Here is a 54,101-nt window from a genome sequence, read left to right as displayed (position 1 = left end):
CTAGTGGCTTATTTCCGAGCAAGCGTGCATACCGTTTAAGAGTGCTGTCTCCCGCATCTACGATTGACTTTCGCCCCAAATTTCGGCCCCGAACTCGCAAGAACTCAAGCGACTCTCCCTCTTCTAAGGGCTTGATTTCGATATGTCGAGCTTCAATTGCTTCTCGCCTCCTAGACGTTAGCAATACACGCCCGACGCGCCGCGAAAGCTCGCGAATCTGCTTCGCGAGAATGCGAATTTCATCAGCATTCGTCGCCATCGTTTCGGTATTGTCGAGAATCAGCAAATGCGAGTCTCGATTGACACCCCATGTTTCGCCGAGATAACTGGAGAGCATTTGAATGAGAACATCGGGTGACTTGCTGTACCAAGACCGATCTAGGCTCCCTCCTTCCAACGCCCGAGGTATGAAGGTCGCCACATCAGCAACGCCGACATCCGTTAGCCGAATGATTTCCAGGCCATTCAAACCCCATCTAGTCTTCTTGGCAGTGTAGAACGTAATCAATTCCGGCCGATAGTCGGATCGAATCTGCCCTTCGATGACTCTTCGGACAAATTCAACTGTCAAGGTGGTTTTGCCAATTCCCCCATCTCCATAGAGCATGCACGCGCGAGATTCGGTGTCGTCGAGCCAATCGAGCAATTCATCGATCTCTTTTTGCCGACCTGTGAATTCCTCTGTCAATCGAGCCGGCAATAACGCTAGAGGTGACCATTCTTCGGAACTCGTCCTGATTATTTCGTACCGGTTAATTTCACCGCTTATTCCAGTTTCAAATATATCTAAAGTCTCGTACGAAATTTCGTCGCGCCGAAACCAGCCCCTCTCTACTTGGGCTTTTACTACACAGCGCCCGGCAGTCGATCGCTTGATACTGCGATAGCAAATCAAATTCCCGCCAAATGGCTTCAAAAGCCTTATGGGATATACCTCACCATTCGGAAGGGTAAGCGAGAATTTCTCGCCGCACGGGTCTATTGTCGGAAGGAGTGGCGCAAATTTTTCTAATAGAAACCGAATCGCATCGCTTTCTGCATCGTAATCCCCCTCGCCAGCAATCCCGTGCCCTTCGACGCCATCGTTTCGGACGGTAACGAGCGTTTGCATCAACCGTTCAGCATTTTTCCTCTGACCAGCGGGCAGGATCGACCAACAGTTCCGATTTTCACTCGAATCCTTCCATATGGCCCTGCTATATCCTGGAAGATGCTCGTTCTCAGCAATAACAAGCAAATCCAATATTGCCGAAACAAGGGTGCCGTCGGCCGGCATCCTAAGGCTTTCAACCGGCAAAGGAGATTCGTTTTGCCTTGTCGGCGTTCGACGACGCATTTCTAGAATCAGTTCGGCCAATACGAGACAGACGTGTTGGACAAGAATACGAAATACGGCCGTGTGCGCCGCGCGACGCTCCGGACCAGACGCCAACGAATGCGCATCATCCAAAAGGGTTATAAGCCGCGCTTTCATACATATCCTTGTTATCTGGCCGTTGATCAACGAGACCCGTATTGTACGGCACTACCTGTCGCTATTTAAATGACGCGCCTAGCATTTTGGTGAAAGTCTAGGCAAGCCAGGGAACGGCGGTACACGTTCCTAAAGCGGTCGCCCGAGGATAGGTTGCACATTGCGGTTCTTGGCCGGGCACGGACGCATGCGGTTTGCATCGATGCGGCCGCGAGTGGTTCAGCTGACGTGCGCAACTCGACCCATAGCGGGCACCCGACGTCCGTTTGCGAACGACTGCTGAGTAGCGGATAGCGGTCTCCACCATAGCGGTCGCTCCTATAAAACTACCCGCGAGCCGCCGCCGGCAAAGTCTGGCGCTTGTCCGTGACAGCTTTCTGGTACGGTCCTCCTGACCAATTTGTATGTTGCGGCTCTGACCACCTAATCTACGATTAGCGAGCAGGCCCCACATAATTCCGACATGGGCTGTTGGATCAGAGTAGCAGTTGCTGACATCACCTAGGGAATCAACCTATGAACGAAGCCTGGATTCTTCACGCCTCTGAAATTCGGCGACCGTTTTCGCGAGCGACCTGGGTACCCCTTCGTGCGTCGCTCAATGACGAGAAGGGCAACGTGACGGAAGTGGGGTATGTCAGCGACGTATTCGCTTGCGGCTCGGTGGCTTTTCCCAAGCAGCATCACGAGCTAGCCGAGCGTTTGAGTTGGAGCGACATCGGCATCGGGCGCACGGTAGCACCACATGCGTATTCGGACGGCCATTACTCGCCGATCGACGAGTATCAGTACAACGACAAAGAGCCCGTTGGGGTCAACCTCGTTTTCGAGCATCCGCAGCCCGTGGTCGGTGGCCGGCAGTGGATCCTGAATCCGGACTTGGTCGTGGCGCTTCGCCTGATTAAGGAGGGGCCGCACTGGGTCAGGCCGGAAGAGGACTTTGTTGTAGTCGCCAGGGAGACGGTTGACAGCGATGGCAGCCATCGCCTGATAGAAATCAAGCGCGAATTCCTGATGGACTATCTAGCCGCACGGGGTCTTTCCCTGCGCCTGTCCTATTACCGACAGCGCGTCGAGAACGTGGTCGAACTCAAGAACAGCCCCTATGCCGGCCTTAGCGAGATCCAGGAGCAGCGTGAAGGAGGAAGGTACGAGCTGCGCATCAAGGAGCTGAACGCAGTGTTCGGCGGAAGCTGGGCGTCGTTCCGTATGTGGCGTACCGACATCGACGAGGAGGAAGACGCTCCGGTCATGGGGCGCGAGACGAACGATAACACCGCCTCAGAGAGCGCCAGGGGCCATCGAAGCGGCTACCCCGGCGTGCGTGTCGAAGGCGAGTTCTGGCGAGATGAGTGGATCGAGCATCAGGAAAAGAGCACGCGTGTGCGTGGGGACGAGGATCAGAATCTGCCGTACTTCCTCGTCGATACTGACGGCTCGCGCAAGTTCTCGGCGGAGCTCAACGACGAAGACATCGGCCGGTGGCTCTGGTTCCGCCCGTCCGTGGTCAATGACCTACTGAGCCACCGAGGCTTCACCCTAAAGTGGTACACGGCTGAAACCGGCGCAATCAAATCCACTTCGGGGTATTCGACCCATTTCGGTATCAATGCCTCGGATCTCATCACAGTCTATGCTTACGACATTGCTAGGCTGCCCGCGTGGGAGCAGTTCCTCTGGACCGCGAATAACATTGCGCCGGAGGGGAAAGTCAGCGCGGAACTCCTCGCCTCACAGGTCAAGGCGCAGCCAGCGGAGACCAATGCCGTAGAGGAAATGCTGTTTGGGTACATGCGGTTGCTGGAGACCGACTTCTGCAAGACGTTCAGTGTGTCGCTGTTTTCACATGAAATTGACGATGTGCCGTCGATGCAGCACGTCTCTCGCTTTTCGAGCAAGGACCAGGCGTCGCTCTTGCGGCTGGCCAAGGAGCTCGTTCGCATCTTCTCCGACCGACTCGACGTACGCTCTCTTCGAAAGCTGTCAAACCACACCGACAAGGAGAAACTGGGTTCTAACAAGTTGCTGCAGAACATCGTGGCACAGAAGGCCGGGGAGGCTCGCGCACGCGAGGTCTTCGCTGCCATCGCTGGCGCCTACGACATGCGCCTTGGCGACGCACATCCGACGAGCTCCAAGATCGACGAAGCTCTTAAGCTCGCCGGCATCGACACCTCGGCGTCGTATCTGCGGCAAGGCGAGCAGTTGATTAGCAACTTCGGCTACGCCCTTTGGTGTATAGGGAATCTGCTTTTCGGAGGTCATGAGAAGAGCGCGGGATAAAGCCGTTTCCTGTCGGACGTCGTCAGTTGGTGGATCGACGATGAACGGCAGCAACTCAAGCTGAAGCAGTCGTTTGCGGGGATTCTTTCGACGACTGCCTCTGGCCGGCTACGGTCTCACCGTCTCTCATCAGTGCGTCGGCGAGTGGACGCTCCGGCCGACTCAGCGCGCAGCGTGACTCAGCAGCGCGCGAGTCGCCTCACTAACTACCGGGCATACCAACACGAGCAACCCCCGCATCACCGCCTCGCACCCCATCCCACAATTGCCTTACGCTCAACCAGTAACGTATCATATCGATACGTTACAAAATTGACCATAAGGCCGCCCCCATGCACTCCCGCTTCGACCGTTTCCGAACGACCGCGCTAGCCACCCAGCTCGAAGCGCTGATCGACGCACCCCAGCGCTACGTCGAATACGCCGTGCTCTCGCGCGTCGGAGTGGCGGCGGTTTCAGCGATTACCGACGAAATCGCCCTGAAGTTTCCAGAAATCGAGCAGGATCAAACCGCGCGGCAGTTTTGCGGCGCGATGGTGGCGGAGGTGATGCGGCGTCACGGGCACGAAGTCGTGCAGGCGCGCGGGCGCGTCGGCGGCACGTTGTTCAGCTACGGCGCGGTCTTCAGCGCCCAGCCGGTGAGCCTGCCGTTCGCCGGTGTGATCGACGCGCTCGCCGCAATGCCCGAGCGTTTTGCCTCGCTGGTCGCCCGCGTGCCGCATGCGCTCTGGACGCGCCGCCCGCAAGGCACGGGCTTTTCGCTGCTCGAACACGCTTGCCATTTGCGCGACCTGGACGCCATATTCGCCGCCCGCTTTAGCGCAGTGCGCAAGGCCGATCTGCCGCTGATCGAATCGGTCGACGGCACGACTATCGCGCAGGAGCGCAACTATATGGCGCAGGATCTGGCGTCGGCGCGGGACGAATTCGCGGCCAACCGGCAGCGGCTTTGCACGTCCCTCCGGCGGTTGACACCGGAGCAACTGGCGCGCTGCGGCCTGCGTGACGGCGTGCGTCGGATGACGTTGGAAGAGCTAGTGCGCGAGTTGCTCGATCACGACAGGACGCACGCACTCGAACTCGAAGAACTCGAACACGAGTTGCTGGAGCCCGCGCAGCAACCCATCGCATCGGCATAAAACCGCTAAAAACCAAGGGCTAAAACCTCAACGCCGCGCGGCTTCCGCTTCCAGATAAAGCTCGCGCAGCGCCTGCCCGAATACGCCGTCCACTTCGCGCAGCACGCCCGCGCGCGTGAAGAGGGCGATGGGCGGTAGCGTCCAGTCGAAGGTGTACGGCACGATCGCGACGCCTGCGATATGCACGAGTTCCTCGGCGATATCGGCGGGCACGATGGAGACGGCGTTCTCGTTCGCCGCGATCATCTCGCCGATCAGGCGCGACGTGTAGCTCTCCATGATCGGCACCGGCGGCGCCACGCCCGCGTGCAGGAAGAGATCGGAAATCTGCTCGCGGATCGGCGTGTTGGGCGCGCCCAGGATCCAGTCGAGTTCCGCGAGCTTTTGCCAGTTCGCCTTGCTGCGCCCGAGCCGCGCCGCCAGGCGCCGGCTGGCGATCAGCCTTGGCGTCTGTTGATACAGCACCTCGAAGCGCAATTGCGTGACATCGACCGTGGCCGACGCCCGCCCGATCACGAGATCGAGCGTGTGGTCGCGCAGTTGCGGCAGCAACGCGTCGCTGGTGCCTTCGTGGATCGTCATGGTGACGCGCTGCGGCAGGCGCGACTGCGCGAGGCGAATCGCCGTGGCCAGCGTGCGCCCCGAAATGAACGGAATCACGCCCACATGCAGGCGCGTGGCATGGCCCGCGACCACGGCTTCGATATCGCGCGCGAGGTGGTCGAGGTCGTGCAGCATGGCCTGGGCGCGGGCCAGCACCACGTTGCCCAGCGGCGTGGGCGTCATGCCGCGCGGCGAGCGCTCGAACAGCGGCGCGCCGAACATGCTCTCCATTTCGGCGAGCGCGTTGGTCACGGCGGGTTGGCTGGTGGCCATGTGCTCGGCCACGCGCGTGAGGGAGCCGTGCTGGCGGATCTGCAGCAGCAGCACCAGATGACGCATTTTGAGGCGCGAATTGAGGCGCCGGGTGACTTCTTCGATACTGAACGACACGATCCGCTTGTCCGGGTGACGGGCGGCGGGGGACAGGAGACCCGCCAGGTGAGGCTGGGGATGCCCGCCATGCCCGCGCCGTTGGCCGGTTCGGGATTGGGGGAGGCATCATGAAAAAATAATGGCCCCATACTAAATCAAAATGGGCAGCTTATGACGGCTCTCTAGAATCGCCTCATTCGAACATGACCGCCGCGCCGACCGTGCGCGGGGCCCATCATCAGAGTGAGGAACATGAACAAGACCGATCGCCAGGCCGCCCTCGAATATCACGAATTCCCCACCCCGGGCAAGATCTCGGTGACGGCCAGCAAGCCGCTCGTCACCCAGCGCGACCTCGCGCTCGCCTATACGCCGGGCGTGGCAGTGGCCTGCGAGGAGATCGTCACCGATCCGCAGAACTCGTTCCGTTACACGGCGCGCGGCAACCTGGTGGGCGTGATCACGAACGGTACGGCCGTGCTCGGTCTGGGCAACATCGGCGCGCTGGCGTCGAAGCCGGTCATGGAAGGTAAGGCAGTCCTGTTCAAGAAGTTCGCCGGCATCGACGTGTTCGACATCGAAGTCACCGAAAGCGATCCGGACAAGCTCGTCGACATCATCGCCAGCCTCGAAGCCACCTTCGGCGGCATCAATCTGGAAGACATCAAGGCGCCGGACTGCTTCACGGTCGAGCGCAAGCTGCGCGAGCGCATGAAGATTCCGGTCTTCCACGACGATCAGCACGGCACGGCGATCACCGTTTCGGCGGCGTTCCTCAATGGTCTGAAGGTTATCGGCAAGGACATCACCAAGGTCAAGGTCGTGACCTCGGGCGCGGGCGCGGCGGCGCTGGCCTGTCTCGACCTGATGGTCGACCTGGGCCTGCCGCTCAAGAACATCTGGGTGACGGACATCGACGGCGTGGTCTATCAAGGCCGCACGACGCTGATGGATCCGGACAAGGAGCGCTTCGCGCAGGATACGTCGGCGCGCTCGCTGTCCGAAGTGATCGAAGGCGCGGACGTGTTCCTCGGCCTGTCGGCGGGCGGCGTGCTCAAGGCCGACATGGTCAAGAAGATGGCCGACAAGCCGCTGATCCTGGCGCTTGCTAACCCGACGCCGGAAATCTTCCCGGAAGTCGCGCTCGAAGCGCGCCCGGACGCAGTGCTGGCCACGGGCCGTTCGGACTTCCCGAACCAGGTCAACAACGTCCTGTGCTTCCCGTACATTTTCCGCGGCGCACTCGATGTGGGCGCAACGACCATCACGCGCAACATGGAAATCGCGGCGGTGCACGCGATCGCCAAGCTCGCGGAAGAAGAGCTGAACGATTCGGTCGCGGCCGCCTACGGCGCCTATGACCTGCGCTTCGGCCCGAAATACCTGATTCCGAAGCCGTTCGATTCGCGCCTGATCGTGCGTATCGCTCCGGCTGTGGCGAAGGCTGCGATGGAAGACGGCGTGGCGACGCGTCCGATCGACGACTTCGCTGCCTACACGAACGAGCTGCAACAGTTCGTGTACCACTCGGGCGCGTTCATGAAGCCGATCTTCGCGGCTGCCAAGCAGTTCGTGCGCGACGGCGCGAAGTCGCGCATCGTCTTCGCGGAAGGCGAGGAAGAGCGCGTGCTGCGCGCGGTTCAGGTGATCGTCGACGAAAAGCTCGCACGCCCGATCCTGATCGGCCGTCCGGAAGTGCTGCTTGCGCGTATCGAGAAGTTCGGCCTGCGCCTGAAGCTGGGCGAAGATGTGGAAGTCACCAATCCTGAGTACGACGAACGATTCCATCAGTACTGGACGACGTACTGGGAACTGCGTTGCCGCGACGGCATTTCGAAGGAAATGGCGCGCGTGGAAATGCGCCGCCGTCTCACGCTGATCGGCGCGATGATGGTGCGCCTGGGCGACGCCGACGGCATGGTCTGCGGTACGGTCGGTGCGTACCATGACCACCTGCGTTTCGTCGACGAAGCGATCGGCATGCAGCGCAACGCCAAGACCTACGCGGCGATGAACATTCTGCTGCTCGACAAGCGCACGGTTGCAATCGTTGATACGCACATCAACGACAACCCGAACGCCGAGCAGATCGCCGAATTCACGCTCGCGGCCGCACGCCAGATGGAATGGCTCAACCTGCAACCGAAGGTGGCGCTGCTGTCGCGCTCGAACTTCGGCTCGGGCAGCTCGGCGTCGGGCACGAAGATGCGCGAAGTGCTCAAGCTCGTCAACGAACAGGCGCCGGACCTGGAAATCGACGGCGAAATGCATGGCGACTGCGCACTCGACGAAGCGCTGCGCCAGCGCATCCTGCCGCATTCGCGTCTGCAAGGCTCGGCGAACCTGCTGGTTTGCCCGAACGTGGACTCGGGCAACATCGCCTACAACCTGCTCAAGACGGGCGCAGGCAGCAACGTGGCGGTTGGCCCGTTCCTGCTGGGCGTGAATGCGCCGGTGAACATCCTCACGTCGAGCTCGACGGTGCGACGCATCATCAATATGGCTGCACTCACGGTGCTCCAGGCTAATCGCGATTAAGCGACGCTAGATCCGTCCGGATAAACCCGGAGAAAAAAGGCGGCGACCCGAAAGGGCGCCGCCTTTTTTGCGTCCGGTTTGAATCGTGACGCATCACGATCCGCTTTTGCTATCGCCTCATGCAGCAATCGGATTGTCCGGCTATCGCAGCCTGCCTATATTGGTGACCAATGCTCAAGTCCAATATCGGGAGACACCGCATGAAGCTGGTTCGCTGGGGCAGTCAAGGTAGTGAAAAACCGGGTGTGGTCGATCGCGAAGGCCGTGTGCGCGATCTTTCGGGCGTGCTGCCCGATGTGGCTGGCGAGTCGCTGGGCGCTGCGTCGCTCGACCGTCTTGCGTCGCTCGACCTGACGCAACTGCCGCTCGTGGCCGCCGAAACGCGTCTGGGCCCGTGTGTCGGCCAGGTGGGCAAGATCGTTTGCGTCGGCCTCAATTATTCGGATCACGCGGCCGAATCCAATATGCCGGTGCCCGCCGAGCCCGTCCTGTTCTTCAAGGCCACCAGTTCCCTGATTGGCCCAAATGACGATGTCGTGATCCCGCCGGGCGCGCAAAAGGTCGACTGGGAGGTCGAGTTGGGCGTCGTGATCGGCAAGGAGGCGCGCTACGTGTCGCGCGAACGTGCGCTCGATTATGTGGCCGGTTATTGCGTCGTCAACGATGTGTCCGAACGCGCCTGGCAGATCGAGCGAGGCGGCCAGTGGGACAAGGGCAAGAGTGCCGATACCTTCGCGCCGCTCGGGCCGTGGCTCGTCACCCGCGACGAGATCGCCGATCCGCAGGCGCTCGATATGTGGCTCGAAGTCGACGGCAAGCGCTATCAGCAGGGCAATACGCGCACGATGATTTTCGACGTGGCCACGGTCGTCTCTTACATCAGCCATTTCATGAGCCTGCAACCCGGCGATGTCATTTCGACGGGGACGCCGCCCGGCGTCGGCATGGGGCAGAAGCCGCAACCGGTTTATCTGCGCGCGGGACAGACCATGCGCCTCTCGGTAGCGGGGCTGGGCGAACAACAGCAGCGCGCCGTCGCTTCGACGGCCGATACGACACTGGCGTGAGGAGACGGCCAACATGAACCAGCTTGACCTGAAGAATCGTGTGATGGTGGTGACGGGCGGTGCGCGTGGCCTGGGCTACGCGATTGCGCAGCGTGCGCTGCGCTCGGGCGCGGCAGTGGCGTTGTGGGACATTGACGCCGAGCGTCTCGAACGCTCGCGCGCCGAACTTTCCGAACTCGGCAGTGTGTCCGCTGTGAAGGTGGAATTGACCGACGAAGCCTCCGTCGAGGCCGCCGCGCAGCACACGGTGCAGACGCATGGCGCGATCCATACGCTCGTCAATAGCGCGGGCATTACGGGCGGCAACGGCCTTACGTGGGAACTGCCGGTGGAAATGTGGCGCCGCGTGATCGAAGTGAACCTGATCGGCAGCTACCTGACTTGCCGCGCCGTGGTGCCGCGCATGATCGAGCAGGGCTATGGGCGCATCGTCAATATCGCTTCGGTGGCGGGCAAGGAAGGCAATCCCAATGCTTCGCACTACAGTGCATCGAAGGCCGGCTTGATCGGGCTGACGAAATCGCTCGGCAAGGAACTGGCCACGAAAGGCGTGCTGGTGAATGCGGTCACGCCCGCAGCAGCAAAGACCGAGATCTTCGATTCGATGTCGCAGCAGCACATCGATTACATGCTCGCGAAGATTCCAATGAACCGCTTCCTGATGCCCGATGAAGCGGCGGCGATGATCGTCTGGCTCTGTTCGGAGGATTGCGCGTTCAGCACGGGAGCGGTGTTCGATTTGTCGGGCGGGCGCGCGACGTATTAAACAAGGCGTTTCGATTCGATGCGCCATCAAGGCGCACGGCGAAAGAGAATAAGGGGCGGCCGCGCAGCGTACCGCTTCGCAACGGATCGACAGGAGACATCGATGCCGGATGCAGCGTCACTAACGCAGTCGTTACAAGCGCAGTCGTCACAATCGCAGGCTTTGCAGCGAGCAGGCAGCAAAGCTATGCGGCGTCTGTTGCCGTTCCTGCTGCTGATGTACGTGCTGGCGTTCCTGGATCGCGCGAACATCGGCTTCGCGCAGAAGGCGTTGCAACACGATACGGGCTTGTCCGATGCCGCGTTTGCGTTTGGCGCGGGCGTGTTTTTCGTCGGCTACGCGGTGTTCGAGGTGCCGAGCAACCTGCTTTTGCATCGCGTGGGCGCGCGGCTCTGGATGTGCCGCATCATGGTGACGTGGGGGCTGATTTCCGCTGCCATGGCTTGGGTGCAATCGCCTTCATCGTTTTACACGTTGCGCTTTTTGCTGGGCGTCGCGGAGGCCGGTTTTTTCCCCGGCATCATTTATTACCTCACGCAGTGGTTTCCGCAGTCGGCGCGGGCGCGTGCGATTGGCGTGTTTTATTTTGGCGCGCCGCTGGCGTTTATCTTCGGCGCGCCATTGTCCGGACTGCTGATCGATATGCATGGCGTGAGCGGCCTTGCCGGATGGCAGTGGCTGTTCCTCGTCGAAGGCGTGATGGCTTCGCTGGTGGGTATCTGGGCCTTCTGGTATCTCACCGACCGTCCCGAGCATGCCCATTGGCTAGCCGCCGACGAGCAACGCGCGCTGGCCGCCGCGCTGCGCATCGATGCCGGCGAGGCCGCAGAACATGGCCCGCGAGGCGCGTTCGCGGCCTTGTTCGACCGCCGCGTGCTGGCTTACGCCGTGATTTACGCGCTCATTCAAATGAGCGTCTACGGCGTGATCTTTTTCTTGCCGCAGCAAGTGGCGTCGCTTGCTGGCGCGGCAGTTGGCCTGAAGGTCGGCTTGCTGGCGGCTGTGCCCTGGTTATGTGCGCTCGCGTTGACCTGGTTCGTTCCGCGGCACGCCGATCGGGTGGGCAGCCATCGCGCCTGGACAGTCGGCCTGCTTGTGCTGTCGGGCCTGGGTATCGCGGTGTCGGGCATGGCGGGCGACATGGGTGTTCCGCTTGTCGCCATGATCGGTCTGTGCTGCGCGGCCAGCGGATTTATCGCGGCGCAGCCGCTGTTCTGGACGTTCCCGGCGCGCAACCTGGCGGGCGTCGCTTCGGCTAGCGGCATCGCGCTGATCAATTCGCTCGGCGGCCTGGGTGGCTTTCTCGCACCGCTGCTGCGCGCCGCCGCCGACCGGCATTTCGCCTCGCACGCGGCGGGCCTCGAATTGCTGGGCCTCGCCAGCCTCGCGGCGGCGGCGCTCGTTCTTATCGTCGTGCCGCGTGGCGGCGGGCGTCGCGCAAGCGCGTTCGAGCAACCAGCCGGCGGCGCGAATTGAATCGCATACCTGATTAATTGACCTGGCGTCAAGCACCTTCACTCTCAGGAGCAAGCATCCATGGCCATGCCTACCATCAAACACGTTCGCGCTTTCACGGTGCGCGGCGGCGGCGCGGACTATCACGATCAGGCCGACGGGCACTGGATTGACGATCACATCTCGACGCCGATGGCGCGCTATCCCGAGTATCGCCAGAGCCGCCGCTCGTTCGGCATCGACGTGCTGGGTACGCTCGTCGTCGAAGTGGAAGCGAGCGATGGCACCGTGGGTTTTGCGGTGACGACGGGCGGCGAAATCGGCGCATTCATCGTCGAGAAGCATCTTGCGCGTTTTCTCGAAGGCCAGCGCGTGACAGACCTGGAAAAGATCTGGGATCAGATGTATTACTCGACGCTTTATTACGGCCGCAAGGGCGTGGTGCTCAACACGATTTCGGGTGTCGATCTTGCGTTGTGGGACTTGCTCGGCAAGCTGCGCCAGGAGCCTGTCTATCAACTGCTGGGCGGCCCGGTGCGCGACGAACTCGTGTTCTATGCAACCGGCGCACGGCCCGACCTCGCGAAGGAAATGGGCTTTATCGGCGGCAAGCTGCCTTTGCTGCATGGCCCGGCAGAAGGTGAGGAAGGCCTCAGAAAGAACATCGAGTTGCTCGCCACGATGCGCGAGCGCGTGGGCGACGACTTCTGGCTCATGTACGACTGCTGGATGAGCCTCGACGTGCGCTACGCCACGCGCCTGGCCGAGGCCGCCAACGAATACGGGCTCAAATGGATCGAGGAATGCCTGCCGCCCGACGATTACTGGGGCTACGCCGAACTGCGCCGCAACGTGCCGCGCGGCATGATGGTCTCGACCGGCGAGCACGAAGCCACGCGCTGGGGCTTTCGCATGCTGCTGGAAATGGGCTGCTGCGACCTGATCCAGCCCGACGTGAATTGGTGCGGCGGCATGACCGAGCTCATCAAGATTTCCGCGCTGGCGGACGCGCACAACACGCTGGTCGTGCCGCACGGCTCGTCGGTGTACAGCTATCACTTCGTGGTCACGCGTCACAACTCGCCGTTCGCCGAGTTCCTGATGATGGCGCCCAAGGCCGATGAAGTCGTGCCGATGTTCACGCCGCTGCTGCTCGACGAGCCGGTGCCCGTGAAGGGCCGCATGAAGGTGCCGGATACGCCGGGGTTTGGCGTGCGTCTGAATCCAGACTGCAAGCTGTCGCGTCCTTACCAACACTAGGCAAAAACAGCCAGGAGAAAGCATCGTGCTGCTCAAGGACAAGGTAGTGATCGTCACTGGCGGATCGCGCGGCATCGGGCGTGCGATTGCGATTGCGAGCGCGCGCGAAGGCGCGGACGTCGCGATCAACTACTGGGGCGATAACGACGCCTCGTATGGCCGCCGCTCGGCGATCGGCGAGGTGATGGACGAGATCGAGCGTCTAGGGCGGCGTGCGATTGCGGTGGAGGGCAACGTGGCCGCGCCGCAAACGGGCGTCGATCTGGTGCGCCAGACCGTCGAGCATTTCGGCCATGTGGACGTGCTGGCGAGCAACGCGGGCATCTGTCCGTTCCACTCGTTCCTGGACATGCCGCCCGCCGTGCTCGAACGCACCATTGGCGTGAACCTGAACGGTGCGTTTTATGTCACGCAGGCCGTCGCGCGCCAGATGAAGGAGCAGGGCACCGGCGGCGCGATCGTCGCGACCAGTTCGATCAGCGCGCTGGTGGGCGGCGGCATGCAGACGCACTACACGCCTACCAAGGCGGGGGTGCATTCGCTGATGCAGTCGTGCGCGATTGCGCTGGGGCCTTACGGGATTCGCTGCAATTCGGTGATGCCAGGCACCATTGCGACCGACCTCAACGCCGAAGACCTCGCCGACGAAGAAAAGCGCACGTACTTCGAAAAACGCATTCCGCTGGGACGCCTGGGCGCGCCCGAGGACGTGGCCGAATGCGTGGTGTTTCTCGCGTCGGATCGCGCGCGTTATGTGACGGGCGCGGCATTGCTGGTGGACGGCGGCTTGTTCGTCAACCTGCAGTGACCTGCCACCGGCTGTAGCAGATTGATCAGGACTCAGGAATGTGTGGCGAGCCGCATATCGCGAACCGTGTCGTCCGGCTTGAAGGGCTGCGAAAAGCGCCGCAACAGGCCGACGAAATGCTCGGCGGGTTCCGCGAGCGTTTCGCCCTTGCGCGTGAGTACGCCGAAGCCCGGCAGGCTCTTCCCGATTTCGAGCGGCAGCACGGTAAGCAGCTTGCCGCGCACATGGTCGCGCACGACCGATTCGGGCAGCATCGCCACGGCGTCGAAGCTTTCGAGCAGTTGCAGCGTGGCGAAGATGGACGCCGATTCCGTGAGATTCATCGGCGTGGCGAGACCGGCGCGCGCCAGCTCGCCTTCGAACAGTTCGCGCGCGGGGCTTGTGATGGGCTGCGCCACCCATGGCCAGTCCATCAGTTCCGCAAGCGTGACCTGTTCGCGGCGCGCAAGCGGGTGACGCGCACGCACCACCAGAACGAGGGTTTCGCGGGCGAGCGGTTCGAAGCTGAAGTCGTTGTGCTGCAACGGCGTAGTGAGGCGGCCCAGCGCGAGATCGACGTCGCGGCGATGCAGCAGTTGCACGACCTGGTCGCTGGTTTCGCCAAGGATGCGCACGTGCAGCAGCGGCCGTTCGGTCTTGAGCGTGGCGACGGCCTGCGCGAGCAGATCGGGCGCGGCGCCCATGATCGCGCCCACCGTCAGCTGGCCGTGGCCGCCGCGGCGCTTGACGTCGAGATCCTCGGCGAAGCGTGTGAGGTCGGACAGCGCGCGGCGCGCGTAGGCCAGCGTGACGACGCCCAGCGCCGTGGGCTGCATGCCGCGCGCGTTGCGCTCGAAGAGACGAAAGCCAAAGGCCTCTTCGATGTCGCTGAGCATGCGGCTTGCGCTGGGTTGCGCGACGTTGATGGCATCGGCGGCCTGATGGACGTTGCGGGCATCGTCGAGCGCGACGAGCAGGGCGAGGTGCTTGAACTTGAGACGGTTGACGAGCGAAACGACGGCGGTCTGATGGTTCATGAGTCCTGCGATCCGGTTTGTGTATCGCCCGATCCCAACTACGGATTGGTTGGCTATCGATGCGGGAATTATAGTCGTTCGAATCGCCGCAAAACCATGTGAAACCCTGCGCAGAGGTTAGGGCAAACGCTTAGGCGTTCACGCAAGCAGCCCACTCAAGCGCCAGAAAAAACACAGCAACCAGGCTGGACGGAGACACGATCATGGAAACCGTTGCGTTCCGTATGCAACTCGATCCCGGCAAACGGGACGAATACGAGCGGCGTCACCGCGAAATCTGGCCCGAGCTCGCCAGTGCGCTGCGCGACGCGGGTGTCAATGATTACTGGATCTTTCTCGACGAAAGCACGCACGCGCTCTTTGCGGTGCTCAAGCGGCGCGACGATCACCAGATGGATCGGCTGCCCGAAACGGCCATCATGCGCAAATGGTGGGATTACATGGCCGACATCATGGCGACCGGCGAGGGCAACGTGCCCGTGACGCAGCCGCTCGTGCCGGTCTTCCATTTGTCCTGAATCGCCACGAGGAGCACGCCATGCAGGTGGTCGATCCGCACGTTCACTTCTGGGATCTCGACACGCATCACTATCCCTGGCTCGCGAATCCGGGGACGTCCTTCGTGGGCGATGCGCGCGATCTCAAGCATAACTATCTACCCGACGATCTCCTGCGTGAAGCGGGCGATATCGAAGTGCTCAAGGTCGTGCACGTAGAAGCGAATCACGATCCGGCCGATCCGGTCGAAGAAACGCGCTGGCTCGAATCGGTCGCCGATGCGGGAAAGGGCTTGCCCAATGCGATCGTCGCCGCCGCCGATCTGGGCGCGCCGAATGCGCCGGAAATTCTCGCGGCTCACGCGGCGTTCAAGCGTACGCGCGGCATACGGCAGATTCTCAACGTGCACGCAAATCCGCTCTACGACTATGTAGGCCGACACTATATGCGCGAGACGGCGTGGCGCAAGCACTTCGCGCTGCTGGAACAGCACGGGTTGTCATTCGACCTGCAACTCTATCCGTCGCAGATGGAAGAGGCTGCCGCACTCGCACGCGCCCATCCAGGCATCGCGCTTATCGTCAATCACGCGGGGATGTTCGTCGACCGCAATGGCGTGCAGGGCTGGCGCGACTGGCGTGACGGCCTGCGCGTGCTTGCCGCGTGCCCGAACGTATCGGTGAAGATCAGCGGCCTTGCGATGTTCGATCACGAATGGACAGTGGAAAGCCTGCGTCCCTACGTGCTCGAAGCCGTCGATGCGTTTGGTGTATCGCGCGCGATGTTCGCATCGAATTTTCCGGTTGACCGTCAATTTGGCGGCTATGCCGATTTATGGCACGCCTACGCCGCCATCGTGGGCGATGCCAGCGAGAGCGAGCGCGCCGCGCTATTTCGCAGCAACGCCGAACGCATTTACCGTATCTAGCGATCACGCGTTCCGACAGTCCAGATAGAAAGATTGCGGGCGCAACGAATCAGGAGACATGCGTGGAACCGAATGCAATGGCTGGGAGCGTGCCGCGTCTTGAGCTTAGAGGAGCCAGCAAGTCGTTCGGGCGCGTGCGTGCGCTCGTGGACGGCACGCTCGTGCTCAAGCCAGGTGAAGTGCACGCGCTGCTCGGCGAGAACGGCGCCGGTAAGTCGACGCTCGTGAAGATCCTTGCGGGCGTGCACCGTCCCGATAGCGGCGAGCTGCTGGTCGACGGCACCGCGCAAAGTTTTGCCACGCCGGCCCAGGCGCGCGATGCGGGCATTGCCGTGATTTATCAGGAGCCCACACTGTTCTTCGATCTCTCGATCGCCGAGAACATTTTCATGGGCCGTCAACCGCTCGACAGAATGGGCCGTATCGACTACGACGCCATGCATCGCGACGTGGCGGCGCTGCTGGTTTCTCTCGGCGTCGATCTCAAGGCCGAGCGGCTGGTGCGCGGCCTGTCGATTGCAGACCAGCAGGTGATCGAGATTGCCAAGGCGCTGTCGCTCAACGCCAATGTGCTCATCATGGACGAACCCACGGCGGCGCTTTCGCTGCCCGAGGTCGAACGGCTCTTCACGATTGCGCGCAAGCTGCGCGAGCGTGGCGTGGCGATCCTCTTCATCACGCACCGGCTTGAAGAGGTGTTCGCGCTCACGCAGCACGTGACCATCATGCGTGACGGCGCGAAGGTGTTCGACGCACCGACTTCGACGCTCACGACGCAGGATATCGTTGCGCGCATGGTGGGGCGCGACCTCGCCACGTTCTATCCGAAAGCCGAAGTGACGCCCGGCGACGTGATGCTGCGCGTGCGCGGCCTGACGCGGCGCGGCGTGTTCAAGGACATCGCCTTCGACGTGCGCGCGGGCGAGATCGTCGCGCTCGCGGGTCTTGTTGGCGCGGGCCGCAGCGAAGTGGCGCGCGCGATCTTCGGCATCGATCCGTGCGACGCGGGCCAGGTGCAGGTGGCGGGCAAGGCGCTTGCGATGGGCCGTCCCGCGCGCGCCGTGAAGGCCGGTCTCGCGCTCGTGCCTGAGGATCGTCGCCAGCAGGGACTGGCGCTCGAATTGAGCATCGCGCGCAATGCGTCGCTCACGGTGCTGGGGCGGCTGGTGCGCTTCGGCCTGATTTCCGCGGGGCGCGAGGTCGAGCTTGCGGGGCAGTGGGGCACGCGCCTGCGGTTGAAGGCGAGCGACCTCAATGCGCCGGTCGGCACGCTGTCGGGCGGCAACCAGCAGAAAGTGGTGCTGGGCAAATGGCTCGCGACGGGGCCGAAGGTGCTCATCATCGACGAGCCCACGCGCGGCATCGACGTGGGCGCGAAAGCGGAAGTCTATGGCGCGCTCGCCGAACTCGTGCGCGAGGGCATGGCGGTGCTGATGATTTCGAGCGAATTGCCCGAAGTGCTGGGCATGGCCGACCGCGTGCTGGTGATGCACGAAGGCCGCATCACCGCCGATATCGCGCGTGCCGACGCCGACGAGGAGCGCATCATGAGCGCCGCACTCGGCCAGGCCAACATACATCTGGGGCACGCAGCATGATGGGTCAATCCACTTCTCCTCATTCCCTGCACGGCGGCGAGCCGCGCGCGCCACGGCGCGGTGCGGCGGCGTTCGCGCAGACGCTGGCGAAAAGCCGCGAGACCACGCTGTTCGTGGTGCTGCTGCTTATCATCGGCGGCACGGCGCTGGCGAGGCCGCAGTTCCTCAATCTGCAGAACCTGCGGGACGTGCTGCTCAACGTGTCGATCGTGAGCCTGCTCACGGCGGGCATGACCATCGTGATCCTGATGCGCCACATCGATCTGTCGATCGGGTCGACGGTGGGGATCAGCGCCTACGCAGTGGGCAGCCTGTATGTCGCCTTTCCGCATATGCCGGTGATCGTGGCGCTGCTGGCGGGGCTGGCGATCGGCATGGTGGCGGGATCGATCAACGCGCTGCTGGTGGCGGTGGGGCGTGTGCCGTCGCTGGTGGCCACCCTGTCGACGCTCTATATCTTTCGGGGTGCAGATTATGCGTGGGTGCATGGCGGACAGATCAACGCCACGAGCCTGCCCGACGCGTTCTCGCATCTCGCGACCGGCGCGGTGCTGGGCATACCCGTGCTCGCGTTGATTGCGATGGTGCTCCTTGTCGCGCTCTCCATTTACCTCAAGCAGTTCCGTCCGGGCCGCGAGTACTACGCAATCGGCTCGAATCCCGAAGCCGCGCGCCTGGCCGGCATCCATGTCGAGCGCCGCGTGGCGGTGGGCTTCGTCATCAGTGGGGCCATTGCGGGCCTCGCGGGCGCGCTGTGGCTCGCGCGCTTCGGCACGGTCGACGCGAGCACGGCGAAGGGCATCGAGCTTCAGGTCGTGGCCGCCGCCGTGGTGGGCAGCGTGGCCATCACGGGGGGCGTGGGCACGATTCTCGGCGCGACGCTGGGCGCGCTGGTGCTTGGCGTCATCAGCATCGCGCTGGTGGTGCTGCACGTTTCGCCGTTCTGGGAGCAGGCCATTCAAGGCGCACTGATCGTCGCCGCCATTACCGCCGACACGCTGCTGGCCCGCTCCGTCGCCAAACGCATGATGAGGAAACGCGATCATGGCTAAACCCGATTCCGCTTTGCTGACCCGCCGCGCCGGACTGCCGCTGACCTGGGAGTCGCTGCTCGTGGTGATACTGCTGCTCTCGCTCGTAGTGGGGCGCGTGCTGTCCAACGTGTTTCTTAGCGGCGCGAACCTCAGCAACATCCTCGCCGATCTCACCGAAGTCGCGCTGATGGCGCTGCCGATGACGCTCATCATCGTCGCCGCCGAAATCGACCTGTCCGTCGCTTCGGTGCTGGGTGCGTCGAGCGCGCTCTTGGGCGTGCTCTGGCACATGGGCGTGCCGATGCCGCTGGCAATGGTGCTGGTGGTGATCGCGGGCGGCCTTGCAGGTCTCTTCAACGGCCTTGTGATCGTCAAGCTCAATCTGCCGTCGCTGGCGGTCACCATCGGCACGCTCGCGTTGTTTCGCGGCCTCGCGTACGTGCTGCTGGGCGACCAGGCCATCGCCGATTTTCCGCCCGCTTACACGCTGTTCGGCATGAGCAACCTGGGCAGCACGTTCATTCCGATGCCGTTCCTGATCGTGGCGGCGTGCGCCGTGGTCTTCACGCTGCTGCTGCAGGCCACCGCGTTTGGCCGCAGCCTCTACGCGATTGGCGCGAACAGCACGGCGGCGTCGTTTTCGGGCATCGACGTCGCGCGCGTCAAGCTGCGGCTCTTCGTGCTGTCGGGGGCGATGAGCGCGCTAGCGGGCATTGTTTATACGCTGCGTTTTACGAGTGCACGCGGCGACAACGGCGAGGGCTTCGAATTGTCGGTGATCGCGGCGGTGCTGTTCGGCGGCGTGAGCATCTTCGGCGGACGCGGCTCGATGTATGGCGTGCTGCTGTCGCTGCTGATCGTGGGCGTGCTCAAGAACGCGCTCACGCTCGCGGACGTATCGAGCGAAACACTCACCATCGTGACGGGGGCGTTGCTGCTCGCCTCGGTGCTCATTCCCAATCTCGCGGCGCGCTGGCGCACGCTGCGCGACCGCCGTGCGCTTGCACGTGCGGCGACCTGAAAACCCGCCACGCAGTCGAACAGGAAAACGCTGTAAAACAAGCAGTCAACATGGCAGTAAGCCGTCAAACCGCCCGGCGCGCACGCCGGGCCCTCATCGAGGAGACACGTTCATGATGAAGCCAGTCCGTCACGCCTGCACGGCGCTGCTCTGCGCCATGCTGCTGGGCGCGGGCCTGACCGCGCACGCTGCAGGTATCAAGGAAGGCCTGAAAATCGCCTTCGTGCCCAAGCAGATCAACAACCCCTACGAAGTGATCGCCGATAACGGCGGCATGGACGCCATCAAGGAATTCAAGGGCGACGGCAAGGTGGTCGGGCCGTCGGATGCGGGCGCGTCGTCGCAGGTGTCGTACATCAATACGCTCACCACGCAGCACCAGGACGCCATCGTGATCGCGGCCAACGATGCGAATGCGCTCGTGCCGTACCTGAAGCGCGCGATGGCGCAGGGCATCAAGGTCGTCACCTTCGATTCGGACACGGCGCCTGACGGCCGCCAGATCTTCGTGAACCAGGCCAACGCCGAAAGCATCGGGCGCGGGCAGATTCAACTGGTGGCCAAGCTGATGAATAACGAAGGCGAGTTCGCGATTCTGTCGGCGACGCCCAACGCGACCAACCAGAACACCTGGATCAAGTGGATGCAGGAGGAACTGAAGAAGCCCGAGTATTCGAAGATGAAGCTCGTGAAGATCGCCTATGGCAACGACGACGACCAGAAGTCTTTCGTCGAGACGCAAGGTCTGCTGCAGGCGTATCCGAACCTGAAGGCCATCGTTGCGCCCACTTCAGTAGGCATCGCGGCGGCGGCGCGTTATATCTCGTCGTCGTCGAGCAAGGGCAAAGTGGCTGTCACGGGTCTCGGCACGCCTAACCAGATGCGCGCTTTCGTGAAGAACGGCACCGTCAAGGCGTTCCAGTTGTGGGATCCGGGTGCACTCGGTTATCTGGCCGCTTACGCCGCTGCGAATCTCGCCTCGGGCACGATCACGGGCAAGGAAGGCGACAGCTTCGATGCGGGCAAGCTCGGCAAGCGCACCGTCGGCAAGAGCGGAGAAGTGATTCTCGGGCCGCCTACGACGTTCGATGCGTCGAATATCGACAACTTCAACTTCTAGTCCGTCTGGAGCAGGACGAAAACGATTTCATTTGGTATGCAGAATAAAAAGGCCCGGTTGATCCGGGCCTTTTTCATTGCGTGAACCGATCCATTGCCGGTGCTTGAAGCTTTCAATTTATTGCGCTTTCTGACTGTTCATTTCTTCAGATTAAAGCGCAATCCACAACATACCTTTTCTGCCCTTCAGTTTCGCGCGCATATGCCGATAGCATGGCGGGGCGGTGGCCTCACGAGGGCTGTCGATCCGCTCTCACTGCCTGATTCCGCGTATCAACCCCACGCTTCGAGCGCCGACGCCGCGCAAGCCAACCGCAAGGAAATGACGATGAAGTTGACCCTGAAGATTCCGCTCGCTTTTGCAGCGGCGCTCCTGCTGATGTTCGCGGGTGCGTTCTACGGAATCTATTCGCTGAACCAGTCACTTAACGTGTACGGCACGACGGTGCAGAACAGCGTGGCCAACGAGCGCGCGGTGATGGCGACGCTGCTCGCCTTCAAGGTGCAGGTGCAGGAGTGGAAGGACACGCTGCTGCGCGGCAAGGATCCGGCGATGCTCGACAAGCATTGGTCGGCATTCGAAGCGCGTGAGCGCGAAGTCGACACGCTGGCCCAGCAACTCAGGTCGAGTCTGCCCGAAGGCGAAAGCCGCGACCTGATCGATCGTTTCGCGAGCGCTCATACGACGATGGGGCAGGGTTATCGCACGGGGCTCGCGGCGTTCAAGGCGGCGGGTTTCGAGCCGTCCGCAGGCGATCATGCGGTAGCGGGCGTCGATCGCGCGCCGGCCGCGTTGCTCGACGAAGCCGCGCACAAGATCGCGGCTCAAAGCGCCGAGGTATCCGCAGAAGCCGCGGAGCAGGCGCATCGCGCGACGCTGCTTAGCGCGTTGCTGATGGTGGCCGCGCTCGCGGTGTCGATGACGGGCGCGTGGTGGTTCAGCCGCACTGTGACGAAGCCGCTTGCCCGCGCGCTCGAATGCACGCAGGCCGTCGCGCAGGGCGATCTCGCATTCGAAGTACGCGCGCAAGCCGGCGCGCGCGACGAAACCGCGATGCTGCTCGACGCGCTCAAGAGCATGCAGTCGAGTCTGTCGGGCGTCGTGAGCCAGGTGCGCAGCCACGCGCAGAGCGTGTCGTCGGCGAGCGACGAAATCGCGGCGGGCAATCTCGGCTTGTCGGCGCGCACGGAAGATCAGGCCGCGTCGCTCGAAGAGACGGCGGCCAGCATGGAAGAGCTCACGGCCACGGTGCGCCAGAACGCGCAGAACGCCAAGCAGGCCGCGCAACTGGCTGGCGACGCGGCAGGCACGGCCGCGCGCGGCAAGGATCTGATGGTCGAAGTCGTCGAGACGATGCGCGGTATTGCGTCGAGTTCGGGCGAGATCGTCGACATCATTGCCGTGATCGACAGCATCGCTTTTCAGACCAACATCCTCGCGCTGAACGCGGCGGTCGAGGCCGCGCGTGCGGGCGAGGAAGGGCGCGGCTTTGCGGTGGTGGCGTCGGAAGTGCGCACGCTCGCGCAGCGCAGCGGCGCGGCGGCCAAGGAAATCAAGGCGCTGATCGAGGCGTCGGCGCAACGCATCGACGCCGGATCGGCGCTCGTCAACGATGCGGGCAACGTGATCGGCGAGATGGTGGACGCAGTGCAGCGCGTGACCGTGATCGTCGACGAAATCTCCACCGCGTCGCAGGAGCAGAGCACCGGCATCGAGCAGGTGAACGTTGCCGTCACGCAGATGGACGAGGTCACGCAGCACAACGCGGCACTGGTCGAGGAGGCGTCGGCGGCGGCGCATGCGCTCGCGGAGCAGGCCGCCGAGTTGCGCGAAGCCGTCGGCGTGTTCAGGCTGGCCTGATTTGCACTGACGCGCGGCGCGCGTCGATGCGCGCGCCAATAAAAAAACGGCACGGATTTGAACCGTGCCGTTTTTTATTGGAGAGCCGATTGGAAGGCGCGCGCGGTTGTCGCGCCGCGCCGCCAGGCGCTCAATCCCAGTGGTGGTGCTTGTTGTGGTGGCGCTTGCCGCGATAGCCGCGCGAGTAGTCATCGGCGTAGGAGTTCGAGCGCGAGATATTGCCGCCGAGCGCCGAACCTGCGCCGCCGCCCAGTGCCGCGCCGACCAGACCGCCGGTGCGGCCGCCCATCGCATTGCCTGCCGCCGCGCCGGCACCGCCGCCCAGCGCGCCGCCGACGATGGCGCCCGTGCGCTCGCGACGATTCGACGTGACCGCGCCGCCTGCGCCGCCACCCACTGCACCCCCGATCACCGCGCCCGTGCTGCCACCGACCGCGCCGCCCAACGCTGCGCCAGCGACGCCGCCGAGCGCGCCGCCCAGCGCGTTGTTCATGTCGCCAGCCATGGCGGGCAACGAAACCGCTGCGGCCAGCGCCGCAATCGCAACCATCGGGATGAATTTCTTCGACATGGTGGAGCCCATTCGTTTTTTAAGATGGAGCGGAGTATAACGGGCAATCTGAAAGGCTTCTGTAACGCCGGCAGAGGCGGGGGGTAAGAGGTGTAACAAAATGATCCCAAACCTTCTGCAAAAGGCGAGAGAGCGTTGCGGAGCCTGAGAAAGTCCCATGACGGGCCCCAATTCCTACATCTTCCAGGACGATTCCTACGTGTGCTAACCTGTATATATATACAGTACTCGGCGCGCCGAATGAACCGGAAAGCAGGACGCAATCATGGGACGGAGTCATCGTCATTTACCGCCGCTCACGGCGGCGGAGCTTGCCGACATCTATGACCGGCACCCGCTGCCCGTCGTCCTGCAACTGTTGTGGGAGATCCACCGGTTGCGTTCGACGATCCGGCGCGCGAACCAGGTTCGTCTGATGATCGGCACGCGGGTGGGATCGGCGAACACGCCGGCGGGCATCTGGGAGCGCTTCGAACAAGACCTGGACGCCGAGCCGTGCCTGACCGATCCGCTTACGCCACGTCAGAAAGGCTTGCTGCACGAGGGCGAGCCGCAAGGGCGCCTGAAACGGCGGAGGCGTAATGGGGACTGATTCGATGACGGGGACACATCGGATCGGTTGAATATCGATGGAATATTCGAGGCGTACGGAAGGCAAATGTGAAGCAAGTCGTAGGGTTCATAGAAATTTGGTTGTAAGTGCCCCTTGCTAGAGTCGTCGCAGGCGTCGTGCCTTTCGTGGCAGTGAAAACAAGAGCGACAACTCATGCTGACAGCCCGCGCGTTCCAGCCCTACAAGTTTCTCGCTTTAATCCTGACGCCGCTTTTCGCGCTGCTCTTTGCTGCGCCTGCGGCCGCCTTCCAGACGCGGATCGTCTCGATCTCTAGCGCGGCCATGCACCGCGCGTTCGACGCGACCGTCGTGCTTCCCGACGACTACGCGCGCAGCAGCAGCGCGGCCCGCTATCCGGTGATCTATGTGCTGCACGGATCGGGCGGCAACTATGCCGACTGGACGTCGAATACGCAGATCGGCAAGCTCGCCGACCGCTATCACGTGATGCTCGTCATGCCCGACGGCGGCCACGAAAGCTGGTATATCGACAGTCCGTTCGATACGGCGAGCCGCTACGAGACCTATGTGGGCACCGAAGTCGTGTCGTATATCGACGCGCATTTCCGTACGATCGCTACGCGCCAGGCGCGCGCGATCACGGGGCTGAGCATGGGCGGCTTCGGCGCGCTGCGCATCGCACTCGATCATCCGGAGGCGTTTGGCGCGGCGGGCAGCATCAGCGGCGCGGTCGATCCGCGCAACTGCGAGGACGAACCGGGTATCGACCGCATCTTCGGCAATCCCGCGCGTCATGCCGATTTCTGGACGCGCAACGCGATCGTGGAAGGCGCGAACAGCTTCGAGCAGGCGCATATCGCGCTGACGATCGATTGCGGCGTCAGCGATTCTTTCGTGCAGTCCAATCGCACGTTGCACGAAAAACTCATTGCATTGGGCGTGCCGCACGACTACGCGGAGCGGCCCGGCGGCCATACGTGGTCGTACTGGTCGAATTCGATCCGCTATCAGGTGCTGTTCTTCGCCACGACGTTCCAGCACAACGGCTGGCATCCGGCCACGCATCAGGCGTGATGTCGTGAGCTCCGGTCATGCTTCGCATGACTGACTAATATCGCCGGTTCCGGCAGGCAGGCCCGCGCAATGCGGGCCTTTGTTTTTCTTCGCTCCCTTTTCCATACCGTTTCCGGCCAGCGCGGCGGCCCGTCTGTGGCACATCGATTGCGCTTTCGATGGCGCACGTGCGGTGCGCCGTGAGGCGCTGCCGCTTGTCGATAAACGGATCGTTACGAAGGAGAGCAACCATGAACCCGACGATAAAGGCGGTGACTTTGACTGTCGCGATGGCGTTGTCCGGCGCGGCTTTCGCAGCAGGCTCGGCCGGTAGCGGCAACGGCATGGGCGGCAGCAATGGCGTGGGCGCGGGAGGGGGCGACACGCAGGGCGCGGCGGGCGTCGTACCGGATGACAACCGCAACAGCAAGAACATGAAGGGTTACGGCAGCAGCGGCTACGGTTCGCCCGGCACGACTGGCGTGGGCGGCGGCCAGGGCGCAGGCACGGGTGCAACGCCCAGTCGCGCGCCGTCAACCATGCCGGGCTCGCAACAAAACAATATGCAGGAAATGCCGCAGACGACTTCGCCTAACACCACTCAATAAGCGGGCTGGCGGCAACGGCCGCATGCGGCGGCGCAGCGTCAGCGAAATGGCGTTGCGCCCCGACGGTCGACCTCGGGCATCGCGCTTGCTCAATGAAAACGGAACATGCAGGAGCAGGCGCTGGCGGGCAGTTTGCCGCACGAATTCGAGGACATGGCCAGGGAGGCCAGGAACACCGACATGGACATCCGATATCGCAACGAGCCGCCGCAATTCGACGGAGCGAATCTACAGATGCACTTCATTGCCGAGGTGGACGGCGAACCGCTCGACTGCGCGATCACGGCGGAGGCGCTGGAAGATCACTTCGGCGCGCAATCGGCGCTTGAAGGGCCCTTGCGCGAGGCGTTCCAGCGCGGGCAGACACGCATTCGCGCGGTCTGCACGCGCGCCATCGAGCAGGGCGCGGGCCCAGTGGTGCTGCATAGCGGCCGCTTCCGCGCGCCCGACGTGCCGGACGTCCTGCATTGAGCGTCGAGGAGTTCGCCGTGTCGAACTTCTACGTTAAACCGGACGTTGTTGAACCGGACGTGAAGCCGGACGTTAAGCCGGTCGGCCAGCTTGCGCGATTTCCCGTCGGCGCCGTGCGCTTCACCGGTTCGCAGTCGCGTTGGGTTTCGCTTGGCGCAGGAGCGGGGGCGGCGGAAGGCGCGCTGCCTGACGTGCAGGGTGCTCCCGCTCCTCTTTTTATGTTCGCTGCTCACGCTGCAACGACAGGCGAGCTGACGAATGCATTGCTTTTACCCGGTTTTTACCTGCCGCGTGCGCGCGGCACCTGACCTTAACCCGGAATGAACCGGAGACTGGAGGACGTCATGCTTCAATACGCAGTCATTTTCTTCATCATCGCAATCATCGCCGCCGTGTTCGGTTTCGGCGGCATCGCGGCGGGCGCGGCATCGATTGCCAAGATCCTGTTCTTCATTTTCCTCGTGGTGTTCCTCGTCACGTTGTTGCTGGGCGTCGTGCGGCGGGGCTGATGCACTGATCTGCACTCATCTCGCGTGACCAGTCTCACGATGAGAGAACGGCCCGCGCTGCGATGCGCGGGCCGTTTTTACGAATGCATTTATTCAGGATATCGAATGACAATCAGGCGATCGTATCCACCACGCCGCCGTCCACGCGCAGCGCCGCGCCCGTAGTCGCCGAAGCCTGCTTCGAGCACGCATAGACCACCATATTCGCCACTTCTTCCACGCTCGCCGCGCGCTGGATGATGGAAGACGAACGATGTTCGCGAACAAAGGCTGCCGCGACTTCCTCGGCGCTCTTGCCCGTTCGCGCGACTTCGTCCTTGAGCATGGCTTCGACGCCGTCCGAAAGCGTCGGCCCGGGCAGCACCGAATTGACCGTCACGCCCGTGCCCGCGAGCCGCTTGGCGAGACCGCGCGCCACCGCGAGCTGCGCGGTCTTGGTCATGCCGTAGTGAATCATGTCGGCGGGAATATTGAGCCCCGACTCCGACGAAATGAACACGATGCGGCCCCAGCCCTGTTTCACCATTGCCTCGGCATAGGCTCGCGACAGACGCACGCCCGACATGACATTGGTGTCGAAAAAGCGCTGCCATTCGCTATCGGGAATCTCGAAGAAGTCCTCCAGTTTGAACACGCCCAGGTTGTTCACGAGGATGTCCACCTTCGGATACGCCTTCACGAGGGCCGCACAGCCGGCCTCGTTTGACAGGTCGCCCACAAAGCCATGCACCTGCGCCCCCGGCACGGCTGCGCGCACGATGTCTTCGGCGTCGCGCACGTTGGCCTCGTTGCGGCTGCTCACGATCACGTTCGCGCCCGTGCCCGCCAGTCCCTTGGCGATGGCCAGACCGATACCCGCTGCCGAACCGGTGACGAGTGCAAGTTTTCCTGACAAGTCGATTTTCATGCTGGCTCCTGTCTCATGAAGAACGGGCAGTGTACTGCGCGTGCCATGGCGTTGCGCTCAAGGCTTGCGTTTTGTGTCAATCGATATAGAATGCGACGTATTGTATCGATTGATATAGAAAACGAGGAAAGCAAACATGTCGGCAACTCCATCGACTCTGGGCGTGCGCGTGCCCGACCGGCTCGACGCGCGGGCGCTTTTCGCGACGCTCGCGGGCTTGTGCGGCAGCTTTGTCGCGATCGGGCTTGCGCGCTTTGCGTACACGCCGCTGATTCCGCCGTTGATCCAGGCGCACTGGTTCTCGGCATCGCAGGCCGTCACGCTGGGCGCGGCCAATTTCGCGGGCTACCTGCTGGGTGCGTTGCTCGGCCGGTCGATTGCGCATGGGCTCGGCAACCGGCTCGCGCTGCGCGCGCTCATGGCGGCGGCAACGCTGGCGTTTTTTGCGTGTGCGTTCCCGCTGTCGGTCGCGTGGTTCTTCGCGTGGCGGCTTTTGTCGGGCGTGGCGGGCGGCGCGATCATGGTGCTGGTCGCAACGTCGATCCTGCCGCACGTGCCGCCTGCGCGGCGCGGCTTTGTCAGCGGGATGATCTTTTTCGGGCTGGGACTGGGCATTGCGGCGTCGGGCACGGCGATTCCCTGGCTGCTTCACTATGGCCTGCGAACGACGTGGATGGGACTTGGCGCGATTGCGTTGCTGCTCACGGCCATCAGCTGGTTCGGCTGGCCGCGCAGCGACGCGCCGGCGGCGGCGCGAGCGCATGAAAGCGCCCAGCACGGCAGTGCAAAGGCCGCGGGCGCGCTGCGCGTGCACTACGCACAATATGCGGCGAATGCGTTGGGGCTCGTGCCGGCGATGGTGCTGCTCGTCGACTATGTGGCGCGTGGTCTCGGGCACGGTGCGGCAAACGGTGCGTACATCTGGGTGCTGTATGGCGTCGCGGCCACCGCGGGGCCGATCGTGTGCGGGCAGGTGGCGGATCGTATCGGCTTTCGACTGACCTGGCGTTTCGCGCTGCTGGCGCAGGCCGTTGCGGTTGCCTTGCTCGCGGCGTCGAGCCAAATGGCGGCGATATTGGCCGCGACCGTGATACTCGGTGCATTCACGCCAGGCGTCGTGCCGCTTGCGCTTGGCCGCATCCACGAACTGGTTCCGCACGATCACCTGGAGCAGCGTGCCGCTTGGAGCCGCGCGACTACGGCTTTCGCGTTGTTCCAGGCGCTGGGTGGCTACGGTTACTCGTATCTGTTCACACACACGCACGAAAACTACGCGCTGATCTTCGCGTGTGGTGCGGTTGCATTGACGTTGGCATTCGTCGTGGATCTGTTCATGAGCCGTCGCTCAACCTGATTTGCAGGTCATTCGTATCACTAATCTAACGATAGCGAACGACCCACAAACGCCCGCGTGCCGACCGCACGCGGGCGTTTTCATTTGCAGCGGGCGGGCACGCGCCTCGTGGATTGATCCGACGAAAGCTCAACGACGCCGCCATCGATCATGGCGATTTCGGTCAACAGTCTGTTTCATTAAGTCGCATTGTCTCGCATAACTACGACTCATAGAATCGTAGTTATGCGTTGCGACGTTGCAGCGTGTTTTCCAGGTGCAGTGGTTCGACAAGGTTCGGACTCACGCAACGATCTACAGGAGTGGAACATGTCGAAGCGAATTCTGATTGTCGGGGCCGGTTTTGCCGGTATGTGGAGCGCACTGAGCGCGGCGCGTCTGATCGACGAGGCCGGTCGCGCCGATGTCGAAATCACGCTGATCGCGCCGGATCCGCATCTGCACGTGCGCCCGCGTCTGTACGAGGAAGGCCCGGAGAACATGAAGGCGCCGCTCACGGCAATCTTCGATGCAGTCGGCGTGAAGTTCGTGCAGGGCATGGTCGAGCAGATTCATACCGACCGTCGCGAAGTGACGGGACAGGACATGCAAGGCCGCGCCTTCACGCTGGGCTACGACCGCCTCGTGCTGGCGGCGGGCAGCAAGCTGTTCCGCCCCGAGATTGCGGGCCTTGCCGAACACGCCTTCAGCGTCGACCAGATCGACGAAGCCGCAGCGCTCGAAACCCATATCCGCAATCTCGCGCAGCAGCCCGATACGCCCGCGCGCAACACCGTCGTGGTGGCGGGCGGCGGCTTCACGGGTATTGAAACCGCAGCAGAAATGCCCGCACGCCTGCGTGCCGCGCTTGGCCAGGATGCACAGGTGCGCGTGGTTGTGGTCGAACGCAACGACGCGATCGGCCCCGATCTTGGCCCGGGCCCGCGTCCCGTGATCGAGACCGCATTGCGCGATCTGGGCGTCACGTGGCAACTGGGTCAAGGCGTCGCTGCGGTCGATGCCAACGGCGTGACGACGGCCGACGGCACACGCATCGACTCGAACACCGTGATCTGGACGGCCGGCGTGCGTGCCAGCGCGCTGACCGCGCAGATTCCGGCGCGCCGCGATGCTGCGGGCCGCCTCTACGTGGACAGCAATCTGGCCGTTGAGGGCGTGCCCGGCGTGTACGCAACGGGCGACGTCGCCAGCGCGGCCACCGACGACGTGGGTAACCGCACGTTGATGTCGTGCCAGCATGCGATGAATCTGGGCCGCTCCGCGGGGCACAATGCGGCCGCCGATCTGCTCGGCCTGGAAACCATCGCGTACAGCCAGCCGAAATACGTGACCTGTCTCGATCTCGGCCCGTGGGGCGCGGTGTACACGGAAGGCTGGGAGCGCGAAGTCAAGCTGAGCGGCCAGGAAGCGAAGCAGCTCAAGCAGCGCATCAACACCGAATGGATCTATCCGCCGCGCGCAGATCGCGCCGAGGTGCTGGCGGCTGCCGATCCGCGCCGGATCGTGGTTGCGTAAGCGAATTGAGGTCGTAACGTAAAAACAGGCTCTGAAAAGAGCCTGTTTTTTTTATGCCCGCGTTTTATAGCGGTTCTAAAGCGGTTTTATGGTGGTGTGATAGCGGCGATTACGCGCGATCGCTGCGCCGGTTCGCGGCGCGGTCGCTGAACCATTGCACCACGTGCTTGCCGTGGCTGGCTGGCGCCTTGGCGTGCGCGCGCGTGGCGAGATCGGCGAGCGTGTGCTTTTTCAGCTCGTCGCGCATGCTGCGCTCCGCGCCCTGCATGACGGCGTGGATCGAGCAGGTGCCGCGCGTGGCCCATGCCGGCGCGGCGTCGTCGAACAGCGCGCATTGCGAGCGGATCTCGCGGCAATCGAACAGCGGTTTGACGCCGTCGATGGCTTCGACGACATCGTGCACCGTGATCGCTTCCGGCGCGCGTGCGAGCGCGAAGCCGCCGCGAATCCCCTCGGTGGCCGAAACGAGTCCGGCCTTGGCAAGGCGCGTAAAAAGCTTGGCGGCGTAATCGACGGAGACGCCCTGCATCTCGGCGAGATCGCGCACGCTTGCCTCGCGCACGCCTTCGGGATCGGCCAGATAGAGCAGGCAATGCAAACCGTACTCGACGCCGGTGCTGATGTAAGACATGGCTATACCACGACTAATTGAATCGGAGTTATAAGGGTATCACGACCGCGCCGCTCGCGCAGGCTAAACCGCAGGTTTAGAAAGAGCCTTTAAAAAGGACTCAATGCGCACCATGCCCCGGCAGCAGCCCGAGCAGCGTGAGCGCGGGCGCGACGGCGCCGGTGAGCCACTCGCGCTCGGGATGAATACGGGCGATCACGCGCAGGCCCAGCAGTACCGCAAGCAGATGTTGGGCCGCTTCCGCTGCGCCGACCGTCTTCGCGATCTCGCCGCTGCGCTGGCCAGCTTGCACGCAGCGCAGGAAAAAGTCGCGAATCTGCGTGACTTCCGCGGCGATGGCGTTGCGCAGTTCGTCGTCGTCGGGAGCGGCTTCCAGGCCGGAATTCACCATCAGGCAGCCGCGCTTGGCTGGATCGTCGAGCGAGCGCTGAATCGTCTCGGCGAAAAAGCCGGCGATGGCCGTGCCGGGCGTCGCGGCGGCCTCGTGCCGCACGATGCGCTCTCGCAGCGAATGCTCCAGATAGTGATCGAGCACGCGCAGGAACAGCGCGCGCTTGTCGCCGAATGCGTTGTAGAGGCTCGGCTGCGTGAGGCCGGTGGCCTTCACGAGATCGCGCGTCGAGGTGGCCTCGTAGCCGCGCGCCCAGAACGCGCCGCACGCGGCGTCCAGTACGCTGGTTTCATCGAATTCGCGGGGACGGCCCATGGCGGCTCCATCGGGTAGGGACGTTTTATTTTAAATCAATCGATACAAAATGTCCCGCGTGGCGCATGTTGCCGGTTCAATCGCTCCCCATGTCCGGGTCGCTGATGCTGTCCCGCCCCGTTTCCAGGCGGCCGGCAAAGCGGCGCGTCACGCCGTTTTCGGCGCTCAGCGTGAAGTCGTACCAGCCGCCCGACGCGGCCAGCGGCCAGCTTTGTTCGGCGCGGCCATGCGGGGCGACCGTGGCAGTCCACGGCGAATCGCTGCGATACGCGTTGGGCTTCACGCTGCAGGTGGCGGGTTCGCGCCCGCTGTTGCCGATCGCGAGGGTCAGCACGTTGTTCGCCGCGTCGTAGCGCAATCGCGTTTCGGGATTCGGGCCGCGCTGGACAGCGCTGACGTCGCCGGTGAAGCCGCGATGAAAGCCGTTGGGGCCAAGCACCCACAGATCGTAGCGATCGGCGTCGGCGGATGCGGGCGTCCATTCGTCGCTTGAGTGCTTGCCTGCTTCGACCGTGTAGCGGCGGGGAATGCGCTCCAGATGCAGCCGGTCGTAGACGTGGAAGACCGCGCCCGCGCTGCCTTCGTTCACAAACTCAAGACGCACCTTGCGCCGTCCCTCGACACTCGCGTGGACATGCAATCGATACGGCAGCGCACGCGAAGGCCGCGAGAGCCGCGCCTGGCGTGGCAGCGTCTGGGCGGCAACGGCTGGCGGCGGCACGGCCTTCAGCCTGCTTTGCTGGGCGTTGAGCGCATCGGCGGCGGCCTTGTTCGTGACGGGGAAGGAGCTTGCCAATTTTTCGTTAGGCATGCTGAAGTTAAGTGCCGACGTCATGTCGCCGAACACCGCGCGCCGCCACGGGCTGATATTCGGTTCCTCGACGCCAAAGCGCCGTTCGAGAAAGCGCAGCACGGAGGTGTGATCGAACGCCTGCGAATTGACGAACCCGCCCGTGCTCCACGGCGAGATCACGAACATCGGCACGCGCGGGCCGGGGCCATAGGGCAGACCGTCCGGCGTGAGCGGCTTTTCGTCGTTGGGCGGGTTGGGCGCGGTGAAGTATTCGTGCTTCGTGCTGACGGTCGATTTGCCTGCATAGGTGCCGTCGGCGTTGGGCGACGGCACGTCTGGCGGCGGAACGTGATCGAAGAAGCAGTCGTTCTCGTCGTAGTTCACGAACAGCACGGTCTTGCTCCACACCTCGGGATTGGCCGTGAGCGTGTCGAGCACCTGCTGGATGTACCACGCGCCCTGATCAGGCGTCGAAACGGCGGGATGTTCGCAATAGGCCTGCGGGGAAATGATCCAGCTGACTTGCGGCATGCGGTTCGCGGCGATGTCGTCTCGCAGCGCTTGCAGGAAGCCGCCGTCGGGCATGGTGTTGCCAATGCCTTTATAGAGAGGCGAAGCGGCTTCGATTTCCGGCGTCCACGGCGCATTGGGTGCACCGGCGATCGATTCGTGCACTTTGCGGAAGCTCGCGAAACCGCAGAGCGGGTTGTCGTTGTAGTTATCGGGCTGGTTCTCGTAGACCTTCCAGCTCACCCCCGCTTTTTGCAGGCGCTCCGCGTAGGTCGTCCATTTCAGCCCCTTTTCCGAGGGGCCGAGCCAGTCCCAGCCGTTGTTGTTCACCACCGCGTGCGGTTCGAGGCCACCGCCGCCGGGGCCGTTCGTGCCTGTCCACAGGAAGATGCGGTTCGAATTGGTGCCGCCGTGCAGTGAACAATGGTAGGCGTCGCAGATCGTGAAGGCATTCGCGAGCGCGAAGTGAAACGGCAGATCGGCGACGTCCAGATAGCCCATCGACGTATCGCCTTTCGACTTCGGCCATTGCGTCATGCGGCCCTGATCCCAGGCGCTGTGCGCGTCGAGCCATTCGTGCGCGCCGCCCGCGAGCAGCGCGTTGCCTTTTGTCCTGTCGAGATGGAAGGGCAGCACGCTGCGCACACCGTCGCTCTGCTGCCAGACGCTCGCGCCTTGCGGCTGCGGAATCGTGATGCGGTCGCCGAAGCCGCGCACGCCCGGCAAAGTGCCGAAATAATGGTCGAACGAGCGGTTCTCCTGCATGAAGATCACGACGTGCTGGACGTCCTGAATCGTGCCGATGACAGAGCTGGCGGGAATCGCGAGCGCGCGACGAATGGCCGCTGGAAACAGGCCGAGCGTGGCGCCTGCAGCAGCGGCGTGCAGAAAGTGACGGCGATCCTTCGAGGTCATGGTGCCAGCTTGTTCCAGGGCGCGATGGGGCTTGACGAAGCTATCGTACCCGCAACGCGCGCCGGCGGCGTTTTGATCGCCAACGGCAGACGCCATGAACTATGTCGTTCTACGAAGCATCTGCAAAAGCTGATGACGAATCGACGGGTTCTGCATCGAGCACGCTCATGAACGCCTCGATCAGACGCGCATTGGTGCGGCTCTTGAGGTGGTAGAGATATTCGTGCATGACCGGGCCGTCCGGTTCGATCGGCACGCTCACGAGCGCCGCGCCGCGCGGCACTTCGCCCGACGGCATCAACGAGCAGCCCAGGCCATGCCGGATCGCTTCACAAATAGCTTCGCGGCTGCCGATTTCGATGAGCGCGGCGGGCGCGACGCCACGTCGCTTGAGCGCGGCTTCGGTGGCGTCGCGCGTGCGCGAGCCGGGCTCGCGCAGCAGCAGGGTTTCCCCGGCCAGCACGTTCAGGTCGGTGCTGCGCTTGTGTGCGAGCCGATGCGACGGATCGACCACCAGCACGAGCGAATCGCTCGCGATGCGGTGGCGCGTGAGCGAGGCATCGTCCACCCGATTCGATGAAACGGCGATATCGACGCGATATTCGACCAGTGCGTCGAGTACTTCCTGCGAGTTGCCCACCTCAATGCCAATCTGCACGTTCGGATAACGACGGCGAAACGCCGCGACCGCTGGCAGGATGTAGTAGGGGCCGGTGGTGCCCAGCCGGAAACTGCCCGCATCGAGCGCGCGGCCGTCGCGCAGCGCGCAGTCGATCGCGAGTTCGCTTTCCATCATGCGGTCGATGAGCGGCATGAGCGCCGCGCCCGTCTGCGTGAGCTCGACGCGGCTGCCGCGCCGATGGAACAGTTCGACGCCATAGTGCTTTTCGAGCTGCTGGATGCGCGCGGTGACGGTGGGCTGGCTGATCGAGAGGTGCCGGGCGGCGGCGGTGATGCTGCCGTGCCGGACGGTTTCATAGAAGGCGGCGACGAGCGGCGCGAGTTGCGGGGCGAGCATAAGGGCTGGGCGGCGATTCCAGACGGCAAATAGCCTCGACTGTACCGCGCGTGCGCGACAGTTTTGTTAAGACGATCCAGCAGAGCAACAGTGGCCTGGGCGGCAGCGGGCATCGGCTTTGCGCCCTGGTGGCATGGACAGCACGGAGGTTCGCCATGAAAGACGCGCGTAAAACCACGGACGGCCAGCCACAGCGGCCCGAGCATGAAGACGACGCCCCAGTCAAGCATCCCCGTCACGAAGGCGGTGAGCCGGTCGCGGCGAAGCATCCCCACGAGCCGCGCTCGGTCGGCGTGCAAGGTCACGAAGATCTTGAGCGCGGCCTGGAAGACACCGATCGCCGGGGCGGCGACGCCTATCAGGAGCGCACGCAGAATGATGCGCAGGTTAACCGGAATACGAAGGAGAACACGCGGCAGAAGCCGCATCGATGAGGGGCAGTGCGGATCGGACGCGGCGCATATTTCTCCACAGCATGCGCCGCGTGCGAGCGTCATGGGGCGGCGATCCGGTGCAACATATCGATCAGTTGCGAAATGGCGAACGGCTTGCGCAGGAAGGCGACGACGTCCGCATCGGGAGGAGGCGTCACCAGCGCCGACACGAGCACGAGCGGCACCGCGGCGAGCACGCTGTTGCGGCGCATTTCGCGCATCAGGGACAGGCCGTCCATATGCGGCATCATGCAGTCGGAAATCACGACGTCGGGCGGCTCGGCCAGGGCGCTTTTCAGCGCATCGAGACCATCTTCGGCCGTCCTGACCCGATAGCCTTCCTGTCCGACCAGTTCCTTGAGTGCGTTCAGCGTATTGATGTCGTCGTCGACGAGTAAAACGGTAGCCATACGTCGTGTACCTGGGTGCAGCGCACCCTCGTTTTTTTCGGGTCTTTGCGCGGTTCTTTGACTGGTTTCCAGACATGCCGGGCGGCGGCGCGAGCCTCCAGGCTCAGCCCATTGCCGGACGGTCGCAACCGTGCGTGCAATTTCCGTTCCTGCGGCTTTGGCTGGTTTCATGGCGATCCTCCCTGAGCTACCCGAGCGTCCCAAATGCGGCCTCAGGGCGTAGCGTCGCGTCGCGGCTCGGCGCGCGTGTCGAGTCCGGCCACGATCGAAGCCGACACTTCGGCAAAACCGCCGAATGCCTCATCGGGCAGCCGCTGCAGCGCGTCGAGCACGTCTGGGCCGGCGTGTGCCTGCGTGGCCGCGTCGATCAGCGTGCGCGGGTGCGCGGGATAGGACACGTCATTGACGGCGCGCTGAACCCGCTCGACGAGCGCATCGCGAGGATTGCCGGGCAAGGCGGCCGAGGTTGACGGGGAAGCCGTCGAAGAAGCGGAGGCGGTTGGCATGAGCATCTCCTGCGAATGATCCAGTCACAGGAGAGATACAGCAGATGGCGTTCCCGTCTGGTGCCGTTAATCGTCGACGATTGTTTTAACAGCGCGCGCCACCCAACAATAACCAATATGAATAACGGCAAATTGGATGTATATGCAATCAATTGAACCGGAGCGATGCCGATTCGGTGCTGATTCGATTCCGATCTGATTCCGATTCGGTGCGCGATTCGGTCACGCATAATTGCCGATCGGAATAATTTACTTATTTGTTTCAGGGGCGGGGATTCAGTCCATCATTGAAAAGCATAAATTCATATGTCGAAGCGATATTTTTAAAGTTTCTGCCCTAAACTGTTGCGGGCCCGTTTTTTCTGGCCCATGGCGCGCGATGCAGGCGCCGCCCCCAGACCTTGCGCCGTGCGCTGCTCATGCTAGATCCGGTCAATATCCTTCTTGTCACGGTGCTTTCGAGCATCATGAGTCTCGCCATTCTCGGCTCGCTGCGGCCTGCGCGCATTCCGGGCGTGAGCCGCTGGATCGGCGCTTACGTGTGGGCAAGCGTGGCGCTGGTGCTCACGGGGATGCAGCGCATGGGCATGCCGGTCTTGACCGTGCTCGTGTCGAACACGCTGCTGGCCATCGCCGTGACGCGTGCGCTGGAGGGTTGCCGCGAATTCTTTGGACTGCAGCCGCGTGCGCCGCTTGCCCGGATTGGCTGCGCCGTGGTTGCCATCGGCATCGCCTGGTGGTACTGGGCGGAGCCGAACCTGGCTGCGCGCATTGCGCTCGTTTCCGCGTTCCATGCCGCGATTTACGCGGCGATCGGCTGGATGGCGATACGCTACCGCCCGCCTGGCCGCCCCGTGTACAGCTATCGTTTCGTGACCGCTTCTGCATGGCTGGGCGCGTTCGCGCACGGGCTGCGCGGCGTGACCTACGGCTCGGGGATGATCGAGCAGAACACGCTGCTTGCCGTCACGCCGCTCAACGTCGTCTGGCTCGCGCTGGGGATCCTGGTGTTGCCGTCGTTATCCATCGGCATGGTGCTGCTCGCGCACGACCGCATGGCCGAACGTCTGGAGCGCCTCGCCAATCGCGACGAGCTCACGAGCGCCCTCACGCGGCGCGCCTTCGTCGCTCATGCGGGCGAGATGATCGAGGCCGCGCGCGTGAAGGGCACGCCGGTCGTGCTGGCGATTCTCGACATCGATCACTTCAAGGCCATCAACGATCACTTTGGCCACGCGGCGGGCGATCGCGCGCTGGCGCATTTTGGCCGCGTGGTGGCCACCGGCGTGCGCGAGAGCGATCTGTTCGGGCGCCTGGGCGGCGAGGAGTTCGCGCTGCTGTTCCCGGCGATTACGCGCGAGGCTGCGGTGATGCGGCTCGACGCGCTGCGTGTGGCCGCGCTCGCGGTGCGGCGCGGCGGTGATTCCGCGCCGCACGGGCAGGAGCCGTCGACACCCCAGACGCCGCACGCGGGGTTGACGTTCAGCGCGGGCGTCGATGTGCTGAACCCCGGCGATACGCTGGCCAGCCTGATGGCGCGCGCGGACGCTGCGCTCTACGAAGCCAAAACGCGCGGCCGCGATCGCGTGGTGACGGCGTAACCGGCGTCCTGAATGGGCGTCCTGAATTCCCAGAGCGACGCGAGTACATCAAAGCCGGTGTCATAAAAAAGTAAAAGAGAAACCGGCAATATTTCCAGCGGATTATGAGTCCGCCGTTTTCATTTCGATATCCTGTCGCCGCGCTGACGGCAATGCGCCGTGAATACCCACGCGCCATCCGATTCGACCACGAAATGCGCCCTTTTATGCGTTACATGAGGGCGCAATCGTTTCGCTATGCATAATGAATTTCGTTGCAGATGAAATTTATCATCTCGCTGTTTTTAAAGGATAATTACCAAAAGGTGTGAGTGACGTTGCGAGCAACGCGCATTCCAGCCGGCCGCGCGGCCCCATGCTCGCGCTGTCGTGACCGCACCGACCCCCACGCACTAACGCCGGACGCATCGCCGAAAAACAAGGCGCACGACGGATCGCCCGATACGATCCCCAGCGCCAGGCGGTTACGCGCGCTGTAGCGCGCCGCGCACGCTCCCGTGCGCCCCTGCATGCACCCTCGACGCGCATGCACCTGGGCGCGGGCGTGGCCGCTGGCGCAGCCGGCGCGGGCCCCGCATCGATTCGCGCGCTTCCTGCGTTTCCCACGATTGGCGTGCCCTGCGCGCGTTCATCAGTCTTCGGTTTTTCCGCATTCAAGAGTCCATGCCCGGCGTGTCCGCGCGAGGTTCGCTCGCGCGCGTCAAGCCGGCGTGGGCCCACTACCGGCCTGCCATCCCAACGGTTCTGTATGGGAAGTCGCCTGCGGGGAGGCGGCCACTGACCACAAGGAGCCTGAGATGCAAGTCAACAATAACAACTGGCGTGATGCGCAAAACAACGATGCCGCCCTGCCGGCTTTTCTCGCTGCGCGCGTAGACCGCTATTACGGGGAACGTGTGCAGCAAAGCTGGGGAGGCGGGCACATCATGCGCGGGCGCGTGCCGGACGCCAATGCGCTGCACCTGTCGAGCAACGACTATCTGTCGATTGCGCGCCACCCCGAGATTCTCGACGCGATGTGTTCGACGATCCGTGCGGACGGTAACGGACTGCTGATGTCCGGCATCTTTCTGCACGACGATGCGTGCCCGCAGCTCCAGCTAGAGGAGCGCTTCGCCCGCTATATGGGCGCGCAGGCGAGCGTGTTGTGCCAGTCGGGATTTGCCGCCAATACTGGCCTGATCCAGTCGATCGCCAATGAGCAGACGCCGGTCTATATCGACATGATGGCGCATATGTCGCTGTGGGAAGGCATTCGCAGTGCGGGCGCGAAACCCATCAGCTATATGCACAACGATGCCGCGCATCTGGAGCAGCGCATTCGCCGCAACGGGCCGGGCATTGTGATCGTCGATTCGGTGTACAGCACGAACGGCAGCGTGTGTCCGCTAGAGGATTTCGCCGATGTCTGCGCCGCGCACGATTGCGTGTTCGTGGTCGACGAATCGCATTCGCTCGGCACGCACGGGCCGCATGGCGCAGGGCTCGTTGCGCAGCTCGGGCTGGGCGATCGCGTGCACTTTCGCACGGCGAGTCTGGCGAAGGCATTTGCTGGTCGCGCGGGCATTATTAGCTGCTCACGGCGCTTTCAGGAGTATTTCAAGTTCGAGGCGCTGCCCGCGATTTTCAGCTCGACGCTGCTGCCGCACGAAACCGCGGGACTCGCGGCCACGCTCGATGTGATCGAACGCGACGACTGGCGCCGCGAGCGGCTCGCGTCGAATGCGCTGTACGTGCGCTCGCGCCTGAGCGCGCTGGGCTACAACCTCAACGGCAGCGAGACGCAGATCGTCGCGCTCGAAGCCGGCCCCGAAGCACAGACCATCGTGCTGCGCGACGCACTGGAGGCGCGGGGCATTTTCGCGTCGGTGTTCTGCGCGCCGGCCACGGCGCAGAACCGCTCGCTCATGCGGCTGTCGATCAACGCGATGTTGAGCGAGGACGAGCTTGAACGCATCGTCGATGTTTGCGCAGCGATTCGCGACGAAGTGCAACTGTCAAACTGGCCGTCCACGCGCCGGTTGCTGGAACGTGGCGCAAGCCGCGTGCAGATGCGCCAGGCGCCGGCGTTGCTCGATCTGCCGGTGGCGGCTTGAGGCCTTTGAGGCTTTTGAGGGATGCTGATGGCGGTTGACTGGACGACGCGGGCGCGGATTCGATGATTGAGTGAAACCGTGCCTGCATGATGGCGGGCCGGCGCGATGCTGGCTCGCCGCATTCTAGTGCGAGTTCCAGGCCGCCTGGATGTCGCGGTCGAGTCGTTGCAGATAATTGTCGAACGGCACGACGTTGTTCAGCGACAGACCCGCAGGCTGCTTCACGAGCGCATAGACATAGCGGCAATCGCCTTCGAATATCGATGCGGGGTGCATGTACGGGCGCCAGTCGGGGCATTGCGTGGGGTAGTAGCCTTCGGTGAGCCAGAAGTAGGGCACGCTGCTGCGGCTGTCGAGCTCGGCGAGGAACTTCGCGGGCGAGCCCTGTTCGACGGCGATTTCGCGCACGCCGCGCAGCGATTCGTCGGTATGGATGATGAGCAGCCATGCCGTGCCTTCGGCATCGAACATCAGCAGTCCGTGCGGCTGGTACGAAAGATAATGCTCGACGATCCCCAGCGATGCGAATATGCCCTTTACATGCGCCGCGAGCGCCGCGTCTTTAAGAAACGCATATTCGGACACCGCGAGTGCATCGAGCACGGCGCCGCTGGTCTTGTCGAAATAGGCGGCCTGCATATCCTGGATCGCCTGATTCAACATCTCCACCGCGTCCACTTCGTGCTTGCGGATAAAGCGGTCGATCAGCCCCTCGTTGAAGCTCTTTACGGCGACGCGTTCGTCGGCCTTGCCCGTCAGCATGATCTTCTTGAGGGCGGGATTCGCGAGGCGGCGGCAGAACTCGACGCCATTGAGTTCGGGCATGTCGTAGTCGACGACGACGACTGAGATCGATTCAAAACGCGCAGGCCGTTGCACGAGGCTGCGAATGGCATCCACGCGCATGGCGATGACCTGGTGCGCATCGTTTTCTTCCGTGCGATCCAGATAGGGGCTGAAAATGGGCGATGCGGGCTGATCTTGCGCTGCGCGCGCATTCAGGAATCTCAGCGCGCCGCTGGGCGAGCTGAACATGCGGAATGCGAGTTCCGGATCGAGTTGCAGGCTCAGATTCGAAAGAAATGCCGCACTGTCGTCAACAAAGGCGGCAGTGGTTGGCCAGGAAAACGGCTGAATGGCTTTCGTCATGGCGCAGGGAATGTCAAAACGAACTCGGTGTGTTTGCCTTTCTCTGAGGAGCAGGTGATCGCTCCTCCCATCGCCTGCATGACATCGCGACAGAATGCCAGCCCGATTCCCGCACCGAGCGAGACGTCATCGGTGATAGTGGAAGAAGTATAAAAGCGGGTAAAGACGTGCGGCAAGGCTTCAGGAGAAATACCCGCGCCCGTGTCGCTAAAAATCAGTTGATTAGAGCGTTTACCCGACTCAAGCCGAATCGTGATCTGCGCGCCCTCAATACTGCCCATATGCCGGAACGCATTTTTGAGCAGATTAAACAATACGTGGACTGTGAGCATTTCCGAACCGATAAATTCGAAATCGGGGCGCAGATTGCAATGCACGCGCGCGCGGTCGCCTTCGCGAAACGGATAGCGCGCGAGGGCCGTCTCCACACAATGCACGATCGAGCACTGCGTTGCGTTTTGCATGTTCGTGCCGCTGAAGCGCGCGGTCGCGAGCAGCATGTCGATGATTGCATTCGAATGCAGCGCTTCCTGTTCGATGCGACTGACCACGCCCTGCATCGAATGCAGATGCGCCACGCGTATCTTGGGCACCGGCAAGCGATGGCGCTGCGCAAGCACATAGGTGTCGAGCAGCGCGGGCAGGTAGCGCATGAGGCCCGCGGCGCCCACGCGGATCGCCACGAGCGGCGTGCGCAGTTCATGCGCGACGCTGCCCGCCGTGGCCAGCACGGCGCGATCCTGCTCGATCTGGATGCGATCCTGGTCGTAGTTCGCGACCGCGCCGATCGCCACGGCAAACGAGAAGATGGCGAGGTGCGTGAGGTAGATGCCGTTGAGCTGGATGGGATCGGTCGTCAGCAGGTAGGCGAGCAAGGCCAGCCCGATCCCGACGATGAACTGCAGCACGAGCATCAGCCAGTCGAGCAGCAACACCATCACGAAGGCCGCAATCAGCGCGCTTTCCACCCACACTTCATTGCCATTGTTCTTGAACAGCATGAACGTGAAGAAAAACGGCAGTGAATAAAGCGTGGCCAGATACCACCACCAGGGCAGAATTTTTTTAACAGATTCGGGCCAGCGTTCGGAAAAAAGAAACGGCAGAAACAATGCAGAGCCCACGAGGCGCAGTGCGAGGTTTTCATACGGCTGGGGAAACAGGTGTTTCCAGACGTAGTAATAAAGCGGAAATCCAATCGTCGCGACCAGCGCGAATGGCCGCATGCGCCGTCTGATATACAGGAGGTTGCGCAGCGCGGGCGCGAATGCACGCGCTACGCGCGGCTTCAGCGACGCCCAGCCGCGACGCGCGCGCGACGTGAATCTCGATACGTTCATCAGGGTGGAATCGCTCATGGTTCGATGGCGAAAGCGTGCGGCACGGTGGTCTCCCGTGATGCTTTCGCTTGAGTTTCCGCTTGCGCACCGCGTCTGCCGTGTGCGCCGCCGCGCCAGGCGCGGCCAGTTGCAGACAATACATCATTGTGACGTGCGGATGTGGCACGGCCAGGGCGGCGATGTCACATTTCGGCAACCTGGCACAAGCATGCGCCGGCCGGGATGCGGTGTGCATCGAATGGTACGCGGGAAGGGGGCGCCTGCACCTGTTCAGGCTTTTATTCCGGCCATCACCAGTTGCGCGGTGGCGCTCTGGCTCACGACGCGCTGGCGGGCTTCTGGAACTGCTCGCGCAGCCGGAAGCGCTGGATCTTCCCGGTGGCGGTTTTGGGCAGGTCGTCGACGAACAGAATGTCGCGCGGACACTTATGCGGCGCCAGACGCGTCTTCACGAACGCCTTCAGTTGCTGGGCGAGTTCCGTGAGCGGCAACTGGGCAGCGCGCGCCTCGGCCTTGAGCACGACGAAGGCGCAGGTCTTCACCAGCCCGTCCTGCTCGACGCCGATTACCGCTGCTTCGAGCACGGCCTCGTGTTGCACGAGCGCCATCTCCACTTCGATCGGCGAAACATACTGGCCGCTGACCTTGAGCATGTCGTCGCTGCGGCCCGCATAGACGTAGCAGCCGCTGGGCAGGCGGCGGTACTTGTCGCCGCTTTTCACCCAGTCGCCCAGGAAGGTCGCGCGCGACTTCTCGCGGTTGCTCCAGTACATCACGGCGGCGCTCGGGCCGCGAATATACAGGTCGCCGATCTCGCCATCGGCAACGAGCTTGCCCGCTTCGTCGCGCAATTCGATGTCGTAGCCGGGCACGGGGCGGCCGGTGGTGCCGTACTCGACTTCACCGGGCCGGTTGGACAGGAAGATGTGCAGCATCTCCGTGGAGCCGATCCCGTCGAGTATGTCGCTGCCAAAATGCCGGCTGAAGCGTTCGCCGATCTCGCGCGGCAATGCCTCGCCTGCCGACGTGCAGATGCGCAGTGCGACGTCCGCGCGCGCGGGCAAGGACGGCGACGCCATCATGCTCGCGTAAAGCGTGGGCACGCCGTAGAAGATCGTCGGGCGGTGGCGCACGAGGCGCGCGAATACGGCGTCGGCGGTGGGGCGCCCGGCCATCAGGATCGTGGTCGCGCCCACGGACAGCGGGAACGTCAGGGCGTTGCCCAGGCCATAGGCGAAGAACAGTTTGGCGGCGGAGAACACGATGTCGTTTTCGCCAATGCCGAGGATCGGCTTCGCATAGGCCTCGACCGTCCAGTACAGATTGGCGTGCGTATGCACCGTGCCTTTGGGCTTGCCCGTCGATCCGGACGAATAGAGCCAGAAGGCGATGTCGTCGCTGCCGGTTTGCGCGGCGCGTGAAGCGGGCGGGGCGTTGTCGATCAGTTCGTGCAGGATGTGATGTTCGCGCGCGAGGGGCGGCGTATCGTCGGCAGGCTGGGAAATCACGAACAGGCATTCGTCACATCGCGCCTGATCGAGCGCGGCGCTCACCACGCCTTGCACGGCACCCGACACGATCGCAAGCCGGGCGCGGCTGTGAGTGAGCATATGCACATAGTCGGGGACGCCCAGCACCGTATTGACGATCACCGGCACCACGCCCGCATACAGCGCGCCGAGAAACACGACGGGCAACTCGATCGTGTCGAGCATCACCAGCAGGATGCGTTCTTCGGCGCGCACGCCGAGCGCGCGCAACGCGGCGCAAAAGCGTCGTGCACGCGTCTCCAGTTCGCCGTACGAGAGCGTGTCGTGGTCGTCGACGTAGGCGGGCCAGGCGGCGCGCTGGGTGTTGAGCGCGAACAGATGCTCCGCGAAGTTGAACTGCGCGGGCGGCGGCGGCAGGGAGGGCGTTGCGCATTCGAGTGCCGCAGGCGGCGGCGCTGCCTGGATATCCACGTTGCTGTCTCCGCTGTATGTCGTTGTTGGCGCTACGGTACAGGGGGATTCGAATTGATACGGATTGCCTGGTAAATGCTCGTTTGCCCGCAGTTGCAACTTTGCGCTGCGACCTCGTCCGGGCGACGGGGGCGTACGGTTCCAGGTAGAGATTGTCGTTCAGGCGACTTTTATCGGAGAATCAGGGGCAAGCAAAGTGCGCCTAAAGCACTATAGTACATAAAACTAGGTTGAGAGGCCTTTGAAGATGAAGCAGACGTATATCGCCGATGCGCCGGCGAACGACGTGAGGGATAACGCGCCGGCCCGCGAGGGGGCCGACGCGGCAAGCGGCGCGCGCAGCGAGCGCGATCCTTTCCTGACGGCGATGGGCGAGCGCGTGAGGATGCTGCGCGCGCGCCGCGGCATGACGCGCAAGGCGCTGGCCGCCGAAACCGGCCTGTCCGAACGGCATCTCGCCAATCTGGAATCGGGCGTGGGCAACGCGTCGGTGCTGGTGCTGCGGCAGATCGCGGCCACGCTGAACTGCGCGCTCGCCGAGGTGATCGGCGACGTCACGACGTCATCGGCGGAATGGCTGCTGATCCGCGAACTGCTTCAGGGCCGCGACCCGGGCGCGCTGCAACGCGCACGCGTGGCGCTGGCGGAAATGTTCGTGCAGACGCCCGCCGACGAGCACCGCAACGAGCGCATCGCGCTGATCGGCCTGCGCGGCGCGGGCAAATCCACGCTCGGGCGCATGCTCGCCCAGGAGCGCAAGGTGCCGTTCGTCGAGCTCACGCGCGTGATCGAGCAACTGGCCGGCTGCCCGCCTTCGGAGATCCATTCGCTGTATGGCGCGAGCGCGTACCGCCGCTACGAGCAACGCGCGCTGGACGCCGTGATCGCGGAGCATCCCCGCGCCGTGATTGCCTCGCCGGGCGGCATCGTCGCTGAGCCGGGGACGTTCAACACCTTGCTCGCGCACTGCTTCACGGTCTGGCTGCAGGCTGCACCCGAGGAGCACATGCGCCGCGTGATCGCGCAAGGCGATTTGCGCCCGATGTCCGGCAACAGCGAGGCGATGGACGATCTCAAGCGCATCCTCGCGGGTCGCAGCGAGCTTTACGCGCGCGCGGACATGCGCTTCGACACCAGCGAGAAAACGCTGGCCGACGCCTACCTGCAACTGCGCGACCGGCTGGCGGCGCGGCTGGGCTCGGAGCCAGTGCGGCCCAATTGAGTGGTCGAGTGGTGGAGTGGGTGAGCCGGTTGAGGGTGGTGGCATGCATTACTTTTCATGGTTTACCCACTGCGCCGCTTGATATGCACTAAAGTGCTTTACATGGGTGGTTTGCTGCACTATCGTTCGAAGCAACGAGAGGCACATTCCCGCAATGTTCCCGATACCGGAGACTGCCCATGGCCGCCGCAGACACCGCCATCGCCACGGCTTCGCCGCCCACTGCCGGGCTAGCCGATCCGGCCCGCGTCCTGCGGGTCGATTACCGCACCGATCCTTCGCAATATCGCCACTGGACTTTGAGCGTCGATGGCCCGGTGGCGACGCTCGGCCTCGATATCGCGGAAGACGGCGGCATTCGCGAGGGCTACAAGCTCAAGCTCAATTCCTATGACCTGGGCGTCGATATCGAGCTTTACGATGCGCTTCAACGCATTCGTTTCGAGCATCCAGCAGTGCGCACGGTCGTCGTCACGAGCCTCAAGGAACGCGTGTTCTGCTCGGGCGCGAATATCTTCATGCTGGGCCTCTCGTCGCATGCGTGGAAGGTCAACTTCTGCAAGTTCACCAATGAAACGCGCAACGGGATCGAGGACTCCTCGCGTTTTTCAGGGCTTAAATTCATCGCCGCCGTCAACGGCGCGTGCGCGGGCGGCGGATATGAACTCGCGCTCGCGTGCGACGAGATCCTGCTCGTCGATGATCGTTCATCGACCGTCGCTTTGCCCGAAGTGCCGCTGCTTGGCGTGTTGCCGGGCACGGGCGGCCTCACGCGCCTAACCGACAAGCGCAAGGTGCGTCACGATCGCGCCGACATTTTTTGCACCGTTGCCGAAGGCATTCGCGGCGAGCGCGCCAAGGCGTGGCGGCTCGTGGACGACGTCGTCAAGCCCAACCGCTTCGCCGAGACCGTCCAGGCGCGCGCACTCGCGATGGCGGCGCAGAGCCTGCGCCCCGCTGAAGCCCAGGGCGTTGCGCTCACGCGCATCGAGCGTGTCGAACACGACAACGGTTTGAGCTACGCATGCATCGATGTAACGGTCGATCGAGCGAAACGTACGGCGACCTTCACGGTCAAGGCGCCTGATCTGGCGGCTTCGCCAGCGCCGCAGGGCATTGACGCAATCGTCGACGCGGGGGCCGCATGGTGGCCGCTGCGTATGGCGCGCGAACTCGACGATGCGATTCTTTTCATGCGTACCAACGAGCTGGAAACCGGCACCTGGATACTCAAGACGGCAGGCGATGCACGCGCCGTGCTGGCGGTGGACGCGGCCTTGCTGGCGCACAGCGATCACTGGTTCGTGCGCGAGACCATCGGCATGTTGCGCCGCACGTTGGCGCGCATCGACGTGTCCTCACGCTCGCTGTTTGCGCTCATCGAGCCGGGTTCGTGCTTCGCGGGCACGCTGGCGGAACTGGCCTTTGCCGCCGATCGCAGCTACATGGCGGCGCTCCCGTCGAACGAGGATGACGAGCCAGTTATTACGCTATCCGAAGCAAATTTTGGCCTGTATCCGATGGTCGCGCAGCAATCGCGTCTTGCGCGACGCTTCTACGAAGAACCCGGGCCGCTCGACGCCGCGCGTGCGCAAATCGGCAAGCCCATCAAGCCGCTGGAAGCTGAAGCACTAGGGCTCGTCACCGCCGCCCCCGACGACATCGACTGGGCCGATGAAATCCGCATCGCGCTGGAGGAGCGCGCGGCGATGTCGCCCGACGCGCTCACGGGCCTTGAAGCGAACCTGCGTTTTAACGGCCCGGAAACCATGGAAACGCGCATATTCGGGCGGCTCTCCGCCTGGCAGAACTGGATCTTCAATCGCCCCAATGCCGTGGGCGAGAAGGGCGCGCTCAAGGTGTACGGCAAGGGCAGCAAGGCCCAATTCGACCCGACACGCGTCTGACGTCCCCATTGCCGCCATGACAGCCAGGAATCGACATGTCCACGCTTAATGCCACGATCAATTACAGCGACAAGATCCCGAATAACGTCAACCTTGCCGGCGATCGCGCCTTGCAGCGTGCGCTCGAGCAATGGCAGCCGAATTTTCTGTCGTGGTGGGGCGACATGGGGCCGGAGGGCTCGCACGGTTTCGACGTCTATTTACGCACGGCGGTGAGCGTCGATGCGGGCGGCTGGGCGCATTTCGATCACGTGAAAATGCCGGATTATCGCTGGGGCATTTTCCTCGCGCCTGGCGACGCGGATCGCAAGATTCACTTCGGGGCGCATAAGGGCGAGCCCGCATGGCAGGACGTGCCGGGCGAGCATCGCGCCAACCTGCGCCGCATTATCGTCACCCAGGGCGATACCGAGCCGGCCTCGGTCGAGCAGCAGCGCCATCTGGGCCTGACCGCGCCGTCCATGTACGACTTGCGCAATCTTTTTCAGGTCAATGTGGAGGAGGGGCGCCATCTGTGGGCGATGGTCTACCTGCTGCATCGCCATTTTGGCCGTGACGGTCGTGAGGAAGCCGAAGCATTGCTGGAGCGCCGCTCGGGCGACGACGACAATCCGCGCATCCTGGGCGCGTTCAATGAAAAGACGCCGGACTGGCTGGCATTCTTCATGTTCACCTATTTTACGGATCGCGACGGCAAGTTTCAATTGTCGGCGCTCGCGGAATCGGGTTTCGATCCGCTTGCCCGCACCACGAAATTCATGCTGACCGAAGAAGCGCACCATATGTTCGTGGGCGAGTCGGGCGTGTCGCGCGTGGTGCAGCGCACGGCGCAGATCATGAAGGAACGGGATACCACCGATGCAAAGCGCCTGCGCGAGGCCGGTGTGATCGATCTGGAGACGATCCAGCGCTACCTGAACTTCCACTATTCGGTGACGATCGACCTGTTTGGCGCCGATCATTCGTCGAATGCGGCCACGTTTTACAGCGCGGGCCTGAAAGGCCGCTACGAAGAGACAAAACGCGACGACGATCATCGGCTCGAAGGCCAGACGTATCGCTTGCTCGACGTGCAGGACGGCAGGCTGGTCGAGCGCGACGTGCCGATGCTCAATGCGATGAACGAGGTGCTGCGCGACGACTACATCAAGGATTCGGTGGCGGGCGTGAACCGCTGGAACAAGGTGCTGGAGAAGGCGGGCGTCGACTTCCGCCTGAGCGTGCCGCACAAGGCGTTCAACCGGCGCATCGGCACCTTCGCGGGCGTGCGTGTTGCGCCCGATGGCCGCGTAATCGACGAGGCACAGTGGGCCGCGAACGAAGCAAACTGGCTGCCGACCGCGGAGGACCGCGCGTATGTTGCGTCGCTGATGGGGCACGTGGTGGAAGCAGGCAAGTTCGCGAACTGGATCGCGCCGCCTGCCATGGGTGTCAATCGCCAGCCCGTCGATTTCGAGTATGTGCGTTTCGATTGAGGCTTGAATCGCCATGGACGCGCACATCGAAACCCGCATCGAGATAATCAGGCAGCACCTGATCGATCCCGAGATCTGCATTCGCTGTAACACCTGCGAAGAGACCTGCCCGATCGACGCGATTACGCACGACGGAGCCAACTACGTCGTGAACGCGGAAGTCTGCAATGGCTGCATGGCGTGCGTGCCGCCGTGTCCGACCGGTGCAATCGACAACTGGCGCAACGTCCTCAGGAGCGAGGCGTACAGCGTCGACGACCAGTTCGGCTGGGAAGCGCTGCCTGCGCAGAATGAGGCCGTCAGCACGCCGGTCGAGGTGCCCGCTCAAGACGATGAAGCGCTGGTTGCGTCCGATACCGTGCGTGGCTCGACCGTCGCGCCGTGGTCGGCGGCGCGCCCCTATGTGCAACTGTATACGCACAAGGCTCCGGCCCTGGCCACGGTGGTTGGCAATTACCGGCTCACCGACGCCGCCGCGCCCAGCGACATCCACCATATCGTGCTCGATTTCGGCGCGCTGCCGTTCCCGGTGCTTGAGGGGCAGTCGATCGGCGTCCTTCCGCCCGGTACGAGCGCCGATGGCCGCGCGCATCACGTACGCCAATACTCGATTGCCAGCCCGCGTGACGGCGAACGGCCGGGTTACAACAACCTCTCGCTGACGGTCAAACGCGTGCAGCGCGAAGGCGACAACGGCAACGGCAACGGCAACGGCAACGGCAACGGCAACGGCAACGGCAACGGTAATGGTGTCTGCTCGAACTATCTCTGTGACTTGCAGAAGGGCGATGTGGTGACGGTGATCGGCCCGTTCGGCAATACCTTCCTGATGCCGAACCACCCGGACTCTCATCTGCTGATGATCTGCACCGGCACAGGCTCCGCACCGATGCGGGCGATGACGGAATACCGGCGTCGCCGCAGGGCGACCGGCGAAACGGGAAAACTCATGCTGTTCTTCGGCGCACGAACGCGTGGGGAATTGCCTTACTTTGGCCCGCTGATGAGTCTGCCGAAGGATTTCATCGACACGAACCTGGCTTTTTCGCGCACGCCCGGCGAGGCGAAGCGATACGTGCAGGACGCCATGCGCGAACGTGCCGACGATGTCGCGCAGCTGCTCGGCGACGGCAACACTCATGTCTACGTGTGTGGACTGCGCGGCATGGAAGACGGCGTGATGCAGGCGCTGGAATCCATCGCCCGGTCGCACAGCCTGGATTGGCCGGCGTTATGGGAGCGCCTCAGGCGCGAAGGGCGGCTGCACCTCGAAACCTACTAAAACATCTGAGGAAAGCTGCTAAAAACCATTTAAGCACGATCGTTCGCAACGAGGTAGGATGTCGCCATGCGCTGCGCTGGGCAAGCCGTGCAGCACGCTCAACCGATGGAGACATGACCCATGAACCTCGTTGCCGAACTCCCCGCAGGCCTCACCGGATTTGAACAATTGCAGCAGATGCTCGCCAATGGACGCGTCGCGCCGATCGGCGAAACGCTGGGCTTCAAGCTGGTGGAAGTGGAGGAGGGCCGTGTGGTGTTCGAGGGCGTGCCCGGCGTGCACGCCTATAACCCGATCGGCACCGTGCATGGCGGCTACGCGGCCACGCTGCTCGATTCCGCCTGCGGTTGCGCGGCGCATTCGCGCCTGGGTGCGAATCAGGGCTATACCACGCTCGAATTGAAGGTTGCCTATCATCGCGCGATGACGTCCAGCACTGGCCCGGTGTATGCCGAAGGCCGCGTGCTGACCATTGGCCGCCGCGCGGCCTTCACCGAAGCGACGATCAAGGACGCGGCGGGCAAGCTTTACGCGTCGGCGACGTCGACTTTGCTCGTGTTCGAGCGCGAGGCGGGCTGAGGCTGAAGCGCCGCTGAAAAGGCGCATGGACGCGATCAGATTGCGCCGTGCGCCTTGTCTTCGACGAGCTTCACGATCGTATGCAGCAGCCGGTTGGCGGGCGTCGCGACGCCCAGCGCCGCACCGCGCTGCACGACGAAACCGTTGAGATGATCGATCTCGCTGCGCTTGCCGCGCGCCAGATCCTGCGCCGTCGACGAGTACTGCTCCTGCATCGTTTCGGCGATACGGTTCACGGCTGCGTCCACATCGGGGGGCAGCGTCACGCCATCGGCTTGCGCCACGGCCTTGCATTCGGCCACTACGTCGCGCATCGAGTCACGCACCCCCACGCCTTGCACGAGCCGCCCATAAGGCAACTGCGAAATCGCCGACAGCGCGTTGTACGCGCAGTTCAGGATCAGCTTCGACCAGAGTGCGCCGCGCACGTTCGGCGAGATTTCAGTGGGCACGCCCGCATCGATCAGTGCGCGCGCAACGGTTTCGCTCTGGCGTGACGGCTCGATCACCAGTTCGCCGCGGCCGTTGTGGCGCACGTGGCCGGGGCCGGCCATTTCGCTCGCCACGTAGACGACCGCAGCGGCGACGTCCTGGGTGATTGTCGTGCGCAGCCGCTCGGCGTTATCGACGCCGTTTTGCAGCGTGAGCACGAGCGCCTCGGGATGCAGATGCGCTGCGATGGACTCGCCCGCGCTTACCGTATCGGTCGATTTCACGCAGAACAGCACGAGTTGCGCACCGGCGACGGCGCTGGCGTCGGCGCTTGCGTGCAGATGAGGAGCGCCGATGTGCTCGTCGAAGCTGAGCGTTTCGAGGCGCAGGCCGTCACGCTCGATGGCTTCGACGTGCGCCGCACGCCCGATCAACACCACGTCGTGTCCCGCGCGCGCGAGCATGCCGCCGTAATAGCAGCCCACTGCGCCCGCACCCATGATGGCGACTTTCATCGGCATCGCTCCTTGCTTAATGTTGTTGCGTACTCAACGGATTTGCCAGCGCTTGCGTTTACGTCTTAGCGCAGCTCGAAGCCCAGCGCGTTAAGCGCCTCGCGCAGACGGTCGCGGCCATGCAGCGATTCGCGGCTGCGCCAGCGTGCGAGCGAGCGCGAAGTCCAGCCTGCCGCACTCTGGCCCTGCGAGACCTGGAATTCGCCGATCGTTGCGTCATATTGCGCAATGCCGGTTTCCTGCGAAGCCGCGTCGTATTGCTCGCGATGGAGCACGACCGGCTGCGGCAGGCGCGGCTTGATCTGCGCGGGCTGCGACTCGTCCTCGTAGCCGATGCACAGGCCGAACACGGGCAGCACGCGCGGCGGCAGGCCCAGTTCAGCCGCCACTTGCTCCGGCTGATTGCGAATCGCGCCGATATAGACGCCGCTCATGCCGAGCGATTCCATCGCGACTACGGCGTTCTGCGCCGCGAGCGCCGCATCGATCACGCCGACGAACAGCGTCTCCATGTAGTGCAGGCCTTCGGCGCTCGCGCCGGTGCGCCCAGCGGCGGCTTCGAGGCGGTTGAGGTCGGCGAGCCACACGAGAAAGAGCGGCGCTTCGCGAATCTGCGACTGGTTGCCAGCCAATGCCGCCAGACGCGCCTTGCGCTCCGGATCCTCGATGGCGACCACGCTCCACGTTTGCAGATTCGACGACGTCGACGCCGATTGCGCGGCCGCGATCAGCGTTTCGAGCGTGCCTGCGGGCAGCGGCTTGTCGGCGTAATTGCGTACCGACCGGTGCGCAAGCAGAGAATCGAGCGTCTCGTTCCAGGCGGGCAGCGGCGCGCTCCAGGGCGTGCCGTATCGCGTTTCAAGGGCACGTTGAGCGGCGTCGGCGGACGTCTCGGGCGAGGTGAGGGTCGACATCGGGTGTGGATCTCCGGCAAATTTCGATTGAAAGCAGGGCGCCCTGGATGTTTCAGGGCGCGAGCGCCGTATGGTACATGGGCCGCGCGATTGGCGCTTGGGGCCGCCTGCGGGCTGTGGGCGTTACCGCTATCATCGGCAGGCGTGACCGAAAGATCGGGCTGTGCCAGTTGACTGAATTGGCCCGTCTTCCACTTGCCTTTCGGGCGCGCGTCATGCTGTGCGCCCACCGACTATCGATCCCGTCGTTTCCCCATCTTTCCCGTCTGCGAGGTAACTGCAATGTCCGATACTTCCACGATCGCGTCCCCCGTCTGGTTCGTCACCGGCTGTTCGAGCGGCTTCGGTCGCGAGCTGGTGCTTGCCGTGCTCGAACGCGGCTGGCGCTGCGTCGCCACGGCGCGTAACAAGGCGTCGCTCGACGATCTCGCGCCCGATGCGGGCGAGCGCCTGCTACGCGTGTCGCTCGACGTGACCGACGCCGCGCAGATCGAGAGCGCGGTGGCTCAGGCGCACAAGCAGTTCGGTACGATCGACGTGCTGGTCAATAATGCGGGCTACGGTTATCAAAGCTCGATCGAAGAAGGCGACGAACGCGAGATCCATGCGCAATTTGACGCGAACGTGTTCGGCCTCTTTGCGATGACGCGCGCGGTGTTGCCCGGCATGCGCGCGAAGCTCAGCGGTCATGTCATCAATATCACGTCGGTGGCGGGACTCGCGGGCTTTCCGGGGTCGGGGTATTACTCGGCTTCCAAGCATGCCGTCGAAGGCTTCTCCGACGCACTGCTCGCCGAAGCCGGGCCGCTCGGCATCAAGGTGACCTGCGTGGAGCCAGGGCCGTTTCGCACCGACTGGGCGGGGCGCTCGCTGGTGCAAACGCCCAATCGCATCGCCGATTACGCGGAAACGGCGGGCGCACGGATGCAGCGTACGGCCGAAGGCAGCGGCAAGCAGGCGGGTGACCCCAGGCGTGCGGCGCTCGCAATGATCCGCGTGAGCGAAGTTGAGAATCCGCCGCGCCATCTGGTGCTGGGTGCGTTTGGTGTCGATGCGGTGGCGGCGCGCTTGCGTGCAGCACTGGCCGATATCGACGCGTGGCGTGACACGAGCCTGGCTGCGGATTATCCAGAAGGCGAGTGATGTGTGAGGCGTGGCGGTGGCGGGTTGGTTCGGGCCGCCGCAAATGCGTGAGTCTCTACGCGTTTTTTAAAAGAATCTGGCTCGTTGAAATAATTTTTTCAAATTCGCTTGACGAGCTGTTCTGCGCCCTGCATAATTCGCCTCCTCCTGCTGATGCAGT

The 54,101-nt window shown here is 63.3% G+C and carries 48 protein-coding genes; 32 read left to right on the top strand and 16 right to left on the bottom strand.

Annotated elements, in window-relative coordinates:
• A partial coding sequence (locus BBA01S_RS47225; RefSeq protein WP_167336074.1) for an ATP-binding protein occupies positions 1 to 1,474 on the bottom strand: 1,474 nt, incomplete at its 3' end.
• Positions 1,475 to 1,990: 516 nt separating this feature from the next.
• On the opposite strand from BBA01S_RS47225, the gene BBA01S_RS34785 reads away from it, so the two are divergent.
• Positions 1,991 to 3,757 (top strand): hypothetical protein, encoded by a 1,767-nt coding sequence (locus BBA01S_RS34785; RefSeq protein ID WP_027820461.1) that lies wholly within the window; start codon positions 1,991 to 1,993, stop codon positions 3,755 to 3,757.
• Positions 3,758 to 4,089: 332 nt separating this feature from the next.
• Positions 4,090 to 4,896, top strand: coding sequence for a DinB family protein (locus BBA01S_RS34780; protein WP_027820460.1), 807 nt, complete (start codon positions 4,090 to 4,092; stop codon positions 4,894 to 4,896).
• Between the two features lie 27 nt (positions 4,897 to 4,923).
• Here the strand turns inward: BBA01S_RS34780 and BBA01S_RS34775 are convergent, their stop codons facing one another.
• The gene (locus tag BBA01S_RS34775; RefSeq protein WP_407668363.1) at positions 4,924 to 5,838 is read right to left on the bottom strand and encodes a LysR family transcriptional regulator; all 915 of its coding nucleotides are present in this window, start codon (positions 5,836 to 5,838) and stop codon (positions 4,924 to 4,926) included.
• A gap of 285 nt (positions 5,839 to 6,123) precedes the next feature.
• On the opposite strand from BBA01S_RS34775, the gene BBA01S_RS34770 reads away from it, so the two are divergent.
• The 6 genes from BBA01S_RS34770 (at position 6,124) to BBA01S_RS34745 (ending at position 13,765) form a co-directional block, all read left to right on the top strand.
• Entirely contained in the window at positions 6,124 to 8,409 is a 2,286-nt protein-coding gene (locus tag BBA01S_RS34770) for an NADP-dependent malic enzyme (protein ID WP_027820458.1), read from the top strand.
• 200 nt (positions 8,410 to 8,609) lie between these two features.
• Complete coding sequence (locus tag BBA01S_RS34765) at positions 8,610 to 9,476, top strand: fumarylacetoacetate hydrolase family protein (protein ID WP_027820457.1); 867 nt, start codon at positions 8,610 to 8,612, stop codon at positions 9,474 to 9,476.
• Between the two features lie 13 nt (positions 9,477 to 9,489).
• Positions 9,490 to 10,242 carry an SDR family NAD(P)-dependent oxidoreductase gene (locus BBA01S_RS34760; RefSeq protein WP_027820456.1) on the top strand — a complete coding sequence of 251 codons (753 nt, stop codon included), beginning with the start codon at positions 9,490 to 9,492 and terminating at the stop codon, positions 10,240 to 10,242.
• 186 nt (positions 10,243 to 10,428) lie between these two features.
• The gene (locus BBA01S_RS34755) at positions 10,429 to 11,718 is read left to right on the top strand and encodes an MFS transporter (protein ID WP_245641682.1); all 1,290 of its coding nucleotides are present in this window, start codon (positions 10,429 to 10,431) and stop codon (positions 11,716 to 11,718) included.
• Positions 11,719 to 11,778: 60 nt separating this feature from the next.
• On the top strand, positions 11,779 to 12,957 hold the full coding sequence (rhmD, locus tag BBA01S_RS34750) for an L-rhamnonate dehydratase (protein WP_027820454.1): 1,179 nt from the start codon (positions 11,779 to 11,781) through the stop codon (positions 12,955 to 12,957).
• 25 nt (positions 12,958 to 12,982) lie between these two features.
• The gene (locus tag BBA01S_RS34745) at positions 12,983 to 13,765 is read left to right on the top strand and encodes an SDR family NAD(P)-dependent oxidoreductase (protein WP_027820453.1); all 783 of its coding nucleotides are present in this window, start codon (positions 12,983 to 12,985) and stop codon (positions 13,763 to 13,765) included.
• Positions 13,766 to 13,797: 32 nt separating this feature from the next.
• Here BBA01S_RS34745 and BBA01S_RS34740 read toward each other — a convergent pair whose 3' ends face one another.
• Positions 13,798 to 14,781 (bottom strand): LysR family transcriptional regulator, encoded by a 984-nt coding sequence (locus tag BBA01S_RS34740; RefSeq protein ID WP_027820452.1) that lies wholly within the window; start codon positions 14,779 to 14,781, stop codon positions 13,798 to 13,800.
• Between the two features lie 203 nt (positions 14,782 to 14,984).
• Here BBA01S_RS34740 and rhaM point away from each other — a divergent pair, with 203 nt between their 5' ends.
• The 7 genes from rhaM (at position 14,985) to BBA01S_RS34700 (ending at position 22,840) form a co-directional block, all read left to right on the top strand.
• Complete coding sequence (gene rhaM / locus BBA01S_RS34735; protein WP_027820451.1) at positions 14,985 to 15,299, top strand: L-rhamnose mutarotase; 315 nt, start codon at positions 14,985 to 14,987, stop codon at positions 15,297 to 15,299.
• A 20-nt stretch (positions 15,300 to 15,319) separates the two neighbouring features.
• A complete protein-coding gene (locus BBA01S_RS34730; protein ID WP_027820450.1) occupies positions 15,320 to 16,207 on the top strand; it encodes an amidohydrolase family protein in 888 nt (295 codons plus the stop codon).
• Between the two features lie 77 nt (positions 16,208 to 16,284).
• Positions 16,285 to 17,805 (top strand): sugar ABC transporter ATP-binding protein, encoded by a 1,521-nt coding sequence (locus BBA01S_RS34725; RefSeq protein ID WP_042298386.1) that lies wholly within the window; start codon positions 16,285 to 16,287, stop codon positions 17,803 to 17,805.
• A complete protein-coding gene (locus BBA01S_RS34720; RefSeq protein WP_156966185.1) occupies positions 17,802 to 18,857 on the top strand; it encodes an ABC transporter permease in 1,056 nt (351 codons plus the stop codon). Before BBA01S_RS34725 ends, BBA01S_RS34720 begins: the two co-directional genes overlap by 4 nt.
• Positions 18,850 to 19,860 (top strand): ABC transporter permease, encoded by a 1,011-nt coding sequence (locus BBA01S_RS34715; RefSeq protein WP_027820447.1) that lies wholly within the window; start codon positions 18,850 to 18,852, stop codon positions 19,858 to 19,860. The genes BBA01S_RS34720 and BBA01S_RS34715 overlap by 8 nt, the downstream gene beginning before the upstream one ends.
• 112 nt (positions 19,861 to 19,972) lie before the next feature.
• Positions 19,973 to 20,980, top strand: coding sequence for a rhamnose ABC transporter substrate-binding protein (gene rhaS, locus BBA01S_RS34710; RefSeq protein WP_027820446.1), 1,008 nt, complete (start codon positions 19,973 to 19,975; stop codon positions 20,978 to 20,980).
• A 327-nt stretch (positions 20,981 to 21,307) separates the two neighbouring features.
• Positions 21,308 to 22,840: a methyl-accepting chemotaxis protein gene (locus BBA01S_RS34700; RefSeq protein WP_027820445.1), complete on the top strand. Its 1,533-nt coding sequence runs from the start codon at positions 21,308 to 21,310 to the stop codon at positions 22,838 to 22,840.
• Between the two features lie 130 nt (positions 22,841 to 22,970).
• Here the strand turns inward: BBA01S_RS34700 and BBA01S_RS34695 are convergent, their stop codons facing one another.
• Positions 22,971 to 23,411: a hypothetical protein gene (locus tag BBA01S_RS34695; RefSeq protein ID WP_027820444.1), complete on the bottom strand. Its 441-nt coding sequence runs from the start codon at positions 23,409 to 23,411 to the stop codon at positions 22,971 to 22,973.
• A gap of 265 nt (positions 23,412 to 23,676) precedes the next feature.
• Here BBA01S_RS34695 and BBA01S_RS34690 point away from each other — a divergent pair, with 265 nt between their 5' ends.
• The 6 genes from BBA01S_RS34690 to BBA01S_RS46285 all read left to right on the top strand — a co-directional run bounded on the left by BBA01S_RS34690 (position 23,677) and on the right by BBA01S_RS46285 (position 26,626).
• Entirely contained in the window at positions 23,677 to 24,003 is a 327-nt protein-coding gene (locus BBA01S_RS34690) for a hypothetical protein (protein ID WP_027820443.1), read from the top strand.
• Between the two features lie 174 nt (positions 24,004 to 24,177).
• Entirely contained in the window at positions 24,178 to 25,059 is an 882-nt protein-coding gene (locus BBA01S_RS34685; RefSeq protein ID WP_084162726.1) for an alpha/beta hydrolase, read from the top strand.
• Between the two features lie 230 nt (positions 25,060 to 25,289).
• Positions 25,290 to 25,646 carry a hypothetical protein gene (locus BBA01S_RS44110; RefSeq protein ID WP_052392026.1) on the top strand — a complete coding sequence of 119 codons (357 nt, stop codon included), beginning with the start codon at positions 25,290 to 25,292 and terminating at the stop codon, positions 25,644 to 25,646.
• 180 nt (positions 25,647 to 25,826) lie between these two features.
• Entirely contained in the window at positions 25,827 to 26,117 is a 291-nt protein-coding gene (locus tag BBA01S_RS34675) for a DUF1488 family protein (protein WP_156966186.1), read from the top strand.
• A 17-nt stretch (positions 26,118 to 26,134) separates the two neighbouring features.
• The gene (locus BBA01S_RS34670; protein ID WP_156966184.1) at positions 26,135 to 26,425 is read left to right on the top strand and encodes a hypothetical protein; all 291 of its coding nucleotides are present in this window, start codon (positions 26,135 to 26,137) and stop codon (positions 26,423 to 26,425) included.
• Positions 26,426 to 26,461: 36 nt separating this feature from the next.
• The gene (locus BBA01S_RS46285; RefSeq protein ID WP_027820439.1) at positions 26,462 to 26,626 is read left to right on the top strand and encodes a DUF1328 family protein; all 165 of its coding nucleotides are present in this window, start codon (positions 26,462 to 26,464) and stop codon (positions 26,624 to 26,626) included.
• Between the two features lie 112 nt (positions 26,627 to 26,738).
• Here the strand turns inward: BBA01S_RS46285 and BBA01S_RS34660 are convergent, their stop codons facing one another.
• A complete protein-coding gene (locus tag BBA01S_RS34660; protein WP_027820438.1) occupies positions 26,739 to 27,533 on the bottom strand; it encodes an SDR family NAD(P)-dependent oxidoreductase in 795 nt (264 codons plus the stop codon).
• A 136-nt stretch (positions 27,534 to 27,669) separates the two neighbouring features.
• On the opposite strand from BBA01S_RS34660, the gene BBA01S_RS34655 reads away from it, so the two are divergent.
• The gene (locus tag BBA01S_RS34655; protein WP_027820437.1) at positions 27,670 to 28,887 is read left to right on the top strand and encodes a YbfB/YjiJ family MFS transporter; all 1,218 of its coding nucleotides are present in this window, start codon (positions 27,670 to 27,672) and stop codon (positions 28,885 to 28,887) included.
• Positions 28,888 to 29,196: 309 nt separating this feature from the next.
• On the top strand, positions 29,197 to 30,402 hold the full coding sequence (locus tag BBA01S_RS34650; RefSeq protein WP_027820436.1) for an NAD(P)/FAD-dependent oxidoreductase: 1,206 nt from the start codon (positions 29,197 to 29,199) through the stop codon (positions 30,400 to 30,402).
• Positions 30,403 to 30,511: 109 nt separating this feature from the next.
• Here BBA01S_RS34650 and BBA01S_RS34645 read toward each other — a convergent pair whose 3' ends face one another.
• The 4 genes from BBA01S_RS34645 to BBA01S_RS44105 all read right to left on the bottom strand — a co-directional run bounded on the left by BBA01S_RS34645 (position 30,512) and on the right by BBA01S_RS44105 (position 34,975).
• On the bottom strand, positions 30,512 to 31,033 hold the full coding sequence (locus BBA01S_RS34645; RefSeq protein ID WP_027820435.1) for an RrF2 family transcriptional regulator: 522 nt from the start codon (positions 31,031 to 31,033) through the stop codon (positions 30,512 to 30,514).
• 100 nt (positions 31,034 to 31,133) lie between these two features.
• Positions 31,134 to 31,739 carry a TetR/AcrR family transcriptional regulator gene (locus BBA01S_RS34640; RefSeq protein WP_027820434.1) on the bottom strand — a complete coding sequence of 202 codons (606 nt, stop codon included), beginning with the start codon at positions 31,737 to 31,739 and terminating at the stop codon, positions 31,134 to 31,136.
• A gap of 76 nt (positions 31,740 to 31,815) precedes the next feature.
• Positions 31,816 to 33,957, bottom strand: a complete 2,142-nt coding sequence (locus tag BBA01S_RS34635; RefSeq protein ID WP_027820433.1) for a phosphocholine-specific phospholipase C — start codon at positions 33,955 to 33,957, stop codon at positions 31,816 to 31,818.
• Positions 33,958 to 34,066: 109 nt separating this feature from the next.
• Complete coding sequence (locus tag BBA01S_RS44105; protein WP_042298385.1) at positions 34,067 to 34,975, bottom strand: LysR substrate-binding domain-containing protein; 909 nt, start codon at positions 34,973 to 34,975, stop codon at positions 34,067 to 34,069.
• Positions 34,976 to 35,130: 155 nt separating this feature from the next.
• On the opposite strand from BBA01S_RS44105, the gene BBA01S_RS34625 reads away from it, so the two are divergent.
• Positions 35,131 to 35,409, top strand: a complete 279-nt coding sequence (locus BBA01S_RS34625) for a hypothetical protein (protein WP_027820432.1) — start codon at positions 35,131 to 35,133, stop codon at positions 35,407 to 35,409.
• A 59-nt stretch (positions 35,410 to 35,468) separates the two neighbouring features.
• Here the strand turns inward: BBA01S_RS34625 and BBA01S_RS34620 are convergent, their stop codons facing one another.
• Together BBA01S_RS34620 and BBA01S_RS44100 are read right to left on the bottom strand one after the other, a co-directional pair.
• Positions 35,469 to 35,990 (bottom strand): response regulator, encoded by a 522-nt coding sequence (locus BBA01S_RS34620; RefSeq protein ID WP_084162725.1) that lies wholly within the window; start codon positions 35,988 to 35,990, stop codon positions 35,469 to 35,471.
• A 41-nt stretch (positions 35,991 to 36,031) separates the two neighbouring features.
• Complete coding sequence (locus BBA01S_RS44100; RefSeq protein WP_042298389.1) at positions 36,032 to 36,325, bottom strand: DUF2795 domain-containing protein; 294 nt, start codon at positions 36,323 to 36,325, stop codon at positions 36,032 to 36,034.
• A 467-nt stretch (positions 36,326 to 36,792) separates the two neighbouring features.
• Between BBA01S_RS44100 and BBA01S_RS34610 the strand changes: the two genes are divergently transcribed.
• Together BBA01S_RS34610 and cqsA are read left to right on the top strand one after the other, a co-directional pair.
• A complete protein-coding gene (locus BBA01S_RS34610) occupies positions 36,793 to 37,926 on the top strand; it encodes a GGDEF domain-containing protein (RefSeq protein WP_245641681.1) in 1,134 nt (377 codons plus the stop codon).
• A 797-nt stretch (positions 37,927 to 38,723) separates the two neighbouring features.
• Entirely contained in the window at positions 38,724 to 40,022 is a 1,299-nt protein-coding gene (gene cqsA / locus BBA01S_RS34605) for an alpha-hydroxyketone-type quorum-sensing autoinducer synthase (RefSeq protein ID WP_027820429.1), read from the top strand.
• 123 nt (positions 40,023 to 40,145) lie between these two features.
• Here cqsA and BBA01S_RS34600 read toward each other — a convergent pair whose 3' ends face one another.
• The 3 genes from BBA01S_RS34600 to BBA01S_RS34590 all read right to left on the bottom strand — a co-directional run bounded on the left by BBA01S_RS34600 (position 40,146) and on the right by BBA01S_RS34590 (position 44,466).
• A complete protein-coding gene (locus BBA01S_RS34600) occupies positions 40,146 to 41,171 on the bottom strand; it encodes a response regulator (RefSeq protein ID WP_027820428.1) in 1,026 nt (341 codons plus the stop codon).
• Positions 41,168 to 42,529 carry a sensor histidine kinase gene (locus BBA01S_RS34595; protein ID WP_245641680.1) on the bottom strand — a complete coding sequence of 454 codons (1,362 nt, stop codon included), beginning with the start codon at positions 42,527 to 42,529 and terminating at the stop codon, positions 41,168 to 41,170. Before BBA01S_RS34595 ends, BBA01S_RS34600 begins: the two co-directional genes overlap by 4 nt.
• A 299-nt stretch (positions 42,530 to 42,828) precedes the next feature.
• Entirely contained in the window at positions 42,829 to 44,466 is a 1,638-nt protein-coding gene (locus BBA01S_RS34590) for a benzoate-CoA ligase family protein (RefSeq protein WP_027820426.1), read from the bottom strand.
• 253 nt (positions 44,467 to 44,719) lie between these two features.
• On the opposite strand from BBA01S_RS34590, the gene BBA01S_RS34585 reads away from it, so the two are divergent.
• The 5 genes from BBA01S_RS34585 (at position 44,720) to BBA01S_RS34565 (ending at position 50,937) form a co-directional block, all read left to right on the top strand.
• Positions 44,720 to 45,694, top strand: coding sequence for a helix-turn-helix transcriptional regulator (locus tag BBA01S_RS34585; protein WP_027820425.1), 975 nt, complete (start codon positions 44,720 to 44,722; stop codon positions 45,692 to 45,694).
• Positions 45,695 to 45,873: 179 nt separating this feature from the next.
• Positions 45,874 to 47,601: a 2,3-epoxybenzoyl-CoA dihydrolase gene (gene boxC, locus BBA01S_RS34580; protein ID WP_084162723.1), complete on the top strand. Its 1,728-nt coding sequence runs from the start codon at positions 45,874 to 45,876 to the stop codon at positions 47,599 to 47,601.
• Between the two features lie 35 nt (positions 47,602 to 47,636).
• The gene (gene boxB, locus BBA01S_RS34575; protein WP_027820423.1) at positions 47,637 to 49,076 is read left to right on the top strand and encodes a benzoyl-CoA 2,3-epoxidase subunit BoxB; all 1,440 of its coding nucleotides are present in this window, start codon (positions 47,637 to 47,639) and stop codon (positions 49,074 to 49,076) included.
• 13 nt (positions 49,077 to 49,089) lie between these two features.
• The gene (gene boxA / locus BBA01S_RS34570; RefSeq protein WP_027820422.1) at positions 49,090 to 50,358 is read left to right on the top strand and encodes a benzoyl-CoA 2,3-epoxidase subunit BoxA; all 1,269 of its coding nucleotides are present in this window, start codon (positions 49,090 to 49,092) and stop codon (positions 50,356 to 50,358) included.
• Between the two features lie 120 nt (positions 50,359 to 50,478).
• Positions 50,479 to 50,937 carry a PaaI family thioesterase gene (locus tag BBA01S_RS34565; RefSeq protein ID WP_027820421.1) on the top strand — a complete coding sequence of 153 codons (459 nt, stop codon included), beginning with the start codon at positions 50,479 to 50,481 and terminating at the stop codon, positions 50,935 to 50,937.
• A 35-nt stretch (positions 50,938 to 50,972) separates the two neighbouring features.
• Here the strand turns inward: BBA01S_RS34565 and BBA01S_RS34560 are convergent, their stop codons facing one another.
• Positions 50,973 to 51,884 (bottom strand): ketopantoate reductase family protein, encoded by a 912-nt coding sequence (locus BBA01S_RS34560; RefSeq protein WP_027820420.1) that lies wholly within the window; start codon positions 51,882 to 51,884, stop codon positions 50,973 to 50,975.
• A 65-nt stretch (positions 51,885 to 51,949) separates the two neighbouring features.
• The gene (locus BBA01S_RS34555) at positions 51,950 to 52,798 is read right to left on the bottom strand and encodes an NADPH-dependent oxidoreductase (protein WP_027820419.1); all 849 of its coding nucleotides are present in this window, start codon (positions 52,796 to 52,798) and stop codon (positions 51,950 to 51,952) included.
• Between the two features lie 282 nt (positions 52,799 to 53,080).
• On the opposite strand from BBA01S_RS34555, the gene BBA01S_RS34550 reads away from it, so the two are divergent.
• The gene (locus BBA01S_RS34550) at positions 53,081 to 53,941 is read left to right on the top strand and encodes an oxidoreductase (protein WP_027820418.1); all 861 of its coding nucleotides are present in this window, start codon (positions 53,081 to 53,083) and stop codon (positions 53,939 to 53,941) included.
• Positions 53,942 to 54,101: the final 160 nt, after the last annotated feature.

Origin of the sequence: Paraburkholderia bannensis NBRC 103871 (genome assembly GCF_000685015.1) — a bacterium.
In the GTDB taxonomy this organism is placed as follows: Bacteria; Pseudomonadota; Gammaproteobacteria; order Burkholderiales; family Burkholderiaceae; genus Paraburkholderia; species Paraburkholderia bannensis.
Note: the sequence above shows the minus strand (reverse complement) of the source record. Positions and strands in the feature narration are given on the sequence as shown.

Coding starts and splice junctions, on each gene's coding strand:
- BBA01S_RS34635 (WP_027820433.1), bottom strand. CDS start 33,957: ATGACCTCGAAGGATCGCCGTCACTTTCTGCACGCCGCTGCTGCAGGC.
- rhaS (WP_027820446.1), top strand. CDS start 19,973: ATGATGAAGCCAGTCCGTCACGCCTGCACGGCGCTGCTCTGCGCCATG.
- BBA01S_RS34610 (WP_245641681.1), top strand. CDS start 36,793: ATGAGTCTCGCCATTCTCGGCTCGCTGCGGCCTGCGCGCATTCCGGGC.
- boxB (WP_027820423.1), top strand. CDS start 47,637: ATGTCCACGCTTAATGCCACGATCAATTACAGCGACAAGATCCCGAAT.
- BBA01S_RS34560 (WP_027820420.1), bottom strand. CDS start 51,884: ATGAAAGTCGCCATCATGGGTGCGGGCGCAGTGGGCTGCTATTACGGC.
- BBA01S_RS34660 (WP_027820438.1), bottom strand. CDS start 27,533: ATGAAAATCGACTTGTCAGGAAAACTTGCACTCGTCACCGGTTCGGCA.
- BBA01S_RS34760 (WP_027820456.1), top strand. CDS start 9,490: ATGAACCAGCTTGACCTGAAGAATCGTGTGATGGTGGTGACGGGCGGT.
- boxA (WP_027820422.1), top strand. CDS start 49,090: ATGGACGCGCACATCGAAACCCGCATCGAGATAATCAGGCAGCACCTG.
- BBA01S_RS34550 (WP_027820418.1), top strand. CDS start 53,081: ATGTCCGATACTTCCACGATCGCGTCCCCCGTCTGGTTCGTCACCGGC.
- BBA01S_RS34765 (WP_027820457.1), top strand. CDS start 8,610: ATGAAGCTGGTTCGCTGGGGCAGTCAAGGTAGTGAAAAACCGGGTGTG.
- BBA01S_RS34625 (WP_027820432.1), top strand. CDS start 35,131: ATGAAAGACGCGCGTAAAACCACGGACGGCCAGCCACAGCGGCCCGAG.
- BBA01S_RS44100 (WP_042298389.1), bottom strand. CDS start 36,325: ATGCCAACCGCCTCCGCTTCTTCGACGGCTTCCCCGTCAACCTCGGCC.
- BBA01S_RS34645 (WP_027820435.1), bottom strand. CDS start 31,033: ATGTCTTACATCAGCACCGGCGTCGAGTACGGTTTGCATTGCCTGCTC.
- BBA01S_RS34730 (WP_027820450.1), top strand. CDS start 15,320: ATGCAGGTGGTCGATCCGCACGTTCACTTCTGGGATCTCGACACGCAT.
- BBA01S_RS34640 (WP_027820434.1), bottom strand. CDS start 31,739: ATGGGCCGTCCCCGCGAATTCGATGAAACCAGCGTACTGGACGCCGCG.
- BBA01S_RS34695 (WP_027820444.1), bottom strand. CDS start 23,411: ATGTCGAAGAAATTCATCCCGATGGTTGCGATTGCGGCGCTGGCCGCA.
- BBA01S_RS34620 (WP_084162725.1), bottom strand. CDS start 35,990: ATGAAACCAGCCAAAGCCGCAGGAACGGAAATTGCACGCACGGTTGCG.
- BBA01S_RS34565 (WP_027820421.1), top strand. CDS start 50,479: ATGAACCTCGTTGCCGAACTCCCCGCAGGCCTCACCGGATTTGAACAA.
- BBA01S_RS34780 (WP_027820460.1), top strand. CDS start 4,090: ATGCACTCCCGCTTCGACCGTTTCCGAACGACCGCGCTAGCCACCCAG.
- BBA01S_RS34755 (WP_245641682.1), top strand. CDS start 10,429: ATGCGGCGTCTGTTGCCGTTCCTGCTGCTGATGTACGTGCTGGCGTTC.
- BBA01S_RS34600 (WP_027820428.1), bottom strand. CDS start 41,171: ATGACGAAAGCCATTCAGCCGTTTTCCTGGCCAACCACTGCCGCCTTT.
- rhaM (WP_027820451.1), top strand. CDS start 14,985: ATGGAAACCGTTGCGTTCCGTATGCAACTCGATCCCGGCAAACGGGAC.
- BBA01S_RS34740 (WP_027820452.1), bottom strand. CDS start 14,781: ATGAACCATCAGACCGCCGTCGTTTCGCTCGTCAACCGTCTCAAGTTC.
- BBA01S_RS34650 (WP_027820436.1), top strand. CDS start 29,197: ATGTCGAAGCGAATTCTGATTGTCGGGGCCGGTTTTGCCGGTATGTGG.
- BBA01S_RS34725 (WP_042298386.1), top strand. CDS start 16,285: ATGGCTGGGAGCGTGCCGCGTCTTGAGCTTAGAGGAGCCAGCAAGTCG.
- BBA01S_RS34775 (WP_407668363.1), bottom strand. CDS start 5,838: ATGCGTCATCTGGTGCTGCTGCTGCAGATCCGCCAGCACGGCTCCCTC.
- BBA01S_RS44110 (WP_052392026.1), top strand. CDS start 25,290: ATGAACCCGACGATAAAGGCGGTGACTTTGACTGTCGCGATGGCGTTG.
- boxC (WP_084162723.1), top strand. CDS start 45,874: ATGGCCGCCGCAGACACCGCCATCGCCACGGCTTCGCCGCCCACTGCC.
- BBA01S_RS34585 (WP_027820425.1), top strand. CDS start 44,720: ATGAAGCAGACGTATATCGCCGATGCGCCGGCGAACGACGTGAGGGAT.
- BBA01S_RS34715 (WP_027820447.1), top strand. CDS start 18,850: ATGGCTAAACCCGATTCCGCTTTGCTGACCCGCCGCGCCGGACTGCCG.
- rhmD (WP_027820454.1), top strand. CDS start 11,779: ATGGCCATGCCTACCATCAAACACGTTCGCGCTTTCACGGTGCGCGGC.
- BBA01S_RS34685 (WP_084162726.1), top strand. CDS start 24,178: ATGCTGACAGCCCGCGCGTTCCAGCCCTACAAGTTTCTCGCTTTAATC.
- BBA01S_RS46285 (WP_027820439.1), top strand. CDS start 26,462: ATGCTTCAATACGCAGTCATTTTCTTCATCATCGCAATCATCGCCGCC.
- BBA01S_RS34700 (WP_027820445.1), top strand. CDS start 21,308: ATGAAGTTGACCCTGAAGATTCCGCTCGCTTTTGCAGCGGCGCTCCTG.
- BBA01S_RS34720 (WP_156966185.1), top strand. CDS start 17,802: ATGATGGGTCAATCCACTTCTCCTCATTCCCTGCACGGCGGCGAGCCG.
- BBA01S_RS34555 (WP_027820419.1), bottom strand. CDS start 52,798: ATGTCGACCCTCACCTCGCCCGAGACGTCCGCCGACGCCGCTCAACGT.
- BBA01S_RS34785 (WP_027820461.1), top strand. CDS start 1,991: ATGAACGAAGCCTGGATTCTTCACGCCTCTGAAATTCGGCGACCGTTT.
- BBA01S_RS34690 (WP_027820443.1), top strand. CDS start 23,677: ATGGGACGGAGTCATCGTCATTTACCGCCGCTCACGGCGGCGGAGCTT.
- BBA01S_RS34655 (WP_027820437.1), top strand. CDS start 27,670: ATGTCGGCAACTCCATCGACTCTGGGCGTGCGCGTGCCCGACCGGCTC.
- BBA01S_RS44105 (WP_042298385.1), bottom strand. CDS start 34,975: ATGCTCGCCCCGCAACTCGCGCCGCTCGTCGCCGCCTTCTATGAAACC.
- BBA01S_RS34770 (WP_027820458.1), top strand. CDS start 6,124: ATGAACAAGACCGATCGCCAGGCCGCCCTCGAATATCACGAATTCCCC.
- cqsA (WP_027820429.1), top strand. CDS start 38,724: ATGCAAGTCAACAATAACAACTGGCGTGATGCGCAAAACAACGATGCC.
- BBA01S_RS34595 (WP_245641680.1), bottom strand. CDS start 42,529: ATGAGCGATTCCACCCTGATGAACGTATCGAGATTCACGTCGCGCGCG.
- BBA01S_RS34675 (WP_156966186.1), top strand. CDS start 25,827: ATGGACATCCGATATCGCAACGAGCCGCCGCAATTCGACGGAGCGAAT.